Genomic DNA, 57,671 nt, shown 5'->3' with positions numbered 1-57,671 from the left:
ATGCGCCGCCTCGGTGACGGTGTCGACTGGTCGCGCGAGCGCTTCACCATGGACGAGGGCCTCTCCGAGGCCGTCCAGACCATCTTCAAGAAGCTCTACGACGACGAGCTCATCTACCGGGCCGAGCGCATCATCAACTGGTGCCCGCGCTGCCTCACCGCGATCTCCGACATCGAGGTCGAGTACCAGGACGACGAGGGCGAGCTCGTCTCCATCCGGTACGGGGACGGCGACGCCTCCATCATCGTGGCGACCACCCGCGCCGAGACGATGCTCGGCGACACCGCCGTCGCCGTCCACCCGGAGGACGAGCGCTACAAGCACCTGGTCGGCACCGAGATCGAGCTGCCGCTGACCGGCCGCCGCATCCCGGTCGTCGCGGACGAGCACGTCGACCCGGAGTTCGGCACCGGCGCCGTCAAGGTGACCCCGGCGCACGACCCGAACGACTTCGAGATCGGCCAGCGCCACGGCCTGCCGAACCTCGCCGTCATGGACGAGCACGCCATCATCACGGCCCACGGCCCCTTCCAGGGCCTGGACCGGCTGGAGGCCCGCTCCGCCATCGTCGCCGCGCTGCGCGCCGAGGGCCGGATCGTCGCCGAGAAGCGCCCGTACACCCACTCGGTCGGCCACTGCTCGCGCTGCAAGACCACCATCGAGCCGCGTCTGTCCATGCAGTGGTGGGTCAAGGTCGGCCCGCTCGCGAAGGCCGCCGGTGACGCGGTCCGCGACGGCCGGGTCAAGATCCACCCGCAGGAGATGGAGAAGCGCTACTTCGACTGGGTCGACAACCTCCACGACTGGTGCATCTCGCGCCAGCTGTGGTGGGGCCACCGCATCCCCGTCTGGTACGGCCCGAACGGCGAGGTCGTCTGCGTCGGACCGGACGAGCAGCCGCCCGCGGGCGAGGGCTGGACCCAGGACACCGACGTCCTCGACACGTGGTTCTCGTCGGGCCTGTGGCCCTTCTCCACCCTCGGCTGGCCGAACCGGACCGAGAGCCTGGCGAAGTTCTATCCGAACTCCGTCCTGGTCACCGGCTACGACATCCTCTTCTTCTGGGTCGCCCGGATGATGATGTTCGGCCTGTACGCGATGGACGGCACCCCGCCGTTCCACACCATCGCCCTGCACGGCATGGTCCGTGACGAGCGCGGCAAGAAGATGTCGAAGTCCTTCGGCAACGCGGTGAACCCGCTGGACTGGATGGACCGGTACGGCTCCGACGCCGTCCGCTTCACCCTGGCCCGCGGCGCCAACCCGGGCGTCGACGTCCCGATCGGCGAGGACTGGGTCCAGGCCTCCAGCAAGTTCGCCAACAAGATCTGGAACGCCACGCGCTTCGCGCTGATGAACGGCGCCACGATCGAGGGCGAGCTGCCGGCCGTCGAGGAGATGTCGGCGACCGACCGCTGGATCCTGTCGCGGCTCAACAAGACCGTGGCCGAGGTCGACGCGTTCTACGACGACTACCAGTTCTCGAAGCTGTCGGACTCCCTCTACCACTTCGCGTGGGACGAGGTCTTCGACTGGTACGTCGAGCTGTCGAAGACGACCTTCTTCGCGGGCGGCGAGCAGGCCAAGGCCTCCGCCCGGGTCCTCGGCGAGGTCCTCGACGTCATGCTGCGCCTGCTGCACCCGGTGGTCCCGTTCGTCACCGAGACCCTGTGGACCACGCTGACCGGTGGCGAGTCCCTCGTGATCGCCGACTGGCCGAAGGACAGCGGCTTCCGCGACGCGGCCGCCGAGGCCGAGATCGACGCCGTCCAGAGCCTGGTCCGCGAGGTCCGCCGGTTCCGCAGGGAGCAGAACCTCGACGACAAGCAGAAGGTCCCGGGCCGCCTGGACCTGTCGGGCACGACGCTGGGCCTGCACGAGGCCGCCATCCGCCAGCTGCTGCGCCTGCAGCCGGAGGGCGAGGGCTTCGAGGCCACCGCGAGCCTCCCGGTGGGCGGCGCCACCGTCGAGCTCGACCTGTCGGGCACGATCGACATCCCGGCGGAGCGCAAGCGGCTGAGCAAGGACCTGGCCGCCGCCGAGAAGGAGAAGCAGCAGGCCGAGGCGAAGCTGGGGAACGAGGCGTTCATCGCCAAGGCCCCCGACAACGTCGTGGACAAGATCAAGGGCCGGCTGGCCAAGGCCGAGGCGGACATCGCGCGGCTCCAGGCCCAGCTGGCCGCGCTGCCCGCCGCCTGACGGTCCGTAAGGACAGGGCGCAGGCACAGGCACAGGCACAGGCCAGGGCGAAGGCCCCCGCACCGTCGGTCGACGCGGGGGCCTTCGCCTCATGCGTTCCCCGTCCGGGGGACGGTCTCACAGGAGGCGGCTGACGAACTGCCCGAGGACCAGCGCGAGGACCAGCGTGGCCGCCGGGACCTCCGTCCTGTCCGAAGTGCCCTACATCACTGCGTTTTCGGCCTCTGTCGATCCGATCCGATCCGCTGACCACGGATGATGGAGGGCATGCGCGTCCAGCCCCTCGTCTCGGCGTACCACCGGTGGGTGGCCTCCGGCCGCCGGCTCACCGAGAGCTGGGCCGGTTCGCCGCGTGCGCTGGACGTGCTCACGGCCCTGAGCTGCCTCGGTCTGATGGCCCTCGACCTGCCCGGACTGGCCGCCGCCGACAACTCGCTGACCGGGCCCGCCGCCGCCGTCGTGCTCGCCGTGGGCTGCGCGAGCCTGCTGGTGCGCCGCCGGACGCCCTGGATCTCGTACGTGGCCGCGCTGCTGTTCATCGGATGGCTGCACGAGCTCACCCTGATCCAGTTCGCGCTGTACTCGGTGGGCCGCTACCGGGGCCGGCGGGCCGCCGTCCTGGCCACGATCGGGTACGTCGGCTTCGCGCTGCTCCTGTTCTCCTGCGTGCCGGGCTGGGCGGCGCACAAGGTGGAGACGCTCAGCGGCTTCCTCGGCCTGTTCGTGCCCATCGGGGTGCTGGCCGCGGCGGTGGGCATCGCCGCCTACCGGCACGACCTGGTGGGGGAGCTCACCGCCCGGCGGGCGGAGTCCGCCGTGCTCCAGGCCGTCCAGCAGGAACGCAGCTCGGTGGCCCGCGACGTCCACGACTTCGTCGGGCGGGAGCTGACCCTGCTGACGGTGCGCTCCGAGGTGCTGTCGGTGCGGGCGCGCGAGAGCAGCCACGCGAAGGACTTCGAGGAGCTGGCCGACACCGCGCGCCGCGCCCACCTGGTGCTCAACGAGATCATCGTGCAGCGCGGGGAGCGGGCCTCGACCCCGGGCGTCGGCGGGCTGCCCGCGCTGGCCGAGGAGAGCGGGCGGGCGGGCTCGCCCGTGCGGCTGGCCATGGACCCGGAGGTCCACGGGCTGTCGCCGCTGCGGCAGGCGGCGGTCTACCGGGTGGTGCAGGAGTGCCTGACCAACGCCGCCAAGCACGCGCACGGGGAGACCATCCACGTGTCGATCGCGGCCGACGGACCGCAGCTGCGGATCGCCGTGAGCAACGCGCTGGCGGCCCGCACCCCGGGCCGGGCGCCCGTCTCGGCGGGCTCCGGGACCGCGAGCATGTCCGAGCGCGTCCGGAGCCTGGGCGGGAGCCTGACGGCGCGCCGCACGCAGGACGCGTACGAGGTCGTGGCCACGCTGCCGCGCGGCTAGGTTCGAGACGGCCCGGCGCCTCAGGCCTTCGCGGGAACCAGCAGGCTGCCGAGGGTGTCCAGCTCCTCCACGCACCGGCCGGAGCCCAGCGCCACGCAGTCCAGCGGGTGGTCCGCCACGAAGACGGGGATGCCGGTCGCGGAGGCCATCCGCAGGTCCAGGCCGGGGAGCAGGGCGCCGCCTCCGGTCAAGGTGATGCCGTGCTCCAGCACGTCGCCGGACAGTTCGGGCGGGCACTCCTCCAGGGTGGTGCGCACGGCAGCGATGATCGCCTCGACCGGCTCGTCGAGGGCCGCCCGGACCTCCGCGGCGCCCAGCTCCAGCGTCTTGGGCATGCCGCCGACCTTCTCGCGGCCGCGCACGGTGAAGGTGCGCGTCTCCAGCTCCGGCCGGTCCGGCACCGGCCAGGCCGAGCCGACGGCGAGCTTGACGTCCTCGGCGGTGCGCTCCCCGATGAGCAGCGCGTGCCGCTTGCGCACGTGGTCGGTGATCGCCGCGTCCAGCCGGTCCCCGCCGACGCGCAGCGACCGGGAGGTGACGATGGCGCCCAGGGAGATGACGGCGACCTCGGAGGTGCCGCCGCCGATGTCCACGACCATGGAGCCGCGCGGTTCGGCCACGGGCAGCCCGGCGCCGATCGCCGCCGCCATCGGCTCCTCGATCAGGTGTACGGCTTTGGCGCCGGCCCGGGTGGCGGCGTGGACGAGGGCCCGCCGCTCGACGGGGGTGACCCCGGACGGTACGCAGATCACCATCCGGGTGCGGGGCCGGCGGCCGGGAACGGCCTTGCGCACGAAGTGCCGGATCAGCTCCTCGGCTGCCTCGTAGTCGCAGATCACGCCGCCCTTGAGGGGCCGGATCGCGGTGATGGAGCCGGGCGTGCGGCCGATGGTCTCCTTGGCCTCCGTCCCGACGGCCAGGGTGGTGGTGGTGCCGGCCCGGACGGCGACCACGGACGGCTCATCGAGGACGATCCCGTGGCCCCGCGCGTAGACGAGGGTGTTCGCGGTCCCCAGGTCCACCCCTATGTCGCGGCTGGAAGCCGTCTTTTTCGTACTGGCCTGCGGCATTTATTCCCCTCTCTGCTGTCCGCAAGGCTTGCATAACGATCCGGTCGCTCTTGCCGCCGAAGGTCCCCAACCGGCCGGGCCGAAAGTCCTCGGGGTCCCCGTCCGTAGACTGGCCCTGTGAGTGAGCAGCAGCCCGAGAGCCACGACCGCGACGACAACGACGACCTCGCCGGCACCTTCGACGAGTTCGACCAGATCGTGGCGGAAGAGTCCGACCGCGACCCCGACCTGGCGGTGATCGAGGCCGGCAGCCGTACCCTGCGCGCCCAGGCCGGACCGCCCCAGGGCGACCCGGTACCCGCCCCGCCCGTCGATCCGCAGGTCGCGAAGGCGCTGCTGGAGGTGGAACAGGAGCTTTCCACCCGCTGGGGCGAGACCAAGCTGGAACCGTCGGTGTCGCGGATCGCGGCGCTGATGGACGTGCTGGGCGAGCCGCAGCGGGCGTACCCCTCCATCCACGTCACCGGCACCAACGGCAAGACGAGCACGGCCCGCATGATCGAGAGCCTGCTGAACGCCTTCGAGCTGCGCACCGGGCGCTACACCAGCCCGCACGTGCAGTCGATCACCGAGCGGATCAGCCTCGACGGGGCGCCGATCGACGCCGAGCGGTTCGTCGAGACGTACCAGGACATCAAGCCGTACGTGGAGATGGTCGACGCCGCCGAGGAGTTCCGGCTGTCGTTCTTCGAGGTGCTCACCGGAATGGCCTACGCGGCCTTCGCGGACGCGCCCGTGGACGTGGCCGTGGTCGAGGTCGGCATGGGCGGCAGCTGGGACGCGACGAACGTCATCGACGCCTCGGTCGCGGTCATCACGCCGATCAGCCTGGACCACACCGACCGGCTCGGCTCCACGCCCGGCGAGATCGCCGTGGAGAAGGGCGGCGTCATCAAGCAGGACGCGACCGTGATCCTGGCGCAGCAGCCGGTGGACGCGGCGCAGGTGCTGCTGAAGAAGGCCGTGGAGGTCGACGCCACGGTGGCCCGCGAGGGCATGGAGTTCGGCGTCGTCTCGCGCGAGGTCGCCGTCGGCGGCCAGCAGCTGACGCTGCGCGGTGTGGGTGGGGAGTACGCCGGCATCTTCCTGCCGCTGTACGGCGCCCACATGGCGCACAACGCGGCGGTGGCGCTGGCGGCGGTCGAGGCCTTCTTCGGGATCGGCCAGGAGCACGCGCGGGTGCTGGACCTGGAGACCGTGCAGCGGGCCTTCGCCTCGGTGACCTCGCCGGGCCGCATGGAGGTCGTGCGGCGCAGCCCGACGGTGGTCCTGGACGCGGCGCACAACCCGGCGGGTGCCGCGGCCACGGCGGACGCGGTGACCGAGTCCTTCGGCTTCAGCCGGCTGATCGGGGTCGTGGCCGCGAGCGAGGACAAGGACGTCCGCGGGGTGCTGGAGGCCTTCGAGCCGATCTTCGCGGAGGTGGTGGTCACGGAGAACTCCAGCCACCGGTCGATGGGCGCCGACGAGCTGGCGGCCGTCGCGGTCGAGGTGTTCGGCGTGGACCGGGTGCAGGTGGAGCCGCGGCTGGACGACGCCCTGGAGGCGGCGATCACCCTGGCGGAGGAAGAGGCCGAGTACGGAGGGGCCGGGGTCCTGGTGACCGGTTCCGTGATCACGGTGGGCGAGGCCCGCCTGCTGCTGAAGAGGGGCTGAGGGATGCGCACGCTGTGTGCGAGCACGCTGATCGGCGAGTTCTTCGTGATCGGCTTCGCGGGGCTGGTGGCGATGAAGGACCCCGACCTGACCCAGGCCGCGGTCTGGACGGTCTGCGGGGTCGCGATGCTGCTGTCGGTGCTGCTGTGCGGGATGCTGTCGCGTCCCGGGGCGGTCCAGCTGGGCTGGGCGCTGCAGATCGGCCTGATCGTGAGCGGCTTCGTCGTCCCGACGATGTTCTTCCTCGGCGCGGTCTTCGCGGGCCTGTGGTGGTGCTCGGTGCACTACGGCCGGAAGATCGACGCGATCAAGGCGAGGTGGGCGGCGGCGCAGGAGGCGTCCGGGGCGTCCGCGGCGCCCGACACCGCGTGAGCGGTCACCTCCGGGTCCGGCCGGGCACCGGCCGGACCGCCCCCTGACGGCCCTGTAGATTCGTCCCACCGCACCCGTTTGCCGCAAGGAGCCGAAACATGACCCAGCGCACCCTCGTCCTGCTCAAGCCCGACGCCGTCCGTCGTGGTCTGGTCGGCGAGATCATCGGCCGCATCGAGCGGAAGGCCGGCTGGACGATTCCCGCACTGGAGCTGCGCACGCTGGACCAGGAGACCCTGGAGGCGCACTACGGGGAGCACAAGGGCAAGCCGTTCTACGAGCCCCTCATGGGCTTCATGGCGAGCGGTCCCGTCGTCGCCCTGGTCGTGGAAGGGGAACGCGTGATCGAGGGCGTCCGCCAGCTGGCCGGACCCACCGACCCGATCGCCGCGGCGCCCGGCTCCATCCGGGGTGACTTCGGCACCGTCACCCGGGAGAACCTGATCCACGCCTCGGACTCCGAGGAGTCCGCGGAGCGCGAGCTGAAGCTGTTCTTTCCCGCGCTCTGACTCTTCCGGAGCACTCTTTCCTGACGAGACATCAGCCAAATAGCGCTCACGACCTGGGGCGACCGAAGTAATTTCGGTCGCCCCTCGGTATTTCCGGCCGCGAGCGGGAACGCCTGGGCAGGACACGTCGTCACCACTAAGGGGGCGGGTATCCATTCCGGCGGGATTGCCGGAGTCCCGTCGCGCGGTGTCAGTACAACCGTGACTACGATGGGGCCTCCACCCACACACCCACCTCGCCGACCTGACAGCAGCCGCTATCAACTGGAAGGCCAGACGCTCCTCATGGGGAACAAGGGGAACAACATGTCGTTCATCGGCCGTGACATGGCGATCGACCTCGGGACCGCCAACACGCTGGTGTACGTGAGGGGCCGGGGGATCGTCCTGAACGAGCCGTCCGTGGTCGCCATCAACACGAACACCGGCGGCATTCTGGCGGTCGGCTCCGAGGCGAAGAAGATGATCGGGCGCACGCCCGGCAACATCGTCGCCGTAAGGCCCCTCAAGGACGGCGTCATCGCCGACTTCGAGATCACCGAGCGTATGCTCCGGTACTTCATCCTCAAGATCCACAAGCGCCGCTACCTGGCACGTCCGCGGGTCGTGGTCTGTGTCCCCTCCGGCATCACCGGGGTGGAGCGACGCGCCGTCATCGAGGCGTCCACGCAGGCCGGCGCCCGACAGGTGCACATCATCGAGGAGCCCATGGCCGCCGCCATCGGCTCGGGCCTGCCCGTCCACGAGGCCACCGGCAACATGGTCGTGGACATCGGCGGCGGCACCACCGAGGTCGCCGTCATCTCCCTCGGCGGAATCGTCACGGCGCAGTCCATCCGGGTGGCCGGCGACGAGCTCGACAACGCGATCATCCAGCACATCAAGAAGGAGTACTCGCTCCTCCTCGGTGAGCGGACGGCCGAGCAGATCAAGATCACCATCGGGTCGGCGTACGACCTCGACAAGGACGAGCACACCGAGATCCGAGGACGCGACCTGGTCTCCGGCCTGCCCAAGACGGTCGTCATCTCGGCCGCCGAGGTCCGCAAGGCCATCGAGGAGCCGGTCAACGCCATCGTCGACGCGGTCAAGACCACGCTCGACAAGTGCCCGCCGGAGCTCTCCGGCGACATCATGGACCGCGGCATCGTCCTGACCGGCGGCGGCGCCCTGCTGCGCGGCCTCGACGAGCGGCTGCGCCGGGAGACCGGCATGCCGATCCACATCGCCGAGGACCCGCTCGACTCCGTGGCGCTCGGCTCCGGCAAGTGCGTCGAGGAGTTCGAGGCGCTCCAGCAGGTCCTGGACGCCCAGCCCCGTCGCTGACAGACGCCCCTCCCCGGCGGAGGGGCCATGCGGAACACACAAGGATCCGCCGTACGGGTGCTACCGGGCCCGTGCGGCGGATCGTTGATATACAGGCAAAAGAGAATTCCGACGAGGAAGGCACGGCCGCCGCACGTGAGGGACACACGAGAAAGCCGGCTGCTCCTGGTGCTTCTGATCGCCATCGCGTTCGCGTTGATCACGGTGGACATCAGGGCAGGCGAGGAGTCGCCGGTCGACGGTGCCCGGCAGGCCGCGGCAGCGGTCTTCGGGCCGGTCGAGGAGGGTGTGGCGACCGCTGTCGATCCGGTCGCCAACGCCATAGGGGCGGTAAGGGACTCGGGCGAGCGGCACAACCGCATCGCCACGCTGGAGCGCGAGAACGCCGCCCTGAAGGCCAAGCTGGGCAGCGACGAGCAGACCCGCAGCCGCATCCACGAGCTCGACGAGATGCTCAAGCGGGCGGGCGCCGGACAGTACGGCATCAAGGGCGCCGAGGTCATCGCGATAGGAGCGGCCCAGGGCTTCTCCTGGACCGTCACCATCGACGCCGGCAGCAAGGACGGCATCGAACGCGACATGACCGTCCTCAACGGCGACGGCCTCGTCGGCCGGGTCAGCACCGTGGGCCCGGACACCGCGACCGTCGTCCTCGCCAACGACCCCGACTTCACCGTCGGCACCCGGCTGGAGAAGACCGGCGAACTCGGCTTCGCCACAGGGCAGGGCGACCGCCCGATGTCCGTGCAGATGCTCAACGGCAAGGCCAAGATCAACCCCGGGGACCGGCTCGTCACCTTCGGCTCGCGCGGCAACAAGCCGTTCGTGCCCGGCGTGCCGATCGGCGAGGTGGTCAAGGTCGACCCCTCGCGCGGAGACCTGACCCGCACCGTATGGGTCAACCCGGCCGTCGCGTTCTCGCGCCTCGACATCGTCGGCGTCGTCGTGATGCCGCCGCGCGAGGACCCGCGCGACGCCGTCCTGCCCCCCAAGCCCGAGGCCCCCAAGCCCACCCCGACGGTCACCGTCACGGTGACCCCGTCCGGGTCCGCCAGCGTGCCCGGCAAGCCGGCCGACGAGTAGGAGCAGACCGCCCATGCGCTTCAACAGGATCCTGCTCTCGGCCACGCTCGTCGTGGTCGCCCTCGTCATCCAGGTCACCGTCCTGGGCCGGCTCCAACTGCCCGGTGCCGTCCCCGACCTGCTGCTCCTCACCGTCGTCGCCCTCGCACTCGTGTACGGGCACGTCAGTGGAGCCCTGATCGGCTTCGCCGCCGGTCTCCTCGCCGACCTGGCCCCGCCCGCCGACCACGCCGCCGGCCGGTACGCGCTCGTGCTGTGCGTCATCGGCTACGCCTGCGGGCTGGTCCGGCCCGACGGTGGGCGGTTCCGCTCCGCCTGGGGCCCCATGCTCACCGTCGTCGCCGCCGCGATCGGCTCCACCCTCCTCTACGCCGGCGTCGGCGCCCTGGTCGGGGACACGGCCGCCCGCCACGTGGGCCTGGCCGGGCTGCTGTTCACGGCGACCCTCTACGACCTGCTGCTCGCGCCCTTCACGGTGCCGTTCATCATGGCCCTGGCCCGGCGCGCCGAGAACGACCCGATGGCCGTCGAGGCCGGCGGCGGCCCCACGAACAAGGCCGCCGACGTCTCCGCCGGCTGGCTGGCCGGCGGTACGGGCCTGCGCATCGGCAGCCAGCGCGGCGGCCTGCGACTGAAGACCGCGCGCTCCCGCGCCAACAGGGCCGTCCGCATAAAGGGCGTCAAGGCAGTCAAGGGTGTGAAGAGCGTCAAGAAGCTGTGAGGGAGGAGCAGGCGTGACGAACGTTCCGGAGACCGGCCGCACCTCCCGGGTGCAGATCAGGCTCGTCATCATGCAGGTGCTCATCCTCTCGATGCTGGTCACCCTCGGCGGCCGGCTCTGGTTCCTCCAGATCCGCAACGGCGCGGAGTACTACCACGAGGCCAAGAGCAACCACGTGCAGCGGGTGGTCCAGCCGGCCGTGCGCGGCTCGATCCTCGACGCCCGCGGGGTGCCCCTCGCCGACAACGAGACCCGGCTCGTCGTCTCCGCCAGCCGCACCGCGCTGATGAAGATGAAGGACCGGGGCAAGGGCGTCATGACCCGCCTCGCCGACGTGCTGGACATGACCCCCAAGGAGGTCATGGAGAAGGTCCGGCTCTGCGACTCCCAGACCCCCGCACCCTGCTGGAACGGTTCCCCCTACCAGCCGATCCCGGTCACCATGGAGGCCACCACGCAGCAGGCGCTCCAGCTGCGCGAGCGCCCCGAGGAGTTCCCCGGCATCACCGCCGAGCCCACCGCCGTCCGCCGCTACCCGGCCCCCGGCGGAGCCCGTACCGCGCAGGTGCTCGGCTACCTCTCGCCGGTCACCGACGACGAGATCCAGAAGGCCAAGGACACCGACTCCCCGCACCTGCGCTCCGACCAGGTCGGCCGCTCCGGCATCGAACGCACCTACGACCGGCAGCTGCGCGGCAAGGCGGAGGTCACCTCGTACGAGGTCGACAACCTCGGCCGGGTCATGGGCCAGACCAAGTCCGACCCGGGCGTGGCCGGGTCCACCCTCATCACCAGCATCGACGCCCGCGTCCAGGCCGTGGCCGAGTACGAGCTCCAGGCGGCCATGAAGGTCGTCCGCAACGAGACCGACAACATCACGGGCCGCAAGTACGAGGCCGACTCCGGCGCCGTCGTCGTCATGGAGGCCAAGACCGGCCGCGTCGTCGCGATGGCCTCCCAGCCCGACTACGACCCCAACGCCTGGGTCGGCGGCATCTCCGGCAAGGACTACGCCAGGCTCACCAGCAAGAACTCCAACTACCCGCTGCTCAACCGGGCCATCCAGGGCCAGGCCCCCGCGGGCTCCATCTTCAAGGTGGTCTCGGCGAGCGCGGCCGTCCGGGCCGGCTACGACTTCAACGACAAGTACAACTGCAGCGCCTCCTACAACATGGGCGGCCGGAGCTTCGCGAACTTCGAGTCCAAGGGGCACGGCCCCATCACCCTCGGCGACGCGCTCAAGTTCTCCTGCAACACCGTCTTCTACGCCCTCGGCCACAAGGAGTGGCAGCGCGACGGCGGCCTCAAGCCGAAGAAGAACGCCCACGACTGGTTCTACCGGACCGCCCGCGAGTTCGGCCTCGGTGCCGAGACCCACATCGACCTGCCGAACGAGGTCACCGGGCGCATCCCCGACCGCAAGTGGAAGCAGAGCTTCTGGGCGGCCAACAAGGACTCCTGGTGCAAGCAGGGCAAGCGGGGCGGCAGCTACGTCGAGCAGATCGCCTACGAGAGCTGCCTCGAGGGCAACCAGCTGAAGGCCTACGACAGCATCAACTTCGCCATCGGCCAGGGAGACGTCCTCGTCACCCCCATCCAGATGGCCACCGCGTACTCCGCCATCAGCAACGGCGGCACCCTCTACAACCCCACGGTCGGCAAGGCCCTGGTGAGCCCGGACGGCAAGCACGTCGAGATGATCAAGCCGCAGCCCCACGGCCGGCTGCCGATCGACGCCAAGACCATCGGCGACCTCGACAAGGGCCTGCGCTCGGTCGCCGAGCCCGGCGGCACCGCCGCCTGGCGGTTCATCGGCTGGCCGATGGACAAGATCCCCATGCACGCCAAGACCGGCACCGCCCAGGTGTACGGCAAGCAGACCACGTCCTGGCTGGCGACCTACACCAAGGACTTCACGATCGTCATGACGATCTCCCAGGGCGGCACCGGCTCCGGAGCCTCCGGCCCCGCCGTCCGCAACCTCTACAACGCCATCTACGGTCTCGACATGGACGGCAAGCTCGACCCGAAGAAGGCCCTGCTGCCGCAGCCCGAGGCGAACCTGCCCAAGATCCGCCCCGACGGTTCCATCGACTCCCCGGAGATCCGGCCGTACGTGCCGCCGTCCCCGGAGGAGCCCGAACCGCCCGCCCTCGCCGGGCCGCCCGCCCCGACTCCCGCACGGCACGACTGAGGACCGAAAGACATGCAGACCGCCAACAAGTTCTCCGTCTCCCGGTACGCGCCCGAGCGCGGGGCGATGGCCAGGCTCACCGCCCGCGACTCCGTGGTGCGCCGGCTTGACTGGCCGATACTCCTCGCCGCGCTCGCCCTGTCCTTCGTGGGCTCCCTGCTGGTGTGGTCGGCGACCCGCAACAGGACCCAGCTGAACCAGGGGGACCCGTACTACTTCCTGGCCCGGCACGCCCTGAACACCGGCATCGGCCTCGTCCTGATGATCGGCACCGTCTGGCTCGGCCACCGCACCCTGCGCGGTGCGGTGCCGGTCCTCTACGGGCTCTCACTGGTGCTCATCCTGGCCGTGCTCACCCCGCTGGGCGCCACCATCAACGGCGCCCACGCGTGGATCGTGATCGGCGGCGGATTCTCCCTCCAGCCCTCCGAGTTCGTGAAGATCACGATCATCCTGGTCATGGCGATGCTGCTGGCCACCCGGGTGGACGCGGGCGACCTCACCCACCCGGACCACCGCACGGTCGTCAAGGCGCTCTGCCTGGCCGCCGCGCCCATGGGCATCGTCATGCTGATGCCCGACCTCGGGTCCGTCATGGTCATGATCGTCATCGTGCTCGGCGTGCTGCTGGCCTCCGGCGCCTCCAACCGCTGGGTGCTCGGACTCCTCGGCACCGGCGCCGGCGGCGCCGTCCTGATCTGGCAGCTCGGCGTCCTCGACGAGTACCAGATCAACCGCTTCGCGGCCTTCGCCAACCCCGAACTCGACCCGGCGGGCGTCGGCTACAACACCAACCAGGCGCGCATCGCGATCGGCTCCGGCGGGCTCACCGGCTCCGGGCTGTTCAAGGGATCGCAGACCACCGGCCAGTTCGTGCCGGAGCAGCAGACCGACTTCGTCTTCACCGTGGCGGGGGAGGAGCTGGGCTTCCTCGGGGCCGGGCTGATCCTGTTCCTGCTGGCCGTCATCCTGTGGCGGGCCTGCATGATCGCCCGGGAGACCACCGAGCTGTACGGGACCATCGTGTGCGCCGGGATCATCGCCTGGTTCGCCTTCCAGTCCTTCGAGAACATCGGGATGACCCTCGGGATCATGCCGGTGGCCGGACTGCCACTGCCGTTCGTCTCGTACGGAGGCTCGTCGATGTTCGCGGTGTGGGTGGCGATCGGACTGCTGCAATCGATCAAGGTGCAGCGGCCATTGTCAGCCTGATCCCCTGTTCACCCTGCCGCCGTGATCCGTTCAGGACTAAGTTCGGTCTATGGCGGACACCAAGCGCGAAATCGAGCGCAAATTCGAGTTCTCCAAGGCCAAATCTGCCCGGCGCGGGGTGCCGGACCTGACGGGCACGGCCGCGATCGCGGCCGTCTCCGACCAGGGCACCATCGACCTCGACGCCGTCTACTACGACACCCCCGACCAACGCCTGGCCGCCGACGGCCTCACCCTGCGGCGCAGAACGGGCGGCGCGGACGCGGGCTGGCACCTCAAACTGCCCGTCTCCCCCGGAGTGCGGGACGAGGTCACGACCGCGCTCAGTGACGCCGTCCCGCCCTCCCTCGTCGCCCTCGTCCGCTCCCGGGTGCGCGACGCCGGACTCCAGCCGCAGGTCAGGCTGGTCTCCTCGCGCCGCGTCAGCCACCTGCTCGACGCGGAGGGGGCCCTGCTCGCCGAGCTGAGCACCGACGAGGTCCTCGCCGAGCGCGGCCAGGCCAGCGCCTCCTGGACCGAGGTGGAGGTGGAACTCGCCGACGGCGTGGACCCCGACCTGCTCGACGCCGTCGAGAAGACCTTCCGCAAGGCCGGGCTCCGGGTCTCCGACGCCTCCTCGAAACTCGCCAGGGCCCTCGCGGAGACCGACGCCGCGCCCCCCGCCCGGCCCGAGGCCGGCGGCCCCGAGGGCTCCGCCGGCGCGTACGTCCTCGCGTACCTGCGGGAACAGCGTGACGCCCTCGTCGCGCAGGACCCGGCCGTGCGGCGCAACCTCCCGGACTCCGTCCACCAGATGCGGGTCGCCTGCCGCCGGCTGCGCAGCGCCTTCAAGACGTACCGCAAGGTCCTGGACCGCGACGTCACCGACCCGATCGGGGAGGAACTGCGCTGGCTCGCCGCCGAACTCGGCGTCGACCGCGACCGGGAGGTCCTGCTGGAGCGGATCCAGGACCACCTCGGCGAGCTTCCGCGCGCCCTGCTGCTCGGACCGGTCCGGGCCCGGCTGAAGGTCTGGAACGCCGTCCGCCGCTCGGATGCGCGGCGCCGGACGCTCGGCGCGCTCGACAGCGCGCGCCACCTGGCCCTCCTGGACTCCCTCGACGCCCTGCTGGAGCGGCCGCCGCTGCTGAAGGCCGCGGACGGGCGGGCCGAACGCGTCCTGCCGAAGGCGGTGCTCCACGACTTCGACCGCCTCGCCCACCGCATCGACACCGCGCTCTCCCTCGACCCGGGCCACGAGCGCGACCTGGCCCTGCACGAGGCCCGGAAGGCGGCCAAGCGGTCCCGGTACGCGGCGGAGGCGGCCGTACCGGCCCTCGGCAAACCGGCGAAACGCCTGGCCAAGGCCGTGAAGAAGGTCCAATCCCTGCTCGGCGACCACCAGGACGGCGTCGTCGCCCGCGAGGCCCTGCGCGGTCTCGCCGTGCAGGCGGCCGCGGCGGGGGAGTCGGCCTTCACCTGGGGCGTGCTCTACGGCCGTGAGGAAGCCCTGGCCAAGCGGAGCGAAAGGGAGCTTCCGGATACGTGGGCGAAGGCCTCCGACCCGGCGGTGCGGTCCGGACTGGAATGATCATGTGGGTGGGGGCGGCCGAGCCTCGGGGTACGCTTGAGAGCTGCCCCCTGCCCGCTTCATGAAAGTCGCGTGATGACCGAGTCGGTCTTCCCTCAGCTTGAGGCCCTGCTTCCGCACGTGCAGAAGCCCATCCAGTACGTCGGCGGTGAACTCAACTCCACGGTCAAGGAGTGGGAGAGCTGCGACGTCCGGTGGGCGCTCATGTACCCGGACGCGTACGAAGTCGGGCTGCCCAACCAGGGCGTCATGATCCTGTACGAGGTGCTGAACGAGCGCGAGGGCGTCCTCGCCGAGCGCACCTACAGCGTGTGGCCCGACCTCGAAGAGCTGATGCGCGAGCACAAGGTGCCGCAGTTCACCGTGGACAGCCACCGCCCGGTCTCCGCCTTCGACGTGTTCGGCCTGTCCTTCTCCACGGAGCTGGGCTACACCAACATGCTCACGGCCCTGGACCTCGCGGGCATCCCGCTGGAGGCCCGCAACCGTACGGTCGACCACCCGATCGTCCTCGCGGGCGGCCACGCGGCCTTCAACCCCGAGCCGATCGCGGAGTTCATCGACTGCGCGGTCATCGGCGACGGCGAGCAGGCCGTCCTCGACATGACCGAGATCATCCGCACCTGGAAGGCCGAGGGACGGCCGGGCGGGCGCGAGGAGGTCCTGCTCCGCCTGGCGAAGACCGGGAACGTCTACGTGCCGGGCTTCTACGACGTGGAGTACCTGCTGGACGGCCGCATCGGCCGTGTCGTGCCCAACCGCTCCGGCGTGCCGTGGCGCGTGTCCAAGCACACGGTCATGGACCTCGACGAGTGGCCCTACCCCAAGCAGCCGCTGGTCCCGCTCGCCGAGACCGTCCACGAGCGGATGTCGGTGGAGATCTTCCGCGGCTGCACCCGCGGCTGCCGCTTCTGCCAGGCCGGCATGATCACGCGCCCCGTGCGGGAGCGAAGCATCACCGGCATCGGCGAGATGGTGGAGCGCGGCCTGAAGGCCACGGGCTTCGAGGAAGTGGGTCTCCTCTCCCTCTCCTCGGCGGACCACACGGAGATCGCCGACATCGCCAAGGGCCTCGCGGACCGCTACACGGACGACAAGGTGGGCCTGTCCCTGCCGTCGACCCGCGTCGACGCCTTCAACGTGGACCTGGCCAACGAGCTGACCCGCAACGGGCGCCGCTCCGGTCTGACCTTCGCCCCCGAAGGCGGCTCCGAGCGCATGCGCAAGGTCATCAACAAGATGGTCTCGGAAGAGGACCTGATCCGGACCGTGTCGACGGCGTACGGCAACGGCTGGCGCCAGGTGAAGCTGTACTTCATGTGCGGCCTGCCCACCGAGACCGACGAGGACGTCCTCCAGATCGGCGACATGGCGGTCAACGTCATCGCCAAGGGCCGCGAGGTCTCCGGTCAGAACGACATCCGCTGCACCGTGTCCATCGGCGGGTTCGTGCCGAAGCCGCACACCCCGTTCCAGTGGGCGCCGCAGCTGTCGGCCGAGGAGACGGACGCCCGCCTGGGCAAGCTCCGCGACAAGATCCGCGGCGACAAGAAGTACGGCCGTTCCATCGGCTTCCGCTACCACGACGGCAAGCCGGGCATCGTCGAGGGCCTCCTCTCCCGCGGCGACCGCCGCATCGGCGACGTCATCCGCGCGGTGTACGAGTCGGGCGGCCGCTTCGACGGCTGGCGCGAGCACTTCTCGTACGACCGCTGGATGGAGGCCGCGGAGAAGACGCTGCCGGCCTACGGCGTGGACGTGGCCTGGTACACGACGCGCGAGCGCACCTACGAGGAGGTCCTGCCCTGGGACCACCTGGACTCCGGTCTCGACAAGGACTGGCTCTGGGAGGACTGGCAGGACGCCCTCGACGAGACCGAGGTCGACGACTGCCGCTGGACCCCCTGCTTCGACTGCGGCGTGTGTCCGCAGATGCAGACCGAGATCCAGATCGGCCCGACGGGCAAGAAGCTCCTGCCGCTGACCGTCGTGAAGTAACCCTTGGGTCACGAGAGGCCCCCGCCCGCAACGGGTGGGGGCCTCTGCCGTGTCCTTGACTGCATGGAACTGGACGCACGGCCTCCGAGCGGCGGCGACGGATGCCTGGTGGGAGCCATCAGGATCCCCGTCAAGATCGTCGCCCTACTCGTCGTACTGCCCGTACGAGTGGTCTGGGAACTGCTCGTCGCCCTGGGCCGCGCCGCGCACCGGCACGTCCTCGGGCCGCTCCACGTCCACGTCGTCGAGCCGGCGCTGCGCATCCTCGGCCGGGTGCTGGCCACCCTGCTGCGGCTGGTCTTCGTCTGGCCGTGGGTCGGGCTGTGGCGGTACGTGCTGACCCCCGTGGGCCGGGGCCTCGCGTGGCTGGGCCGCGGCACGTACGCGCACCTGCTCGCACCCGTCGGGCGGATCCTGACCGGCTACCTGTTCCGACCCCTTTGGGCAGCGCTGACCTGGGCCGGCCGGGGCGGGCTGCGGTACCTGCTGGCCCCGCTCGGCAAGGCGGTGGCATGGGCCGTGTGGGCGCTGGCCATGACCCTGTTCGTGTGGCCCTGGGTCGGGCTGTGGCGGTACGCGCTCGCGCCCGTCGGCCGCGCCCTCGCCTGGCTGGCCGAGGCGGCCTACCGGTACGTCCTCACCCCGCTCGGACACGGCCTCGCCCGGCTGGCCGCCGCGCTGTACCGGTACCTGCTGCGACCCGTCGGGCTCGCCCTCGCGTGGCTGGCGGTCGGGCTGTACCGGTACGTGCTCACCCCGCTCGGGCAGGTCCTCCTGTGGGCCTGGCACGTGTCCGGGAGGATCGCCGCAGCCCTGTGGCGCGGGCTCAAGTGGATCGGCTGGATGCTGGTCGGCCGGCCCGCGTCCCTGGTCTACCGGCACGTGCTGACCCCCGCCGGACACGCCGTCCGCGAAGTCTGGCGCACCGGCCGCGCCGCGGTCCGCGAAGCGCGTGCCGCGGTGCGCACGGCACTGTTCGGTACTCCTCCCGTGGAACCGACGAGGTCACGGGCGCGTACTCTGGGTAGTACGACAGCCGCAGGCAACACGCCCGCTCCCGAGATCTCCCTCCACGAACGGCAGGGGTGAGCCGGGGGCAGGGCGGCGCCGGCCGGTCCCACAGACGCTCAGGGCGACGCGCGAGCCGCGGAGCCCCGCACAAGGAGAAGAACCACTGGGCAAGCGACAGCCCGAAGGCCCGCCTCCCGCACCGGTGGTGCAGCGCATCCGACTGCGCTACACCAAGCGCGGCCGCCTCCGGTTCACCAGCCACCGCGACTTCCAGCGCGCCTTCGAGCGGGCCCTGCGCCGCGCCGAGGTGCCGATGGCGTACTCGGCCGGCTTCACCCCCCACCCGCGCGTCTCGTACGCGAACGCCGCCCCCACCGGGACCGGCAGCGAGGCCGAATACCTGGAGATCGCCCTCGCCGAGCCCCGCGACCCCGAGAAGCTCCGCGAGCTGCTCGACGAGTCGATGCCGACCGGGCTCGACATCATCGACGCCGTCGAGGCCCGCACCTCGGGCCTCGCCGACCGGCTGACCGCCTCCGTGTGGGAGCTGCGCCTGGACGGCGTGGAACCCGCCGAGGCCGAGCGGGCCGTGACGGCCTTCCTCGCCGCCGAGACCGTGGAGGTGCAGCGCAAGACCAAGAACGGAATGCGGACCTTCGACACGCGCGGCGCCGTCGTCTCCCTCGAAGCCCTTCCTGCCCCGGCTGATAGGCCGCTGGACAATGCCTGTGCGATACTGCGGCTGGTTGTTCGGCATCTGACACCTGCCGTGCGACCCGACGACGTCCTGTCCGGTCTCCGAGCTGTGGCCGACCTGGCGCCGCCGGTCCCCTCAGCGGTGACCAGGCTGGCGCAGGGGCTCTTCGACGAGGAGTCCGGCACGGTGACCGACCCGCTCGCGCCCGACCGCGAGGCAGATACGGCCGCTCCACCCACGGCCGCCGTAGCCGCCGACGCGAAGGCGCCGGAAGGTCCCGCCGCGTAAGGATCGTCGTCGTCGCGCAGCCCTGGTACTCGGGAGCCACCTGGGTCGGGCCGCGCACTGACCTGAAGACTTCCGCCAGGCCGTACGGACAACACGTACGGAACCGGCGGCCATGGACTACAGCTCCCGTGTGGCGAACGCGCCCCGGAGGCCGGTTCCGCGCTCATTACGCGGAGCCGAGCCGGACCGGAAGTCAGCCGCGGCGCCCGGGAGCGTGACGGGAGAACCGCCCGCAATGCTCAACAACGAAAACGACACCACCGCAGGTAACGCCGACAGCGGCAGCCCCAGCGACAACCTGCCCCCGCGCAGGCGTCGCCGCGCCGCTTCCCGGCCCGCCGGCCCGCCCGGCGGGGCCACCGCAGAGGTGACCCCGGTGACGGAGGCCGCCCCGGCCGCCCCCGCCGAGGAGGCCGCTCCGGCCGCCGCCCCCGCACGTACCCGCCGCCGCGCGACCCGCGCCGTGGCCGCTCCCGAGACGCAGGCCGAGGCCGTCGTCGTCGAGGCCCCCGCCGCCGAGGAGCCCGCCGCTCCCGCCCCGCGTGCCCGCCGCCGCGCGACCCGCGCCGTGACCGCTCCCGAGGCTCCGGCCGCCGAAGCCCCCGTGGCCGAGGCCGCGCCGGCGGTCGAGGAGGAGGCCCCGGCCGCTCCGGCTCCGCGTGCCCGTCGTCGTGCGACCCGCGCCGTGACCGCTCCGGCCGCCGAGACGCCCGCCGCCGTGGAGGATCCCGTGGTCGAGGCCGCGCCGGTGGTCGAGGAGGAGGCTCCGGCCGCTCCCGCTCCGCGTGCCCGTCGTCGTGCGACGCGCGCCGTGACCGCTCCGGCCGCCGAGACCCCCGCCGCCGTGGAGGATCCCGTGGTCGAGGCCGCGCCGGTGGTCGAGGAGGAGGCTCCCGCCGCTCCCGCTCCGCGGGCCCGTCGTCGTGCGACCCGCGCCGTGACCGCCCCGGCCGCCGAGACCCCCGCCGCCGCCGAGACCCCGGCCGCCGAGGCCGAACCGGTCGCGGAGGAGGCCCCCAAGGCCACCACCCGCACCTTCACCGTGGCCGACGCCCTGGACTCCCCGAAGCGCGGCGGCCGCCGGCGCGCCACCCGCTCCACCACCGCGCCGGCCGCCCCCGCGCAGCCCGCCGCCGAGCCCGAGGCGCCCGCCGCCCCGGCCCGCGGCCGCCGCGCCGCGCGTCCCGCCGTGGCCGTCTTCCAGGCCCCGGTCTTCGCCGAGCCGATGTTCCAGACGCCCGAGACCGCCGCCATGGCCGCCGCGGCCGCCCGCGCCGCCGCCCCCGACGAGGTCGAGGAGGAGGAGACGGAGGTCGAGGCCGAGGTCGTCCAGACCCCCGCCCCGCAGCCCGCCGGCCGTCGCCGTCGCCGTGGGCGCGGCGCCGCCGAGTCCGCTCCGGCCGCCGAGTCCGCGCCGGTCTCCCTCCCCGAGGTGCTCGCCGAGGAGGAGCCCGAGGCCGAGCTCGAAGAGGAGTCCGCCGAGTTCGACGAGGGCGACGAGTCGGGCGAGCGCCCGTCGCGCCGCCGCCGTCGCGGTGGCCGTCGCCGCCGCCGCGGTGAGGCCGCCGACCTCGACGAGTCCGCCGAGGAGGAGACCGAGGCAGAGGCCGAGGCCACCGAGCAGGAGGCCGAGGACGAGGAAGACGACGAGGCCGAGGAGGCCCTCGGGTCCAGCTCCAGCCGCCGTCGCCGCCGTCGCCGTCGCCGCAGTGGCGACAGCGCCGCCGAGGCCGCCGAAGCGGGCGACGAGGACGGCGTGCGCACCGTCGTCAAGGTCCGCGAGCCGCGCCCGGCCCGCGAGAAGGCGGAGCCGTCCGACGAGGTCCAGTCCATCAAGGGCTCGACCCGCCTGGAGGCGAAGAAGCAGCGCCGCCGCGAGGGCCGTGAGCAGGGCCGCCGCCGCGTCCCGATCATCACGGAGGCCGAGTTCCTGGCCCGCCGCGAGGCCGTCGAGCGCGTGATGGTCGTCCGCCAGTCCGGCGAGCGCACCCAGATCGGCGTCCTCGAGGACAACGTGCTCGTCGAGCACTACGTCAACAAGGAAGAGGCCACCTCGTACGTCGGCAACGTCTACCTGGGCAAGGTCCAGAACGTGCTGCCGTCCATGGAGGCCGCCTTCATCGACATCGGCAAGGGCCGCAACGCGGTCCTGTACGCCGGTGAGGTCAACTTCGAGGCGCTCGGCATGGCCAACGGGCCGCGCCGCATCGAGTCGGCCCTCAAGTCCGGCCAGTCGGTCCTGGTGCAGGTCACCAAGGACCCGATCGGCCACAAGGGCGCCCGCCTGACCAGCCAGGTCTCGCTGCCCGGCCGCTACCTGGTCTACGTGCCCGAGGGCTCGATGACCGGCATCAGCCGCAAGCTGCCCGACACCGAGCGCGCGCGCCTGAAGACCATCCTCAAGAAGATCGTCCCCGAGGACGCGGGCGTCATCGTGCGCACCGCCGCCGAGGGCGCGAGCGAGGACGAGCTGCGCCGCGACGTCGAGCGCCTGCAGGCCCAGTGGGAGGACATCCAGAAGAAGGCGAAGCAGATCTCGACCTCTTCGCCGAGCCTCCTGTACGGCGAGCCGGACATGACCGTCCGCGTCGTGCGCGACATCTTCAACGAGGACTTCTCGAAGGTCATCGTCAGCGGTGACACCGCCTGGGAGACCATCCACGGCTACGTGAACCACGTGGCCCCGGACCTGGCCGACCGGCTGTCGCGCTGGACCTCCGAGGTCGACGTCTTCGCGACGTACCGGATCGACGAGCAGCTCGCCAAGGCGCTCGACCGCAAGGTGTGGCTGCCCTCGGGCGGCTCCCTCGTGATCGACAAGACCGAGGCGATGATCGTCATCGACGTCAACACCGGCAAGTTCACCGGTCAGGGCGGCAACCTCGAGGAGACGGTCACCAGGAACAACCTGGAGGCGGCCGAGGAGATCGTGCGCCAGCTGCGGCTGCGCGACCTGGGCGGCATCGTCGTCATCGACTTCATCGACATGGTCCTGGAGTCCAACCGCGACCTGGTCCTGCGCCGGATGCTGGAGTGCCTGGGCCGCGACCGTACGAAGCACCAGGTGGCCGAGGTCACCTCGCTGGGCCTGGTCCAGATGACCCGCAAGCGGGTGGGCCAGGGCCTGCTGGAGTCCTTCTCCGAGACCTGCGTCCACTGCAACGGCCGCGGTGTCATCGTCCACATGGAGACGCCGACCGCGATCGGCGGCGGTGGCAACGGCAAGCGCTCGAAGCGCCGCGGCGGCCGTGGCGAGTTCGACCAGCACGACCACGAGGTCGAGACCGTCGAGACGCTCGAGACGGTGGAGACGGACTTCGAGTCCGAGGCGGAGGTGGCTGCCGAGGCCGCCGCTCCGCGGGCGCTGCCCGAGCCGGAGTTCGTCGCGGACGAGGAGCTCTACAGCAGCCCGGCCGAGGCCGAGGCCGCCGCGGGCCTGAGCAGCCGTCGCAACCGGCGCCGCGCCACCCGCAAGGCGACCGCTCCGGCGGGCGCCCCGCGCGGTGCGGCCGCTGAGGCGCAGACCCCGGCCCCCGTGGCCGAGGTCGTCGCCCAGCCGGTGACCGAGCCGGCCGACACGGTCCTGGAGCCGGCCGCCGAGGTCGTCGCCGAAGCCGTGGAGGCCTCGGAGGTCGTCGCGGAGGTCGTCGCCGAAGCCGTGACCGAGGACGCCGCGCCCAAGGGCCGTACCCGTCGCCGCGCGACCCGTAAGGCCACCGCCCCGGCGGGTGCCCCGGCCCCCGCGGCCGAGGTGGCCCCGGAGCCGGAGCCGGTCGTCGTGCCGGAGCCCGAGCCGGTCGTCGAGCCCGAGCCCGTGGCCGTCGTCGAGGAGGCCCCCGTGGCGGAGGCCGCACCGGCCCGTCCGCGCCGGCGTGCCACCCGTAAGGCCACCGCACCCGCCGGGTCCCCCGCGGGCGCGGTGGAGGCCGCCGTGGTGGTCGTCGAGGCCCCGGTGACCGAGGCCCCGGCTCCCGCCGAGGAGGCCGCTGAGGCCGCCGAGGCCGAGGGGGCCGCGCCGGCGAAGAAGGCCGCCCGGAAGGCTCCGGCCAAGAAGGCGACCACGGCGAAGAAGGCCCCGGCCAAGAAGGCGGCGGCTGCCAAGAAGACCGTGGCCAAGAAGGCGGCCACGACCAAGAAGACCGCGGCGAAGCGGGCGACGAAGAAGACCGCGGCGGCGGAGCAGCAGACCGCTCCGTCCGTCTCGGCTCCGGCCGAAGCCTGATCCGCTCATGACCGTGGGCCCCGCCGAACGGCGGGGCCCACGGTCGTGCGGGGCCCGGTTTGACCCTCCGGAACCGGCCCCGTAACCTAGACCGTCGGCGTGTCTTGGACGAATCCGTCCAGTGTGCGTCGCGCTCCTGAGCACCTTCCTCCCGCTGTTCCGCGCGCAAGCGCGGTGCGAGAGAGGCCGCTCGTCCAATCCGGATCAGCGTGGGCCCCGGCCCGCCTGAGCGGCTGGCTTCAGGAGCATCCGTCCCGAGTGAGAGAGAGATCCGCGTGTACGCCATCGTGCGCAGCGGTGGTCGCCAGCACAAGGTTGCTGTCGGCGACATCGTTGAGGTTGACAAGATTTCCACTGCCAAGGTTGGCGACACGGTCGAGCTCTCGACCCTGCTCGTTGTCGACGGCGAAGCCGTGACCAGCGACCCGTGGGTGCTGGCCGGTATCAAGGTCACGGCCGAGGTCGTGGACCACCACAAGGGCGCCAAGATCGACATCCTGCGCTACAAGAACAAGACCGGCTACCGCCGTCGCCAGGGTCACCGCCAGCAGTACACGGCGATCAAGGTCACCGGTATCCCCGCGGCTGCGAAGTAAGAGGGACTGAGACATGGCACACAAGAAGGGCGCATCGTCCACCCGGAACGGGCGCGACTCCAATGCCCAGCGGCTCGGCGTGAAGCGCTTCGGCGGTCAGGTCGTCTCCGCCGGCGAGATCCTCGTCCGCCAGCGTGGCACCCACTTCCACCCCGGTTCGGGTGTCGGTCGTGGTGGCGACGACACGCTGTTCGCGCTGCAGGCGGGTGCCGTGCAGTTCGGCACGCACCGTGGCCGCAAGGTCGTCAACATCGTTCCGGCCGCCTGATCCAGCTTCGGCTGATCGAGCGTTCGTAACTTCCCGAGGGCGGATCTCAGCTCTTCCCGGCACTGGCCGGGAAGAGAGGTCCGCCCTCGGTGCGTTGGTAGGTACAGACGTTTTAATGGACAGCAAGGTCTGTCCGGGACATTCCCGTATGTAACTGGAGGAACAACCATGACCACCTTCGTGGACCGCGTCGAGCTGCACGTCGCCGCGGGTAACGGGGGCCACGGCTGCGCCTCCGTTCACCGGGAGAAGTTCAAGCCGCTCGGCGGCCCCGACGGCGGCAACGGCGGCCGTGGCGGCGACGTCATCCTCGTGGTGGAGCAGGCGATCACCACCCTGCTGGACTACCACCACAGCCCCCACCGCAAGGCCACCAACGGCAAGCCCGGCGAGGGCGGCAACCGCTCCGGCAAGGACGGCCAGGACCTGATCCTGCCCGTGCCGGACGGCACCGTCGTCCTCGACAAGGAGGGCAACGTCCTCGCCGACCTCGTCGGCCAGGGCACCACCTACGTGGCCGCGGAGGGCGGCCGCGGCGGTCTCGGCAACGCCGCGCTCTCCTCCGCCCGCCGCAAGGCGCCCGGCTTCGCGCTCCTCGGCGTCCCCGGCACCACCGGAGACATCGTCCTGGAGCTCAAGACCGTCGCCGACGTGGCGCTGGTCGGCTTCCCGAGCGCCGGCAAGTCCTCGCTGATCTCGGTGCTCTCCTCGGCCAAGCCGAAGATCGCGGACTACCCCTTCACCACCCTCGTCCCGAACCTGGGCGTCGTCACGGCCGGCTCGACGGTCTACACCATCGCCGACGTCCCGGGCCTGATCCCCGGCGCCAGCCAGGGCCGCGGCCTGGGCCTGGAGTTCCTGCGCCACGTCGAGCGCTGCTCGGTGCTCGTACACGTCCTGGACACCGCGACCCTGGAGTCCGACCGCGACCCGATCGCCGACCTCGACGTCATCGAGGAGGAGCTCAAGCTCTACGGCGGCGGCCTGGAGAAGCGCCCGCGCCTCGTCGTCCTCAACAAGGTCGACATCCCGGACGGCCAGGAGCTCGCCGACATGGTCCGCCCGGACCTCGAAGCGCGCGGCTACAAGGTGTTCGAGGTCTCCGCGGTCGCCCGTACGGGCCTGAAGGAGCTCTCCTTCTTCCTCGCCGAGGTCATCGCCAAGGCCCGCGCCCGCATGCCGAAGGAGGAGGCGACCCGCATCGTCATCCGCCCGAAGGCCGTGGACGACGCCGGCTTCACCGTCACCTACGACGAGGTCGAGGACGTCTACGTCGTGCGCGGCGAGAAGCCGGAGCGCTGGGTCCGCCAGACCGACTTCAACAACGACGAGGCCGTCGGGTACCTCGCCGACCGCCTCAACCGCCTCGGTGTCGAGGACGCGCTGAAGAAGGCCGGCGCCCGCGCCGGCGACGGTGTCGCGATCGGCTCCGACGACAACGCGGTCGTCTTCGACTGGGAGCCGACCGTGATGGCCGGCGCCGAGATGCTGGGCCGCCGCGGCGAGGACCACCGTCTGGACGCCCCGCGTCCGGCCACCACCCGCCGCAAGGACAAGGAAGCCCAGCGCGGGGACTCGGCGCAGAAGGAGTACGACGAATTCCGGCCGTTCTAGTCCCCTCCCGAGGGAATCTGCCCCGGAGGGTTTGAAGGCCTCTTTATGTGGGTCGCCTAGGATCCTTCGGGTGAACAGCAGCAACCTCCCCACGGTCTCCGTCGTGGTCATCGCGTACAACGACGCCGGGCTCGTGGGCGAGGCCGTCTCCTCGGCCCTCGCCCAGGGCCCGGTGGTCGCCGAGGTCATCGCGGTGAACGACGCCTCGTCCGACGGCACCGCGCGGGTGCTCGACGAGCTGGCGGCCGCGCACCCCCGCCTGAAGGTCGTGCACCGCACGGAGAACAGCGGGGGGTGCGGCACCCCGCGCAACGACGGGATCGCGGCCGCGTCCGGCCGGTACGTCCTCTTCCTCGACAGCGACGACGTCCTGCCGCCGGGTGCGGCCGACGCCCTGGTGCGCACCGCCGAACAGCACGGCGCCCCGGTCACCGTCGGCGCGGCGGTCCGGCGCGAGCTGCCCCAGCGCCACGACGTGCCCTGGATGCCCGGGCTGTACACGCCCGGCGACGTCATCGAGCGGCCGGCGGACCGGCCCGAGCTCGTCCGCGACACCCTCTGCGTCAACAAGCTCTACGACCGCGCCTTCCTGGAGGAGCACGGCCTGCGCTTCCCCGACGGCCGTTTCGTCTACGAGGACTTCGTCTTCACCTCGCGCGTGCTGGCCGCGGCCCCGCGCATCGCCGTCACCGGAGACCTCGTCTACGTCTGGCACGTGCGCCGCGGCGCCGCCCAGGTGTCCATCTCCCTGGACCGCAAGGACGTCGGCAACTGGCGCGCCCGCATCGAGGCCCACCGGACGGCCGCCCGGACCCTCGCCGCCGCCTCCCCGGTGCTGGGCAGCGCCTGCCAGGTGAAGTTCCTCGAGTACGACCTGCGCATGTACCTGCGCGAGCTCGGCAAGGACCCCGAGTACCAGGCCGCCTGGTGGACCCTCACCCGCGAGTACCTCGGCACCTTCACCGAGACCGACATCGCCTCGGCCGCCGCCCACGCCCGGTGGATCGTGGGGGTGCTGCGCGCCACCGAGACCCCGCCCGCCGACGTCGACCGGCTCACCCGGCTGGCGGCGGAACCGCCGCGGCTGCTGCCCCCGTACGCGGTCGGGCCCACCGGTGCCCCGGTGTGGAGCGAGGAGCTGCCGGTGGAGCTGGACGGCCTGGCCGGGCTGCCGGTCGCCGAACTGCCCGTCACCGTCGACGCCGAACCGGCCGGCCGCGGCGCCGTCCGGATCCGCCTGCACGACCTGTACGGGCGCCTCGCCGAGGCCGACCCCCGGACCGTGCAGCTGAGCTTCATCCCGCGTGCGGGAGCCGAGCCCGTCCTCGCCCAGCCGATCGAGCTGCGCCCCGACCGCAACGACGGCTGGATCGCCGTACTGCCCTTCCGGCTGGCCGACCTGGCCGTCACGGGCCGTCGCCAGGGGCTGCGCAGGATGCAGGCCTGGAACGTCGGGGTGCGCGTGGAGTGCGCCGACGGGAGCTCGGTGTTCACCTCGCTGCGCCCCGGTGGTCGTCTGCTCCGCCGTCGGGCCCTGCCCAGCAGCCGGTACGGTGTTCTGCTGGCGCAGCCCTACCGGACGGGTGCAGGCGCCCTCGCGCTGCGCCTCGCGCCCGGCGCCGAGGGAGCGCTGTACCTCGTGCGCAACCGCCTCCACCGGGCCCGGGCGGGCCGCGGGGCGGGCTGACGGCCCCTTCCACACCGCTGCGCTTTTCCCCACCGAAGTCGGACAGGACCAAGGAGATACACATGACGTTTCTGATCACCGGTGGCGCCGGTTACATCGGCGCGCACGTCGTCCGCGCGATGCTGCTCGCGGGGGAGCAGGTCGTCGTGCTCGACGACCTGTCCACGGGCAACGAGGACCGCGTCCCGGAGGGCGTCCCGCTGGTGGTCGGCTCCGTCCTGGACCGGCTGACCCTGGACAAGACCATCCGCGCGCACAAGATCACCGGCGTGGTGCACCTGGCGGGCAAGAAGCAGGTCGGCGAGTCCGTCGAGAAGCCGCTGTACTACTACCACGAGAACGTGCAGGGCCTCACGGTCCTGCTGCAGGCCGTGGCCGAGGCGGGCATCCGCAACTTCCTCTTCTCCTCCTCCGCCTCCGTCTACGGCATGCCCGACGTGGACCTGGTCACCGAGGACACCCCCTGCGCGCCGCTGAGCCCCTACGGCGAGACGAAGCTGGCCGGCGAGTGGCTGGTCCGTGCCGCGGGCAAGGCGCACGGCATCTCCACCGCCTGCCTGCGCTACTTCAACGTGGCCGGCGCGGCGACCCCCGAGCTCGCCGACACCGGCGTCTTCAACCTGGTCCCGATGGTCTTCGAGCGCTACGACGCCGGCCAGGGCGCCAAGATCTTCGGTGACGACTACCCGACCCCCGACGGCACCTGCATCCGCGACTACATCCACGTCGAGGACCTCGCGGAGGCCCACGTGGCGGCGGCCCGCAAGCTCGCCGAGTGGGGTGCGGCCGGCGAGTACAAGGACCTCACCGTCAACATCGGACGCGGCGAGGGCGTCTCGGTCGCCGAGATGGTGGCGCTCCTGAACAAGAACACCGGGCACGACTACGCGCCGGTGATCAGCCCGCGCCGCGCCGGCGACCCGGCGAAGGTCGTGGCCTCCGCCGACAAGATCACCAGCGAGCTGGGCTGGAAGGCCCGGCACGACGTCCGCGAGATGGTCACCTCCGCCTGGGCGGGCTGGGAGGCCAACAAGGCCGCCCGCACGGACCGCCACAAGGACGTCCACCAGGCCTGACCGGCCGGCGGACCCCGGATACGCGGCCGCCCGCCCCTGGTACGTCGGGGGCGGGCGGCCGCATGCATGCGTCGCGCGGTGTGCGCTCAGCGCTCCAGGAAGGAGAACAGCTCCTCCCACCGGTCGGTGATGTCGGCGCCGGAGTACCGCTTCACCGCGTGGAAGGCGTTGTCCCCGAGCCGGTCGCGCAGTTCGCGGTCGGACATCAGCGCGTTCAGGTGCCCGGCCAGCTCCATCGTGTTGCCCAGCCGGGCCAGCAGCCCGTCCTCGCCGTGCTCGACGATCTCCCGTACGCCCGGCGCGCAGTCGAAGGCGGCCACCGGAACGCCCGCCGCCATCGCCTCCAGCAGGGTGATCGGGAAGCCCTCGGCCCGCGAGGCCTGGGCGAAGACCGAGGCCCCGCGCAGGGCGCCCAGCACGTCACCGGTGCTGCCCATCCACTGCACGGAGTCGTCCAGCCCGAGCGAGGTGCAGTGCGCCCGCAGCGCCTCCTCCTCCGCGCCCGCCCCGTAGATCCGCAGGACCCAGTCGGGGTGGTGCGGCGCGGCGTCCGCCCACGCGTCGAGCAGCAGGTCGACGCCCTTCTCGAAAGCGAGGCGGCCCACGCACGCCACGACCTTCTCGGTGCGCGGGGCGGGGGAGTCGGGCATGAAGGGCAGCGGGTTCGGCATGCTGGCGACGTTCTCCATGCCCGCCCGGATCCACAGGTCCGCGTCCTCGGCGGTCAGCACCAGCAGCCGGTCCACCTCGGTGTAGTAGCGGCGGACCCGCTCACCGCGGGTGGACTTGTGGCTGGCCTCGAAGGACTCGTGGCTCATGCCGATGACGCTGAGCCCCTTGGTGTCGGCGAGCGCCACCCACTCCATCGCCCAGACCTGCGTGACGATGACCACGCCGCCCGGACGGGCCGTGCGCAGCAGCTCGCTCAGCTGCTCCGCCTTGGCCCGCATCTTCGCCCGCCGGGCCGCCTGGCGACGCCGCTCGGGGGCGTTCAGCCGGCCCTTGATGCCGCGCAGCCGGCGGGCCGACGGCGGGTGGGCGTCGTAGAGCGTGGTCATCGCGTACGGCAGGTCCGGCGGCAGCTGCTGCCGGATCTCCTCGGCGACCGGGGCGATGCCGACGATGTGCACGCGGTGGCCGCGGTCGGTGAACTGCCGGGCCATCTGGTGCGACCAGGTGGTCACGCCGCCGAGTTCGTCGACGTTGTTGGCGACGATGAAGATGTCACGGCCGCCCGGGGTGGTGGTCTCCTGGCTCACTTGCCGCTCCTGGTGAAGAACTTCTCGACGATCTGGCGGGCCGCGTCCCCGCGGTCGTACTCGCCGAACTCGGCGAGGAAGCGCTGGCGCGCCTGGGCGTACTTGACGTCCGCCTCCTCGAAGGCGGCGAGCGCCTGCAGGAGTTCGTCCGCGGTGGCCACCACCGGGCCGGGGGCCTTCTCCTTCAGGTCGAAGTACGTGCCGCGGATGTCGTTGGCGTACTTCTCGTAGTCGTACGCGAAGAACAGCATCGGCCGGTCCAGGACCGCGTAGTCGAACATCACCGACGAGTAGTCGGTGATCAGTCCGTCGGCGAGGGCCAGCAGCGGGGTGACGTCGTGGTGCCGGGACACGTCGATGACGCGGCCGGCGACCGACGGCGGCAGCGAGACGCTGTTGAGGTAGTGCGTGCGCACCAGCAGCGTGAAGCGGTCGCCGAGCCGGTCCGCGAACTCCTCCACGTCGAAGGGGAAGGTGAAGCCCTCCACCGCGCCGTCCGCGCCCGCCCGGAAGGTCGGCGCGTACAGCAGCACCTTCTTGTCCGGGTCGATGCCGAGCTCGGTCGCCAGGGGTCCGCGCACCCGCTCACCGCTGTCCGCCTCGGTCCGGTACGCCTCGACGAGGGCGTCGTTGCGCGGGTAGCCCGTGCGCAGCAGCACCTCGTCGCGCAGCCGGAAGCCCTTGGCGAGGGTGCGGGTGTCGTGCTCCGAGCGGATCAGGAAGTGGTCGAAGCGGTCGACGGCCGCCTGGAAGCGCTGCTGGCCGGCCCGGCCCTGCGCCTTGGTCCGGGGCTCGTGGAAGCCCATGCGCTTGAGCGCGGAGCCGTGCCAGGTCTGGATGTACGTGGTGCCCGGGCGCTTGGCCAGCGCCAGCGGGAAGCCCTGGTTGTCGACCCAGTACTCGGCCTGGGCGAGGGCCCGCAGGTAGGGCCAGCTCCAGCGCCGCACCAGGGTGGCCTCCTTGGGGAAGCCGGTGGGCTTGCCGCCCGCGTACGACCAGATCGCCTCGAACGGCACGCCCTGGCGCACCATCTCCTCGTAGATCGCCTTGGGGCTGTCGCTGTACTGCTTGCCCATGTGGCTCTCGAAGACGACCGTGCCCTTCTTGATCGGCAGCTTCGAGAAGACCTCGTGGTAGAGCTTCACCTTCTGCTCGCCGGAGCCCATGTTCCGGCGGGCCCGCAGTGCCTTGCGCAGGCCCCGCTTGACCACGCCGGCCGCCTTGCCCCGTATGGCGTTGTTGATCAGCGACTGGGTGCGCACGGCGGCGGCGCCCTCGGCGGTCAGGACGTAGCTGAGGTTGCCCTTCTTGGTCATCTCCGGCCCGAAGCGGTCGGAGACCAGCCGGGTCAGGCGCGGCCGCACGCGCAGCCGGGCCGCCGAGTCCAGGTCCACCCCGCCCACCGAGACGCGGGTCGTCAGCCGCTCCCGCCCGGCGGTCAGCTTGAGGCGGACGTCCCAGACGGCGTCGATGATGCCGAGGGGGCGGACCGTTGCGGCGACGTCGGCGGTGCCGGTCCACTCGATCGTGTCACCCGCGTGGCGCACGCTCGTGACGGGGAAGCCGAAGGAACGTACGCCGACCTGCCGGCGGGCCCGGAATTCGAGCGTGGCCTTCAGCTCCGCGTCGGCCGGGATCCGGCCCAGCGGGTTCACGACGGAGCCCGACATCGTGACGGTGCCGCGCCCGTCGTCCTCGTAGGAGGTGAGGCGGTTGCCGAGCGTCAGGGAGGTGAGCGGGGTGCTGTGGAAGCCCTGCTCGGTGACGTCCAGTATCCGGCGGGCCTCGGCGGCCTCGGCGGGGTCGGGGCTGTCGATGTGCCCCCCGCACCAGTAGACGCGGCCGTCGCGCTCGGCGAGGGGGGAGGTGAGCCGGCCCTTGTTGGTCATGGCGTCGGCGGCCGAAAGCAGGTTGTCCCAGTCCTCCTTACCGAGCAGGTAGGCGCAGATCGCCTGGAGGTGGGTGACGTTCTCGTACGCGGCCGGGTCGATGCCCGCGAGGTAGCCGTTGGCCAGCCGGGCGAACTCCTGGCGGTACTCGTCGCTCAGCAGGCGCAGGTCGCGCAGGTGCAGCACCAGGTCGTGCTTGACGAACTTGGCGTCCTTCGCGGACTTGATGTCCGCGTGGCCCTTCGCCGCCAGCAGGTCGTCGACGCGGCGGTGGATCTCCATCCGGTGGACGAAGTTCTCGATCTCGTGGCGCCGGTTGCTGATCGACAGGGCGGCGGCCTTCTCGACCACGTTCCAGAAGTAGACGTGGTTGGGGATCAGCGTGATGCGGCGGGCCGCGACGTAGGCCTGCGCGGAGAACAGCAGGTCCTCGTAGTGGATGCCGACCGGGAACTCCAGGCCCTGCTCCAGCAGGAACGCGCGCCGGTAGCACTTGTTCGTGGAGAGGGTGTCGTAGACCAGCAGGTCGGGGAACTCGGTGATCGACTCCAGGGTCCGGGTGCGCGAGTAGATCCAGGGGTACCACTCGGTGGTCTTGCCCCACCGGTTGTCGAGGTGCACGCGCACGCACATGCCCGAGACCAGATCGGAGCCGGTCCGCTCGGCGGCCTGCAGCATGTTCCGGCAGGCGTTGCGCTCCAGCACGTCGTCGCTGTCGAGGAACATCACGTACGTTCCGGTGGCCTGCAGGATGCCGTGGTTGCGCGGCGCGCCGCAGCCACCGCTGTTCTCCGGCAGCCGGAAAGCGCGCACTCTCCCCGGATGCGCGGCCTCCAGTTCCTGGGCGACCGTGTAGGAACGGTCCTTGCTGCAGTCGTCGACGATCACGACTTCGACCCCGTGCAGGGTCTGGTCCAGAACGGACTGGACTGCTGTCGACAGACGCTCTGCGTCGTTGTAGACGATGACGACCACGGAGACGTCGGGCACGTGCACCTCGATCCCTTCGTTTCGTTGCGTTTCGTTCAGCTCATTCCGCTTATCTCGTCAAAGCTACCGTGTACCGCTCTCGGCTCAGGCAGGCCGACCGACGCTCCACCCTCGCCGTGCATACTTCTAAGGAAGAGGTGAGAGGCGGGTCCGGTCGCCGACAATCACCCGTTCGGACCCAGCAGGAAGTGTTCATGACGAAGCTGTCCGTAGTTGTCCCTTGCTACAACGAAGAGGCCGTCATCGACAGCTTCGACGCGGAGGTCCGCAGGGTCCTGGACGCCCTCCCCGTCGAGTACGAGATCTGCTACGTCGACGACGGCAGTCGCGACGGCACCCTCGGGAAACTGCGCAAGATCGCCGCGGAACACGGCGAGCAGACCCGCTACGTCTCCTTCAGCCGCAACTTCGGCAAGGAGGCCGGCATGCTGGCCGGCCTGCGCGAGGCCACCGGCGACGCCGTCGTGATCATGGACGCCGACCTCCAGCACCCCCCGGAGCTCATCGAGCGCATGCTGGAGCACTACCGCGAGGGCCACGACCAGATCATCGCCCGCCGCACGCGCGAGGGTGACAAGAAGCTCCGCACCGCCCTCAGCCGGCTCTACTACCGGGGCGTCAACCGCTGGGTCGACGTCGAGCTCACCGACGGCGTCGGAGACTTCCGCATGCTGTCGCGCCCGGCCGTGGACGCCCTGCTGTCGCTGCCGGAGTACAACCGCTTCTCCAAGGGCCTCTTCTCCTGGATCGGCTTCGACACGGTCCACTTCGACTACCGCAACGCCCAGCGCGAGGCCGGCGAGACGAAGTGGAAGTTCGGCTCCCTGCTGAACTACGGCATGGACGGCCTGATCTCCTTCAACAACCGGCCGCTGCGCATCGGCATCTGGTTCGGCGTGTCGCTGGTCGCCCTGACCGGCCTGTACGCGCTCTGGATCACCGTCGTGGCCATCACCAACGGCGTCGAGTCCCCGGGCTACGTCACCCTCGTGGCCATCATCACGGGCCTGGGCGGCGTCCAGCTGATCATGCTCGGTCTCATCGGCGAGTACATCGGCCGCATCTACTACGAGACGAAGCGCCGGCCGCACTTCCTGGTGAAGGAGTCGCACGGCGCCCAGCAGTCCCCGCGCGACGGCCGGACCGGCCCGGCGGCGGAGCCCGCCGTCGTGGAGCGCAGCGCCCGATGAGCCGCAGGGACCAGCTCGGCCAGATCTTCCGCTTCGCCCTCGTCGGCGGCGTCAACACCGGCACCTTCTTCGGCATCTACCTCCTGCTGCACCCGTGGATGCCGTACTTCGCCGCCTACTCCCTCGCCTTCGTCCTGGCGATGGTCGGCTCGTTCTTCATGAACACCTACTTCACCTACCGGACCCGGCCGACCTGGAAGAAGTTCTTCCTCTTCCCGCTGACGAACGTGACCAACTACGTCATCCAGTCGGTCGGCCTCTACGCCCTGGTGACCTGGGCCGGGATGGACACCCGTATCGCCCCGCTCGTCGCGGCGATCGTGGCCATCCCCTTCACCTTCCTCCTCTCCCGCAAGATCCTCGTCCCGGGCGCGGCGCGGGCCCCCGAGCCGGAGCACGCGCACGACGGCCCGTCCAGGGTCTGAAACCCCCGAGCAGCCCTCCGCGCCCACCCCGTAGATTGAGGTGGCAGGCATTTCGGCAAGGGGCAAGGGGACAGACGTGTCAGCGGCTAGGCAAGGTGTCGTGGACGCCCGCAGGATCGTGGTCAAGGTCGGCTCCTCCTCCCTGACCACCGCGGCGGGCGGACTCGACGCCGACCGCGTGGACGCGCTCGTCGACGTCCTGGCCAAGGCCCGCAGCGGCGGCGAGAAGGAGATCGTCCTCGTCTCCAGCGGAGCCATCGCCGCCGGACTCTCCCCGCTCGGCCTGCGCCGGCGCCCCACGGACCTGGCCCGCCAGCAGGCCGCCGCCAGCGTCGGCCAGGGGCTGCTCGTCGCCCGCTACACCGCCTCCTTCGCCCGCTACGGGCTCCGCGTCGGCCAGGTGCTGCTCACCACCGACGACACCAGCCGCCGCGCGCACTACCGCAACGCGTACCGCACCCTCGACCAGCTCCTCGCCATGGGCGCCCTCCCGGTCGTCAACGAGAACGACACCGTCGCCACGGACGAGATCCGCTTCGGCGACAACGACCGGCTGGCCGCCCTCGTCGCCCACCTCGTCCGCGCCGACCTCCTCGTCCTCCTCTCCGACGTGGACGGCCTCTACGACGGCGACCCCTCCCAGCCCGGCACCACCCGCATCGACGAGGTCCGCGGCCCCGAGGACATCGCGCACGTCTCGATCGGCAGCGCCGGCAAGGCGGGCGTGGGCACCGGCGGCATGGTCACCAAGGTCGAGGCGGCCCGGATCGCGGCAGCCGCCGGGATCCCGGTCGTCCTCACCTCCGCCAGCCAGGCCGCCGACGCCCTCGCCGGGCGGGGGACCGGCACCTTCTTCCACGCCACCGGGCGCCGCTCCGCGGACCGGCTGCTGTGGCTCCAGCACGCGTCGACCCCGCAGGGCCACCTGGTCCTGGACGACGGCGCGGTCCGCGCCGTCACCGAACGCGGCAGCTCCCTCCTCCCGGCCGGCATCGCCGCGGTCGAGGGCGACTTCGTCGCCGGGGACCCCGTGGAACTGCGCGCCGCCGACGGCCGCGCCGTGGCCAGGGGCCTGGTCAACTTCGACGCCAAGGAGCTCCCGCAGCTCCTCGGCCGCTCCACTCGCGAGCTCGCACGGGAACTCGGACCCGCGTACGAGCGGGAGGTCGTCCACCGGGACGATCTGGTCCTGCTGCAGGGCTGAGGTTCGGTAAAAGCGCAGCGCGGAGAGCCGGGGACTGGTCAACTGTGAGGGGCGGGCGGACACACGCAGCGGAGACAGGAGGCGGCTGGTGAGACGAGCGCTGACCAGCGTCGGTCCGGGGGACGGTGACGGCGGCGGTGGCGGGGAGGAGCAGGACCACGCCTCGCGCCTGTGGCACGTGACCCTGAGCGTCTCCGGCAAGCCGGCCCCGCTGTCCGAGGTCCGGCGCGGACTGGAACAACTGGCACACGACCACCCCTTCCTGCTCACCAGCCGGTACGCCGACGACCACGCGGAGATCCGCTACTGGGAAGAGGCCCGCGACCTCCACGACGCGGCGGCCGTCGCCCTGCGCCTGTGGGGGGAACACCGCTCCTCGGCGCAGCTCCCGCCCTGGGAGATCGTCGGCCTGGAGGTCATCGACCGCGCCACCTACCACCAGCGCGTGGCCGAAGGCTACGGCCCACCCCCGGCCCACCCGGTAGGAGTCCACCCCTACTGAAGCGCCCCCCACCCGGCGCGTTCCCTGAGCCCGGGCCCCATTCCAGCCCCGCCGGCGTTCGCGGCGCGGGGTGGGAGGCGGAAGCCCCATTCCTGGACCTGTGCCCCATCCCAGCCCCCGGGCGTCCGCGGCGCGGGGTGCGGGGCGGAGCCCCGTTCCGGGACCCGGGCCCGATCCCGGCCTCGCCGGCGTTCGCGGCGCGGGGTGGGAGGCGGAAGCCCCATTCTTGGCCCTGGGCCCCATCCCAGCCCCCGGGCGTCCGCGGCGCGGGGTGCCGGGCGGAGCCTCATCCCTGGACCCGGGCCCCATTCCAGCCCCCGGGCGTCCGCGGCGCGGGGTGCCGGGCGGAGCCTCATCCCTGGACCCGGGCCCCATCCCAGCCCCCGGGCGTCCGCGGCGCGGGGTGCGGGGCGGAGCCCCGTTCGTGTGCCCGCACACGGCAACGGACCGGTACCGACCGACCGGGGCCCGGGGCGGAGCCCCGGCCCCACCCCGCCGACCCGGCCGGAGGCCGTCTCGCGGGGTGGAAACCCCACCTGCCCGGGCCCGGCCGGGGACTACCCTGGGCGGCATGACCTCGCTCGATGCCGCCACCGCCACCTCGCCCGTCATCGCCACCGCGCAAGCGGCCCGCACCGCCGCCGCCACCATCGCGCCACTCCCGCGGTCCGCCAAGGACACCGCCCTGCTCGCGATCGCGGACGCGCTGGAGGCCCGTACGGCCGAGATCATCACCGCCAACGCCGTGGACACGGACAAGGCCCGCGCCGCCGGCACCAGCGAGACCGTCATCGACCGCCTCACGCTGACCCCGGAGCGCGTCGCCGCCATCGCCTCCGACGTGCGCGACGTCGCCGCCCTCCCCGACCCCGTCGGTGAGGTCGTCCGCGGCGGCACCCTCCCCAACGGTATCGACCTCCGGCAGATCCGCGTCCCGCTCGGCGTCGTCGGGATCATCTACGAGGCCCGCCCCAACGTCACCGTCGACGCCGCCGCCCTCTGCCTCAAGTCCGGCAACGCGGTCCTGCTGCGCGGCAGCTCCTCCGCCTACGCCTCCAACACCGCGCTCGTCGCCATCCTGCGCGACGCCATCACGGGGGCCGGCCTGCCCGCCGACGCGATCCAGCTCGTCCCCGGCGAGTCCCGCGACTCCGTCCGCGAGCTGATGCGCGCCCGCGGCCTCGTCGACGTGCTCATCCCGCGCGGCGGCGCCTCCCTCATCAAGACCGTGGTCGAGGAGTCCACCGTGCCGGTCATCGAGACCGGTACCGGCAACTGCCACGTCTACGTCGACGCCCAGGCCGACCTGGACACGGCCGTGGACATCCTCGTCAACTCCAAGGCCAGCCGCCCCTCCGTCTGCAACTCCGCCGAGACCCTCCTCGTCCACCGCGACATCGCCGACGCCTTCCTGCCCCGCGCCCTCGACGCGCTCGCCGACGCCGGCGTCACCGTGCACGGCGACGCCCGGGTCCTGGCCGCGGCCGAGGGCGGCAAGGTCACCGCCCTGCCCGCCACCGACGAGGACTGGGCCGCCGAGTACCTCTCCTACGACATCGCCGCGGGCGTCGTGGACTCCCTCGACGACGCCGTCGCCCACATCCGGCGCTGGACCTCCGGCCACACCGAGGCGATCGTCACCACCTCCCAGGCCGCCGCCCGCCGCTTCACCCAGCTGGTCGACTCGACCACGGTCGCCGTGAATGCGTCCACCCGGTTCACGGACGGTGGCCAGTTCGGATTCGGTGCCGAGATCGGCATCTCCACCCAGAAGCTGCACGCCCGGGGCCCCATGGGCCTTCCCGAGCTCACCTCCACCAAGTACATCGTCACCGGCGACGGTCACGTTCGGTAGCCGCCGCCTGGACACGGTGTGGCCGGAATTCGGCTCACACCCTGCCCAAAGGCGCCCCCCAGGTCTAGGCTGGTCCCGTGCCGGACGACGTGGGGGGCAAGCCGTTCCCGGACGACGGGACCCCCGAAGACGATGCAGAGGACCGCGGAGGCGCGGATCAGGACTTCGCCTCCGTGGTGTTCGACGAGGCCTTCGTCCGGAACGCCGAGATCCATGAACCGAGTGCCGCCGAACGCCAGCGGGCGGCCGACCGGGCGCGCGCGGAGGCGGAAGCCGCCCGCGCCGTGGCCGGCGGCTGGACGGGCGACGACGACTACGACGGATACGGATACGGCCACCCCGACGGGTACGAGGTCGACGACCAGGGCTGGTACGACCGCGGCCGCGACCACCCCGACGGGCCGTACGGACCGTACGGGGCCTACGGCGGCAGCCTGCGCCCCTACCGTGGCCGCGCCCCCTGGCTGCGCCCCGTCGCCTGGGTCCTCGCCTTCGTGATGGGCCTCGGCATGGTCGCGCTCGCCTTCAGCGCCGTCTACCGCAGTGCCGCGGGCGAGGCGGACCCGGCCCCGGCCCCCGCCAGCACCCCCGGGCGCGAAGTCACCGGCGTCGGCGCGTTTACGTACCCCTCCGTCCGCCAACCCTGAAGGTACGACCCCACTCGCGTACGTCGGAGCTGGGGGCTTCTCTGAAGCGGGGACAGCGGGGAGAAGCGATGGCCGTTCCAGGAGACCCGCCCAACGGCACCCCCGAAGACATCGGCGGGGGCGACGACGAGTTCCGGTCGGACGAGTACCGATCGGTGGTGTTCGACGAGGACTTCGTGCGGGCCGCCCGGCTCCAGGAGTACTCGGCACAGGAACGCATGGGCGAGCACGCCCGGGCCGTGCGCAGCCGCTCCATCTGGTCGGGCGGCGGAGCCGGATCCCGGACGGGCACCCCCGGCCGCGGCGCCCGCCAGGGCATGCTGCTCGTGCTGCTCATCGCCACGGCCTTCGCCGCCGCCGTCTACATGGGGCTGCGCAACCCCTACGTCCCCCCGCCCGCGGGACACGCCCAGGCACTCAGCAGCACCGTGGTCCCGCTCGCGCCGACCACCGCCGTGCCCGGCGGGCGGCCCGCCGACCTGTACGCGAAGAGCCCCGCCGCCGACTACCGCGTCGGAGCGGCCGGGATCACCCTGCCCGCCGTGCGCCGCACGGACCACTTCACCGACGTCCAGATCCTCACCGCGCTGTCCATCGCCAAGGACTACCTGGTGAACTCCTCACTGGACCCCGACGTCCTGGCCGGAGCCGCGAACCGGCCGGTGCGCGTCCTGCTCGACCCCGACCAACTGGCGCAGTTCGACCACAGCACGACCTCGCCCGCCGGCGACGGCCGGCACGCCGTCACCGGCTGGCTGGTCCGCTTCGACCCGGCCGTCGCCGTCGTGGCCGACTCCCGGGTCCGGGTGAGCGGGAGCCTCGCCTACGCGGAGGTCGCCCCCGAGGTGCTGGAGGTGATGACCGACCACACCTTCGTGTACGCCGTGCGGCCGGCCACCGGCGTCCCGGCCGCCGCCGAGGGCGCCTCGCTCTTCACCGTCCGGCGGGAGCTGCGGCTGCGCTTCGACCGGGACGACCTGAACGCCCGGCGGCTGGAGCTGGCCGCGGCCTACGTGATGGGCGGGCCGCAGGACTGCTCCAGCGACCCGGCCGGGGGCTTCCGCCCGGTGCTGGCCGGAGCCGGCCCGACCACGGTGGGCCCGCCCGCGAGCGACCCGTACACCACCGGCCAGCCGCGGCGCACGGCCGGGCTGTGCGGCGTACTGGCGCCCTCCACGACCCCGGGGGAGAGCCAGGTCAGCCCTGCTCCGTAGCCCCGCCCTTGCCGGCCGGCCCGGTGCCGGGCGCCGATCCGCCGCCGGCGCCGGTGAACTTGTCGCGGAGCTTGCCGCCCATGTCGGCCGCGCCGCCCGCGATGTCGCCGACCAGCTTGAACAGCGGGTCCTTGCTGGTGCGCACCGAGTCGGCGTAGTGCGCGGCCGACTCCCGGAAGGAGTCGGCGACGGAGGCGTCCTTGTCCTCCTCGCGGCGCGGATAGTGGCCGTCCATGATCCGCTGGTAGTCCCGGCTCTCCGACCACTTCTTCAGCTCGGCCGCCCGGACCGTGGTGAAGGGGTGCGTGCGCGGCAGCATGTTGAGGATCTTCAGCACGGAATCGCGGAGGTCGCCGCCCTTCTCGTACTCGTCGGCCTGCTCCAGGAAGGCGTCCACGTTCATCTCGTGCAGGTGGTTGCCGCCCGCCAGCTTCATCAGCCCCCGCATCGAGGCCGTCACGTCCTGCCCCACCAGCAGGCCGGCACGGTCGGCCGAGAGCTCCGACTTGCGGAACCACTCGCGCAGCGCGGTCACGAGCGCCGTGATCGCCACATTGCCCAGCGGGATCCATGCGACCTTCAGCGCCAGGTTCGTCAGGAACAGCAGGATCGTGCGGTACACGGAGTGCCCCGACAGGGCGTGGCCCACCTCGTGGCCCACCACCGCCCGCATCTCCTCCTCGTCGAGCAGCTCGACGAGGCTCGTGGTCACCACGATGATCGGCTCGTCCAGACCGATGCACATGGCATTGGGCTTCGGGTCCTGCTGCACGTACATCTGCGGGACCCGCTCCAGGTCCAGGATGTAGCAGGCGTCGCGCAGCATCGCGTACAGGTGCGGGAACTGCGTCTCGCCCACCCGCACCGAGTCCGACAGGAACAGCAGCCGCAGGCTCCGCTCCGGGAGCAGCCCGCTCAAGGCCTTGAACACGGTGTCGAAGCCGGTCAGCTTGCGCAGCGCCACCAGCGCCGAGCGGTCCGCCGGGTGCTCGTACGCCCGCGAGGAGATACCGGGGAACCTCCTGCGGTCCCGCGCCGGTGCCTTCTCGAAACCCGTCTCCGTCATAGCGCCCTCCCCTGGATCGACCTGCCTGGCCGTGCGTCTATCCTCTCCAACGCCTGAGTCGGCGTGAGCGTGCCCCAGGCCCCCGCATACGATGTGAGCGAAGTCTCCGCCCGCTCCCCGACTCGATAGGTACCTGCCTGATGAGCCTCGCCTCCACCGCCCACAACCTGGTCGTCCTCGCCTCGGAGGGGGCCGAACAGCACGGCGGCAACCACGACAGCCTGAACCCGTACCTCACCGGCGGCGGTGCCTTCGTCGTCCTGCTGCTCATGCTCTGGGTCACCACGCGCCTGAACCGCGACCGCTAGACCGACCGGTCCGCCGGGCCAGTAGGCTCTGCGCTCATGGGAGAGCAGGAGATGCCTACCGGTCCGGTCAAGCGCCGGCTCGGCGTGATGGGCGGGACGTTCGACCCGATCCACCACGGACACCTGGTGGCCGCCAGCGAGGTGGCCGCCCTTTTCCACCTCGACGAGGTGATGTTCGTGCCGACCGGTGAGCCGTGGCAGAAGTCGCAGCGGGCCGTGTCGCCCGCCGAGGACCGCTACCTGATGACGGTCATCGCCACGGCGTCGAACCCCCAGTTCTCGGTGAGCCGCATCGACATCGACCGCGGCGGGCCGACGTACACGATCGACACCCTGCGGGACCTCAAGGCGCTGAACGACGACGCCGACCTGTTCTTCATCACGGGTGCCGACGCGCTCGCACAGATCCTGACCTGGCGCAACGCCGACGAGCTCTTCTCGCTCTCCCATTTCATCGGCGTCACCCGCCCGGGCCACGTGCTCACCGACGACGGGCTGCCCGAGGGCGGCGTCTCCCTCGTCGAGGTGCCCGCGCTGGCGATCTCCTCCACGGACTGCCGTGCGAGGGTGGCCCAGGGGGATCCCGTCTGGTATCTGGTGCCCGACGGCGTCGTGCGTTACATCGACAAGCGTGAGCTGTACCGGGGAGCCTGAGCTTCCGGAGAGAGGGGCCCCGCGGTGAACGACCGACAGGATCCGTACGACCCGTACGCCGCCCAGGAGCAGCAGCTCGTCGGCTACGACGCGTACGGACGGCCGGTGTACGGCCAGGTGCCCGCCCAGCCCGTCCAGCCCGCGCCGCAGCAGTACGAGCAGCAGCAGTACGGCTACGACTACCAGGACTACGGCCAACCGCAGCAGCAGTACTACGCGCAGCAGCCGGCCGCCCAGGAGTACGGGCAGCAGGAGTACGTGCAGGCGCCCGGCTACGGGTACGACACGCAGCAGACCCAGCAGTGGATCCCGCAGCAGGCGGCCCCGCAGGCCGCTCCGGAGCAGAGCGCCCCGCAGCCGGCCGCCCCCGAGACGCCGGCCCCGGCCGAGCGCCGGTCCGGCCAGGTCCCCGAGCCGCGCCGGCCCGACGGCGAGCCCGAGGCGGGCCGGGACTACCGCACCGAGATGTTCGCCTTCATCGACCAGCCGGACGAGGACTCCGAGGACGTCATCGACTGGCTCAAGTTCACCGAGAGCCGGACCGAGCGCCGCGAGGAGGCCCGCCGCCGCGGCCGCAACCGGGTGGTGGCGCTGATCGTCGTCCTCGCCGTGTTCGTCGTCGGCGGCCTCGGCTACCTCTGGTACGCGGGCAAGCTGCCCTTCCTCGACGGCCCCGGCCAGGACAAGACCGGGGCGACCGCCGCCGCGGCGCAGAAGCGCGACATGATCGTCGTCCACCTGCACAACACCAAGAAGGGCGGCACCTCCTCGGCGCTGCTCGTCGACAACGTCACCACCAAGCAGGGCGCCACCGTCCTGCTGCCCAACACCCTCGCCCTCACCGGCCAGGACGGATCCGCGACGGGCCTCGGCAAGGCCGTCGAGGAGGGCGGCATCGGCACCCGGGAAGCCCTCGACTCGGTGCTCGGCACCCACATCGGCGGCACCTGGCGGCTGGACACCCCCTTCCTGGAGAACCTGGTCGAGCTGGTCGGCGGCATCGAGGTCGACACCGACACCGCGGTCCCGGCCGACGACGCGGCCAAGACCCCGGCCGTGGCCCAGGGCCAGAAGCAGAGCCTGAGCGGCGCCATGGCCGTCGCCTACGCCACCCACCGCGGCCAGGGCGAACCGGAGGCCAAGCAGCTGGAGCGCGTGGGCAAGGTGCTCCAGGCGGTCCTGCGCAAGGTCCCGAGCGACCCGAAGGCGGCGGCCGTGACCGTCGAGAGCATCGGCCAGATCCTCGACCCGGCCCTGAACGCGCAGACGCTCGGCGCCCTGCTGGCCCGGCTCGGCGAGCACGCCAAGGTGGGCGCCTACCGCACCGACACCCTCGCCGTGAAGGCGGACGGCACGCTCACGGACGACGCCAACAAGAAGGTCGTCAAGGAGGTGCTCGGCGGATCCGCCGCCGAGGCGCAGCCCGGCGCCACCCCGCGCGTCGGCCTCAAGGACGCCAACGGCGACGAGAAGGCGCAGATCGCGGCGAAGGCGGCGCTGACCAACGGCGGCTACACCTTCGTGGACGGCGGCAAGGCCGACAAGACCGCGGCCGCCTCGCAGATCACGTACCAGGACGACGCGCAGCGCGACCGCGCGATCGAGGTCGCCAAGACGCTGGGGCTGCCCGAGACGGTCGTGAAGAAGGCCGAGAACGCCGTGAACGCGGAGGTCGTGGTGATCCTGGGCAAGGACTACAAGGCGTCCTGACCGGGCTCCGGCCCGGTCACCGGAGGTGCTTTCGCCCGCGCGGGCCGTTCCGCGCGGGCGGTGTCGGCGGTACATGAGACCCTTGTAAGGATCTGCCCGCCAACCCGAAAGCATGGCCAGTGACCGCCACGGACCGCTCCATCGAGCTCATCACCGCCGCCGCCCAGGCCGCGGCCGACCGGCTCGCGCACGACATCATCGCGTACGACGTCAGCGACGTGCTGTCGATCACCGACGCCTTCCTGCTCGCCTCGGCGCCCAACGACCGCCAGGTCAAGTCGATCGTCGACGAGATCGAGGAGCGCCTCCTCAAGGAGCTCGGCGCCAAGCCGGTGCGCCGCGAGGGCGACCGCGACGCCCGCTGGATCCTGCTCGACTACGTCGACATCGTCGTCCACGTCCAGCACAGCGAGGAGCGGGTCTTCTACGCGCTGGAGCGCCTGTGGAAGGACTGCCCCGAGATCGAGCTCCCCGAGGACGCCAAGCTCACCATCGGCAAGGCCGAGGAGCACGCCAAGCTGCGCGAGGCGGCGGGCGACGACGAACTGGACGGTGATCTGTTCTGAGCGCGAGCACCTCGGGCAAGTCCGGACGCAAGATCGTCCTCTGGCGGCACGGCCAGACCGCGTGGAACCTGGAGCGGCGCTTCCAGGGCTCCACGGACATCGAGCTGACCGAGGCGGGTGTGGCGCAGGCGCGCCGCTCCGCGCGGCTGCTCGCCTCGCTGAAGCCGGCTGCCATCGTGGCGTCCGACCTGCGGCGCGCCTCCGCCACGGCGGCCGAACTGGCCTCCGTCACGGGGCTGCCCGTGGCCCACGACGCGGCGCTGCGCGAGACGTACGCCGGCGAGTGGCAGGGCCTCACGCACGACGAGATCATCGACAAGTACGGCGAGCAGTACGCGGCGTGGAAGCGCGGCGAACCGGTCCGCCGCGGCGGCGGTGAGCTGGAGACCGAGGTCGCCGACCGCGCCGCCCCGGTGGTGCTGGCGCACGCCGACCGGCTGCCGCAGGGCGGCACCCTCGTCGTGGTCAGCCACGGCGGCACCATCCGTACGACGATCGGGCGCCTCCTGGGCCTGAACGCGTACGACTGGGAGGGCCTGGGCGGGCTCTCCAACTGCTGCTGGTCCGTCCTCGGTGAGGGCGCGCGCGGCTGGCGCCTGTTGGAGCACAACGCCGGCACCCTGCCGGAACCGGTGCTCGGCGACGACGACTGAGCTGCTCCCTGCCGCTCCTTGCCGCTCCCTGCCGGGGCCGCCGCCCGGATTTCACTTTCCGGCTGGTCACAGGCTAGAGTTCTTCTTGTTCGCAGCGCGGAACACCGGAGACGGGGGGAGCGCGGCGGAGAGCGGGGCTATAGCTCAGTTGGTAGAGCGCCTGCATGGCATGCAGGAGGTCAGGAGTTCAATTCTCCTTAGCTCCACAATCAGGATCCCGTCCCCAACAGGGGGCGGGATCCTTGTTTTTGTACCCTTTGCGTTTGCTGACCTGGCCCGCACCGGCATGGCAGAATCGGACCGCCGGAGGGGGAGACGACGGCCCGACGCGGGAGGGAGTCGCTGACGGATGGGTGCACACCGGCGCCGGTGCGACTGGTGCAACAACGGCACGCCGATCGTGCGGGACATGGACCCGGTCAACCCCGACTACCAGTACTGGTGCGAGGAATGCGCGCGGGCGCTGATCATAAAAGGCGACCCGATCGAGACGTACCGTGAGCTGGAAGGGGAGCCGATCTACGGCCGGCTGCTCGACGAGCACTGCACGCTCAAGCGCTTCTATCAGTTCGCGAGAGCGTGACAAGTTGGTTCAAATCGGACATGGCCCGTAGTCGGTGGAAACCGATTTTTGGACCAGGGCCATGACCGTGTAATGTTTGGGACGTCGCCAAGGGGAACCGGCAAGGGAAACCGAAGCGGCAAGCAGACAAGGGGCTATAGCTCAGTTGGTAGAGCGCCTGCATGGCATGCAGGAGGTCAGGAGTTCAATTCTCCTTAGCTCCACAGTGAAGAAGCGGGCCACCCGGATCGGGTGGCCCGCTTCTCGTTGTGCGGTCGTCCGAGCGGGCGCCACGGGTGCTGCGGTACCCTGACGCCATGCGTGCCGTACGCCTTCTGCTTACCGAGCCGCGCTGATCAGCGCCGACCCACGAGAGGTCGGCATCGGCGCGGCGTCCCCTCCTGTGCGAGGGGTTTTTTCGTTTGGGCAGGCAGACACGGCGAAGACGATCGATGGAGCTTCAGAAATCATGAGCGAGACGAACACCCCGGCCCCCGAGGCGGCCGAGGCGCACCGCTACACGGCTGCCATGGCCGCCGACATCGAGGCACGCTGGCAGGACGTATGGGACGCGCAGGGCACCTACGAGGCCCCGAACCCGACCGGTGACCTGGCCGGCGACCCCGCAGTGGTCGCGCGGCCCAAGAAGTTCATCATGGACATGTTCCCGTACCCGTCCGGCGCGGGGCTGCACGTCGGCCACCCGCTCGGCTACATCGCCACCGACGTCTTCGCCCGCCACCAGCGGATGACGGGCCACAACGTCCTGCACACCCTGGGCTTCGACGCCTTCGGCCTGCCGGCCGAGCAGTACGCCGTGCAGACCGGCACGCACCCGCGGGTCTCCACCGAGGCGAACATCGAGAACATGAAGGTCCAGCTGCGCCGGCTGGGCCTGGGCCACGACAAGCGCCGGTCCTTCGCGACGATCGACCCGGACTACTACAAGTGGACGCAGTGGATCTTCCTGCAGATCTACAACTCCTGGTACGACGCCGACGCGGGCCAGGCCCGGCCGATCACCGAGCTGGTCACCGCCTTCGAGGACGGCTCCCGCGAGGTCCCCGGCGGCCGTGCCTGGGCCGAGCTGACCGCCGGCGAGCGGGCCGACGTACTGAACGGGTACCGGCTGGCGTACTCCTCGGACGCGCCGGTGAACTGGTGCCCCGGGCTGGGCACCGTACTGGCCAACGAGGAGGTCACCGCGGACGGCCGGTCCGAGCGCGGCAACTTCCCGGTCTTCAAGTCCCGGCTGAGCCAGTGGAACATGCGGATCACCGCGTACGCCGACCGGCTGCTGGACGACCTGGACGCGCTGGACTGGCCCGAGGCCATCAAGCTGCAGCAGCGCAACTGGATCGGCCGCAGCGAGGGCGCGCGCGTCGACTTCGCCCTGGGCGACGAGGCGATCACCGTCTTCACCACCCGTCCGGACACCCTGTTCGGCGCCACCTACATGGTGCTGGCGCCCGAGCACCCCCTGGTCGAGAGGTTCGTCCCGGCCGCCTGGCCCGAGGGCACGCACCAGGTGTGGACCGGCGGTCACGCCACCCCGGCAGAGGCCGTCGCCGCCTACCGCAAGCAGGCCGCGGCCAAGTCGGACGTCGAGCGGCAGGCCGAGGCCAAGGACAAGACCGGCGTCTTCACCGGCGAGTACGCGGTCAACCCGGTCAGCGGCCAGAAGGTCCCGGTCTTCATCGCCGACTACGTGCTGATGGGCTACGGCACCGGCGCGATCATGGCGGTCCCGGCCCACGACGCCCGCGACTTCGAGTTCGCGCGCGCCTTCGAGCTGCCCGTCCGCTGCGTGGTCGAGCCGACCGACGGCCGCGACATCGACCCGGCCGAGTGGGACGACGCCTTCGTCGCCCACGACGCGAAGCTGATCAACTCCAGCGGCGAGGGCATCTCGCTGGACGGCCTGGGCGTCGTCGAGGCCAAGGCCGCGATCACCGAGTGGCTGACCGAACGCGGCATCGGCGAGGGGACGGTCAACTTCCGCCTGCGCGACTGGCTGTTCAGCCGGCAGCGCTACTGGGGCGAGCCCTTCCCGATCGTCTACGACGAGGACGGCGTCGCGCACCCGCTGCCCGAGTCGATGCTGCCGCTGGAGCTGCCGGAGGTCGAGGACTACTCGCCGCGCACCTTCGAGCCGGACGACGCGACCTCGAAGCCGGAGACCCCGCTGTCGCGCAACGGCGAGTGGGTCAACGTCGAGCTGGACCTGGGCGACGGCCGCGGCCTGCGCTCCTTCCGCCGCGAGACCAACACCATGCCCAACTGGGCCGGTTCCTGCTGGTACGAGCTGCGCTACCTGGACCCGCACAACGCGTCGGCCCTGGTGGACCCGGAGATCGAGCAGTACTGGATGGGCCCGCGCGAGGGCGCGCCGCACGGCGGCGTCGACCTGTACGTCGGCGGCGCCGAGCACGCGGTGCTGCACCTGCTGTACGCGCGCTTCTGGTCGAAGGTGCTGTTCGACCTGGGTCACGTCTCCTCGGCGGAGCCGTTCCACAAGCTGTTCAACCAGGGCATGATCCAGGCGTACGCGTACACCGACGAGCGCGGCGTCTACGTCCCGGCGGCCGAGGTCGAGGAGCGCGACGGCGCGTACTTCTACGAGGGCAAGCCGGTCAAGCGCGAGCACGGCAAGATGGGCAAGTCCCTGAAGAACGCCGTCACGCCCGACGAGATCTGCGAGGAGTACGGCGCGGACACCCTGCGCCTGTACGAGATGGCGATGGGCCCGCTGGACGTCTCGCGTCCGTGGGACACCCGCGCCGTGGTCGGCCAGTACCGCCTGCTGCAGCGCCTGTGGCGCAACATCGTCGACGAGGAGACCGGCCGGGTCACCGTCGTCGACGGCGAGCCGGGCGAGGACACCCTGCGCGCCCTGCACAAGGCGATCGACGGGGCCGGCGCGGACATGGCGGGCCTGCGCTTCAACACCGCCATCGCGAAGATCACCGAGCTGAACAACGCCCTGACGAAGGCGGGCCGCCCGCTGGAGCGCTCGGTCGCCGAGCGGCTGGTGCTGCTGATCGCCCCGCTGGCCCCGCACATCGCCGAGGAGCTGTGGAGCCGCCTGGGCCACGCGGAATCGGTCGTCCACCAGGACTTCCCGGTCGCGGACCCGGCGTACGTCGTGGACGAGAGCGTGACGTGCGTGGTGCAGGTCAAGGGCAAGGTCAAGGCGCGGCTGGAGGTGCCGCCGACGATCTCGGAGGCGGACCTGGAGCAGCTGGCCGTGACCGATGAGGGCGTCGTGGCGGCGCTGGGCGGTGCGGAGATCCGCAAGGTGATCGTGCGCGCGCCGAAGCTGGTGAACATCGTCATCTGAGGGCGCCCCCGCATAGGGGTGATCCCGTACGGGCAGGTTGGGGGTTCGATTGGAACCCCTGGCCTGCCCGTGGCGTTTACCGTGGAGGGGAAGAGCGACGCTTGGGGAAAGGGGCCGTCATGGAGGTCGCGTTGATCATCTTCGCGCTGATGCTGCTGGCTTTCGTCGGCCTCGGCGCGTACCTCACGGTCAAGGCGGTGGGCGCGGCCAAGCGGGGCGTGGAGCGCACGGTCGTGCAGGCACGGCGCACGGTCGAGGACACCACGCTGCGGGCCAAGAGCTTCGGCCAGGTCGGAGTGGTGGGGGCGCTGGCACAGGTGCGGCTGGACCTGCGGACCTCGATGCGCGCCACCCAGCAGGCGCTGGCCGACGGGGTCCGCGTGGACGCCTCGCTGCGGGAGTCCCTCGGGCTGTTCGAGCAGCTGAGCGCGCACGGGCACGAGCTCGACGGTGAGCTGAAGCGGCTGGAGCAGGAGCCGGACCGGCGGCGCACCGCCGAGCTCCTCCCGGACCTGCGCGAGCGCGCGGCACAGATCACCAAGGCCGCGGACTCCCTGCGGTGGGCGGCCCGTGACCGGGCCCGGCGGTTCGCGGCGGACGACCTGTCCCTCTTGTCGGAGCAGATCGAGATGGAGTCGGGCGCGCTGCGCGACTGGTCCCGCGAACCGGCGGACGACCTGGCGGCCGCGGCCGCCGAGTGGGACGCCGCCCAGTCCGCCCAGGCTGCGCCGGCTGCGAAGCCGAAGCCGACCCCCGCGGCGCCGCCCGCCGCATTGAACCCGCCGACCCCGACCGTGCAGTACCCGTGGCAGAAGGCGCCGCGCCCGGAGAGCGCCGGCTGACACCTCCTCCGCAGCCATGACCCGCCGGGGCCCGGGCCTTCCGGGATCCGGGGCCCGGGCTTTCCGGGACTCGGGACCCGGGCTTTCCGGGACTCGGCCGCCGCGCGCACCGTAGGCTCGGCCACCACCGCGGCAGAGCCCGCCGAACCGCACCCGCCCGGACCGCGCCCGCCCGGGTCCGGGGGCCCAGGCTGCCGTCGAGGCCCCACTGGCGGTAACCTCCGCCTCATGTCCCGCCTTGTCGCCATCGTCACCGATTCCACGGCCTACCTGCCCCAACCGGCCATGGCGCGGCACGGAATCACCTCCGTCCCGCTGACCGTGGTGCTCGGCGGCGAAGCGCTGGAGGAAGGCACCGAGATCTCGGCGCGCAGCCTGGCCGTGGCCCTCCAGAAGCGCCGGTCGGTGACCACCTCGCGCCCCAGCCCGGAGGAGTTCGTCCGGGCTTACAAGGCAGCCGCGGACGCCGGGGCTACCGGCATCGTCAGCCTGCACCTGTCCGCCGAGCTCTCCGGCACCTACGACGCCGCCGTGCTCGCCGCGAAGACCGCGCCCGTGCCGGTGCGCGTCGTGGACACCGGCATGATCGCGATGGCGCTGGGCTTCTGCGCGCTGGCCGCCGCCGAGGTGGCCGAGGGCGGCGGTTCCGTGGACGAGGCCGTGGCGGCAGCCGAGAAGCGGGCGGCGGAGATGGCCGCGTACTTCTACGTCGACACCCTGGACTACCTGCGCCGCGGCGGCCGGATCGGGGCCGCGCAAGCCCTCTTCGGCTCGGCCCTGGCGGTGAAGCCCCTGCTGACGCTGGAGGGCGGGCGGATCGAGCCGCTGGAGAAGGTGCGTACGGCCTCCAAGGCCATCGCCCGCCTGGAGGAGCTGGCCGTCGAGCGCGCCGGGTCCGCGGCCGTCGACGTGGCGGTGCACCACCTGGCGGCTCCGGAGCGGGCCGAGAAGCTCGCCCAGCGGCTGCGCGAGCGGATCCCCGGACTGGTCGAGATGCACGTCAGCGAGGTCGGCGCGGTGATCGGCGCGCACACCGGGCCGGGGCTGCTGGCGGCGGTCGTCTCCCCTCGCTGATCACCGGAACGAGTGGCCCGGTTATCCACAACGGGCTTGTCGTCCACCGGAATTGAAGGCTCCGAACGGGGGGCGGGGCGGGCCCCTACCGTCGTGGCATGACTCTTCGCACGCGTACTTCGCATCCGTCGGGCGGCGCCACCACCGGTCCGGGCCGCCCCCGTCCCTCCGACAGCCGTTTCTCAGACGGCCGGTCTTCCGACGGTCGTCTCTCCGACGGCCGTTCAGCGGGCAGCCGGCTTCGCCACCGTCCCGGCCGCCGCGGGCGCCCGGTGCACCGGGTTCCCCCTCCGGAGCCGGGCGCGGTGCGCCGGCGGGCCGAGGCCCTGCTCGGCGGCAGCGGTCCGCCGCAGGCGTCGCCGCCGGCCGGAGCGGATCCCGGTACCGGGACCCGGCCCGAGGAGACGGTCAGGCTCGGGGAGGCGGTCCGGCTCGGGGAGGCGGGGCTGTCGCCCGGGGCTGCGCGGAGGCTGGCCGTGCGGGAGCGGCTGCCGCTGTGGCTACAGGCCCGGTGCGCGGTGGAGCCGCGCACGGTGGCCGCCGTCACGGTGGTGCTGGTCGCCGCCGTCGGCTTCGCCGGGCAGCAGTACTGGTCGGCCCGGCCGCGGGCGGTGACCGTCCCGGCGCTGGTCGCCCCGGCGGCGGCGGCCCCGGCGGGCACGGGGCCGGCTGCCGCGCCGGCCGGGGGCAGTGGTGCCGGCGGCGCCGCGCGGATCGTCGTGGACGTCAGCGGCAAAGTCAGGGACCCCGGGGTGCGCCGGCTGCCCGCCGGTTCCCGGGTGGAGGACGCGCTGGCCGCCGCCGGGGGAGTGCGTCCGGGCACCGACACCACCGGGCTGAACCGGGCCCGGGTGCTCGTGGACGGCGAGCAGGTCCTGGTGGGCGCCCCGGCGCCGCCGTCGCCCGGCGGGGCCGGTCCGGGAGGGGGCTTGGGACCTGGCCCTGGTCCGGGTTCGGGTCCGCTCAGTCTGGGGTCGGCCACGGTCGCGCAGCTGGACGGTCTGCCGGGGGTCGGGCCGGTGCTGGCCCAGCACATCGTCGACTTCCGTACCGCACGCGGCGGCTTCCGGTCCGTGGAGGAGCTCCGCCAGGTCGACGGCATCGGCGAGCGGCGCTTCGCCGACCTGCGTACGCGGGTGCGGCCGTGAACCGCCCCGAGGGGCCGGGGCCGGTGGATCTGCGTCTCGCGGTGCCGGCCGTGGCCGCCTGGGCGGCCGCCGCCCTCGCGTTGGACGCGCCCGCGGGCCGGACCGCCCTCGGGGTGGGGCTGGGGGTGGCCGGAGCGGGCCTGCTGGTCCTGGCCGGGTACCTGCGCCCGGGCTGCCTGTGGAGGGTCGCCCCGGCCCTGGCCGCGACCCTGCTCTGCGCGGCAGCCGGGGCCGGGGTGGCGGGGCTCCAGCGGGCCGAGGCACGGGCCGGACCGGTCGCCGGGCTCGCGCGGGAGCATGCACGCGTCCTTGCCGAGCTCACCGTCGGGTCCGACCCGCGGGCCGCCCGCGGCGGGAGCGGGCCGCCGGTGGTGGTGCTGGACGCGGTGGTGACCCGGGTGACCGGGCCCGACGGGACGGCCACCCGGGTCGAGACCCCGGTGCGGGTGCTGGCCGGGCATGCGGGATGGGCCCGGCTGCAGCCGTCCACCCGGGTGGCGGTGGTCGCCCGGCTGGCTCCGGCGGGGGGCGGGGAGCGGGCCGTGGCGCTGCTCCGTCCCGCCGCCGACACCCCGCCCCGGGTGACCGGCGGCCCGGACACCGCGCAGCGGATCGCCGGGCGGCTGCGGGCCGGGCTGCGCGAGGCCACCGAGGGGCTCGCGCCGGACGCCGGGGCCCTGCTGCCGGGGCTCGTCGTCGGGGACACGTCCAGGGTGCCGCCCGACCTGTACGAGGCCTTCCGGGCCACCGACCTGCTGCACCTGCTGGCCGTCTCCGGGGCCAACCTGACCGTGGTGCTGTTCCTGCTCATCGGGCCCCCGGCTCGCGCCCAGCGGGCCGAGCGGCGCGGGCTGGCACCCCGGCTCGGGCTCTCGCTGCGGGTGACCGCCCTGTGCGGGGCGGCCCTGACGCTGGCGTTCGTGGTGGTGTGCCGGCCGGAGCCCAGCGTGCTGCGGGCCGCCGCCTGCGGGGCGGTCACCCTGTTGGCCATCGCCACCGGGCGGCGCAGGTCCCTGATCCCGGCCCTGGGCGCGGCCGTGCTGCTGCTCGTGCTCTACGACCCGTGGCTGGCCCGCAGTTACGGCTTCCTGCTCTCCGTGCTGGCCACCGGGGCGCTGCTCACCCTCGCTCCCCGGTGGAGCGAAGCCCTGCGGCGGCGCGGGACGGGCCCGCGGCTCGCCGATGCGCTCGGGGCCGCCGCGGCCGCCCAGGCGGTGTGCGCGCCGGTGGTGGCGGTGCTGGCGGCCCGGGTCAGCCTGGTGGCGGTGCCGTGCAACCTGCTGGCCGAGCTCGCGGCGGGTCCGGCGACGGTCCTCGGCTTCGCCTCGCTCGCCGCCGCCCCGCTGTGGATGCCCGCCGCGCGGGTGCTCGCCTGGTGCGCGGGGGTGCCGGCCGGGTGGATCGCGGCGGTGGCCCGGACCGGGGCGGGGGTGCCGGGGGCGGAGCTGCCCTGGCCGGGCGGGCTCACCGGCGGCCTGCTGCTGGCCGGGGCTGTGGTGGCCACCGTCGCCGTCGTGACCGTGGCAGGAAGGATCGGGCGACGGTGGCGGTGGCGGTGGATCTGCTCCGCGCTGGCGGTGCTGCTGCTCCTCGCCGTGCTGCGGCCGCCGCAGCTCACCCGTACGCTCACCGGCTGGCCGCCGCCCGACTGGAGCTACGTCCAGTGCGCCGTGGGGCAGGGGGACGCCGCCGTCCTCGCGGTCGGCCCGGGCGAGGCCCTGGTCGTGGACGCCGGACCGGAGCCCGGCCCGGTGGACCGCTGCCTGCGCGCGCTGGGCGTGCACCGGGTGCCGATGCTGCTGCTGACGCACTTTCACGCCGACCACGTCGGAGGACTGTCCGGGGTGCTGAAGGGCCGGTCCGTGGGGGTGATCGAGGCCACCACGCTGGAAGAGCCGGCGGCGCAGGCCGCGTTCGTCCGCCGGACCGCGGCGGCCGCCGGTGTGCCCGTCGTACGGGCGGCCCAGGGGGAGCGGCGCCGGGCCGGCCCGCTGGAATGGCAGGTGCTCTGGCCGCCCGCGGCCGGACCGCCGCCCGACGGGCCCAACGATGCCAGCGTCGCCCTGCTGGTGCGGGGCGCGGGCCTGACCCTGCTCCTGCTCGGAGATCTCGAACCACCCGCACAGCAGGCACTCCTGAGGGAGCATCCGCACCTTGGGCCGGTGGACGTCCTCAAAGTGGCCCACCACGGCTCCGCGCACCAGGACCCCGAGCTGACCGCCCGGGTCCGGCCGAGGCTCGCGATTGTTCCCGTCGGCACAAAAAACCGCTACGGGCATCCCGCGCCGGGTACGCTCGCACGCCTGCGGGCGGTGGGGTCGACGGTGCTGCGCACCGACACCGACGGCTCGATCGCCGTCAGCGGAACCGGCGTTCGGATGCGTGCGTTTCCGGCCAACCGGCGCCGGTCCCGGCGCGGTCATACCGGGCGCGACCGCTCTGTTTGCCCACAACCCGACAGCATGATCGAATGCGTCTTCGCCAGAACGGTCCAAGTCCACACAGCACGGGGGTGCATCAGCCATGTTCAGTCGCAGACGGGGGATGGAGTCGGCCGGAACGTCCAGCCCGCAGCCATCCGCGACGCTGACGCTGCCGCCGACGGCGCGCCTGCTCAGCTGCCGGGTTCTCGACACGGTCCACCAGCCGGTCAGGCAGGCCACGTTCGAGGTGACCGACCCGATCGGGCGCCGCATCGTCAGCGGGGAGACCGACCCGTTCGGCGGCTTCACGGCGGCCGTGCCGGAGGGGGAGTACCGGCTGTCCGTCACCGCCGAGGGGTACGCGCCGTTCCACGGCGCGACGCTCGTGGGGGACCCGGCGCAGCCGGGCACCGGGGAGATCATCCTCGACGCGGTGGAGCCGCCGCTGCTGCCGCAGCCCGGTCACTGGGAGCTCGACCCGACGCACTCGTCCATCGCCTTCACCGCCCGGCACATCGGGATGGCCCGGATCCGCGGCCGGTTCAACACGTTCGCCGGGGCGGTGCGGATCGCCGAGCGCATGGAGGACTCGTCCATGCACGTGATCATCGATGCGGCGAGCATCGACACCGGGTTGCGGCTACGGGACGACCACCTGCGGTCGGCGGACTTCCTGGACGCCGTCCGGCATCCCACGGTGGAGTTCTACAGCGAACGGTTCATCCACCGCAGCGGCAGCCGCTGGACCGTGGCCGGCGCCCTGACCCTGCACGGGGTCAGCCGGTCCGTGACCCTGGACACCCGGTACCTGGGTCTCGGCACGGGCCTGGAGGGCGAGCCGAGGGCCGCCTGCCGGGCCACCACCGAACTGCACCGCGAGGACTTCGCCCTGAACTGGCAGTCGGTGCTGGCGCAGGGGATCGCGGCGATCGGTCCGAGCGTGGACGTGACGCTGGACGTCCAGATCGTGCACAAGGCCTGATCCCGGACGCTCCCCTACGGGGCTTCCAGCCAGCCTTCGTACTCGGCGGCGAGATCGTCCAGCGTGGTGGCGTCGAGCCGTTCCTGCGGATCCTCGACGACGACCAGCCACTGGGCGTCCTCGGCGTCGTCTTCGCCGGCCAGCGCGTCGCGGAACAGCTGCGGTTCCTCCGGGAGTCCGAAGCGGTCGACGGCCTCCTGCGCCACCTCCTCGGCGGCGTCGCGGTCGGGCAGGACGAGTACATGTCGCACGTTCACGCGACCATTCTCAGGGATCCGGCGCGAGGGGCCGCGGGGCGGGGGACTGTCAGTGCGGCATGGGATGCTGGAGCCGATGGCCACCAGGAAGAACCCCACCGACGATCCGCTTGCCCCGCTCACCCTCGCGGTGGGGCAGGAGGAGCTGCTGCTCGACCGTGCCGTACGGGAGGTGGTGGCGGCCGCCCGCGCCGCCGACGCCGACACGGACGTCCGCGACCTCTCCTCCGAGCAGCTCCAGCCCGGCACGCTGGCCGAGCTGACGAGCCCCTCGCTCTTCTCCGAGCGCAAGGTGCTGGTCGTACGCAATGCGCAGGACCTGTCCGCGGACTCGGTCAAGGACGTCAAGGCCTACCTCGACGCGCCCTACGAGGAGATCATCCTCGTCCTCCTCCACGCGGGCGGGGCCAAGGGCAAGGCCCTGCTCGACGCGGCGCGGAAGGCCGGCGCGCGGGAGATCGCCTGCCCGAAGATGACGAAGGCCGCGGACCGGCTGTCGTTCGTGCGGGGCGAATTCCGCGCGCTGGGCCGGGCGGCGACCCCGGAGGCCTGCCAGAGCCTGGTCGACGCGATCGGCAGCGACCTGCGGGAGCTGGCGAGTGCGGCCGCGCAGCTGTGCGCGGACGTCGAGGGCACCATCGACGAGGCCGTGGTCGGCCGCTACTACACGGGGCGGGCCGAGGCCTCCAGCTTCACCGTCGCCGACAAGGCGGTCGAGGGACGTGCGGCCGAGGCCCTGGAGGCCCTGCGCTGGTCCCTGTCCACCGGGGTGGCGCCGGTCCTCATCACCAGCGCCCTGGCCCAGGCGGTACGCGCCATCGGCAAGCTGGCCTCCGCCCCGCGCGGGGCCCGCCCCGGCGACCTCGCCCGGGACCTGGGGATGCCGCCGTGGAAGATCGACCGCGTCCGCCAGCAGATGCGGGGCTGGTCGGCGGACGGCGTCGCGGATGCGCTGCGGGCGGTGGCCGCCGCCGACGCGGGGGTCAAGGGCGGCGGCGACGATCCCGAGTACGCCCTGGAGAAAGCGGTCGTGGCGGTGGCCCGCGCGGCCCGCCCGCAGCGCCGCTAGGTCGCCTCCGTCCCCGGACCGGGGCGGGCCCGGGGGCCCAGGAGGCGGGCTGCCGTTCGCCGACGCGTGGGGCCGCCGCGTCAGGGTTAGCCTGGACACGGGGAATCCGTCGGCCAGGCCGCCCTCACCACCGGACGGCAAGGGCGTCCGGGTGGGCGAGAGGGAGGTTCCGTGGCCGGCAGAGTGCGCGTGACGACGGTGGACGCCGGACCCTTCACCATGCCGATGAGCGGTCTCCTGTACGGGGCCTCCGGCACGATCACCGTGCCCTCGACCGTGGCCGTCATCGAGCACGCCACGCACGGGCTGATCCTCTTCGACACCGGGATCAACCACCGCGTGGCCGACCCCGAGGCCGCCGAGGCCCACTGGGGTCCGGGACGGCGGGCGGCGTACGGGGCCGAGGGGTTCACCCGGGCCCACGCCGTCGACGCGCAACTGGAGCGCCTCGGCTACCGGCTCGCCGAGGTGAGGTACGTCCTCTACTCCCACCTGCACCTCGACCACGCCGGGGGCATGACCTACTTCCCGCACGCCGTGCACGTGGCCCAGCACGAGGAGCTGCGCCACGCGTGGTGGCCGGACCGCTGGACCGCGCGGGGCTACGCCTTCAACGACTACGCGGGCAGCCGGGACTACGAGTTCCTGCAACTCCGGGGCGACACGGACCTGTTCCATGACGGCACGCTCAAACTCCTGCACACCGCCGGCCACACGCCCGGCCATCAGGGCGTCGTCCTGGACCTCGCCCACCACGGACGGATCGGCCTCATGGGCGACGCCGCGCACCTGCAACAGGGACTGGACCGCGACGCGCCCATGCCCAGCGACTGGAACATCGAGGAGAAGCTGCTCACCTACGGGCGCCTGCGCGCGCTGTCCCGCGCCGGCATCCCCGTGTTCCTCTCCCACGACCCCGACCACTTCGCCGAACTGCCGCACGACGGCGAGTTCTGGGACTAGTGACCTGAGTCAGAGATTCGGTGGCAGTAGGCGGCGACTCTGTCGAGGATCTCGTCGGCTGTCTTTGTCCAGACGAAGGGCCTGGGTTGGT

The 57,671-nt window shown here is 72.1% G+C and carries 45 protein-coding genes, 2 tRNA genes and 1 pseudogene (1 of these 48 running past the window's edge); 43 read left to right on the top strand and 5 right to left on the bottom strand.

What is annotated here, in order from left to right; translation table 11 throughout:
- Together ACFYP3_RS17455 and ACFYP3_RS17450 are read left to right on the top strand one after the other, a co-directional pair.
- Window positions 1-2,199, top strand: the 3' portion of a protein-coding gene (locus ACFYP3_RS17455; RefSeq protein ID WP_388832772.1) for a valine--tRNA ligase. 423 nt of this gene lie to the left of the window's left edge; only the last 2,199 of its 2,622 coding nucleotides appear in the window; its start codon lies off the left edge, out of view; it ends in the stop codon at window positions 2,197-2,199.
- 267 nt (window positions 2,200-2,466) lie between these two features.
- On the top strand, window positions 2,467-3,618 hold the full coding sequence (locus tag ACFYP3_RS17450) for a sensor histidine kinase (RefSeq protein ID WP_388832769.1): 1,152 nt from the start codon (window positions 2,467-2,469) through the stop codon (window positions 3,616-3,618).
- A gap of 20 nt (window positions 3,619-3,638) precedes the next feature.
- Here ACFYP3_RS17450 and ACFYP3_RS17445 read toward each other — a convergent pair whose 3' ends face one another.
- Window positions 3,639-4,688, bottom strand: a complete 1,050-nt coding sequence (locus ACFYP3_RS17445) for a rod shape-determining protein (RefSeq protein ID WP_388832766.1) — start codon at window positions 4,686-4,688, stop codon at window positions 3,639-3,641.
- Between the two features lie 117 nt (window positions 4,689-4,805).
- On the opposite strand from ACFYP3_RS17445, the gene ACFYP3_RS17440 reads away from it, so the two are divergent.
- The 18 genes from ACFYP3_RS17440 (at window position 4,806) to galE (ending at window position 28,788) form a co-directional block, all read left to right on the top strand.
- A complete protein-coding gene (locus ACFYP3_RS17440; protein WP_388832763.1) occupies window positions 4,806-6,344 on the top strand; it encodes a bifunctional folylpolyglutamate synthase/dihydrofolate synthase in 1,539 nt (512 codons plus the stop codon).
- A 3-nt stretch (window positions 6,345-6,347) separates the two neighbouring features.
- Window positions 6,348-6,716: a DUF4233 domain-containing protein gene (locus ACFYP3_RS17435; protein ID WP_388832760.1), complete on the top strand. Its 369-nt coding sequence runs from the start codon at window positions 6,348-6,350 to the stop codon at window positions 6,714-6,716.
- Window positions 6,717-6,814: 98 nt separating this feature from the next.
- Window positions 6,815-7,225, top strand: coding sequence for a nucleoside-diphosphate kinase (ndk, locus tag ACFYP3_RS17430; protein ID WP_388832757.1), 411 nt, complete (start codon window positions 6,815-6,817; stop codon window positions 7,223-7,225).
- 306 nt (window positions 7,226-7,531) lie between these two features.
- The gene (locus tag ACFYP3_RS17425; protein WP_008738981.1) at window positions 7,532-8,551 is read left to right on the top strand and encodes a rod shape-determining protein; all 1,020 of its coding nucleotides are present in this window, start codon (window positions 7,532-7,534) and stop codon (window positions 8,549-8,551) included.
- A gap of 135 nt (window positions 8,552-8,686) precedes the next feature.
- Entirely contained in the window at window positions 8,687-9,634 is a 948-nt protein-coding gene (gene mreC / locus ACFYP3_RS17420; RefSeq protein ID WP_037805894.1) for a rod shape-determining protein MreC, read from the top strand.
- Between the two features lie 13 nt (window positions 9,635-9,647).
- Window positions 9,648-10,355 carry a rod shape-determining protein MreD gene (mreD, locus tag ACFYP3_RS17415; RefSeq protein WP_388832752.1) on the top strand — a complete coding sequence of 236 codons (708 nt, stop codon included), beginning with the start codon at window positions 9,648-9,650 and terminating at the stop codon, window positions 10,353-10,355.
- 13 nt (window positions 10,356-10,368) lie between these two features.
- Window positions 10,369-12,549, top strand: coding sequence for a penicillin-binding protein 2 (gene mrdA, locus ACFYP3_RS17410; RefSeq protein WP_388832749.1), 2,181 nt, complete (start codon window positions 10,369-10,371; stop codon window positions 12,547-12,549).
- A 12-nt stretch (window positions 12,550-12,561) separates the two neighbouring features.
- Window positions 12,562-13,761: a rod shape-determining protein RodA gene (gene rodA, locus ACFYP3_RS17405; protein WP_388832746.1), complete on the top strand. Its 1,200-nt coding sequence runs from the start codon at window positions 12,562-12,564 to the stop codon at window positions 13,759-13,761.
- A 49-nt stretch (window positions 13,762-13,810) separates the two neighbouring features.
- A complete protein-coding gene (locus tag ACFYP3_RS17400; protein ID WP_388832743.1) occupies window positions 13,811-15,331 on the top strand; it encodes a CHAD domain-containing protein in 1,521 nt (506 codons plus the stop codon).
- Between the two features lie 72 nt (window positions 15,332-15,403).
- Entirely contained in the window at window positions 15,404-17,329 is a 1,926-nt protein-coding gene (locus ACFYP3_RS17395) for a TIGR03960 family B12-binding radical SAM protein (protein WP_388832740.1), read from the top strand.
- 63 nt (window positions 17,330-17,392) lie between these two features.
- Window positions 17,393-18,418 carry a hypothetical protein gene (locus ACFYP3_RS17390; RefSeq protein WP_388832738.1) on the top strand — a complete coding sequence of 342 codons (1,026 nt, stop codon included), beginning with the start codon at window positions 17,393-17,395 and terminating at the stop codon, window positions 18,416-18,418.
- Between the two features lie 127 nt (window positions 18,419-18,545).
- A complete protein-coding gene (locus ACFYP3_RS17385; protein ID WP_365477090.1) occupies window positions 18,546-19,325 on the top strand; it encodes a TIGR03936 family radical SAM-associated protein in 780 nt (259 codons plus the stop codon).
- A 235-nt stretch (window positions 19,326-19,560) separates the two neighbouring features.
- Window positions 19,561-23,547 carry a ribonuclease E/G gene (locus ACFYP3_RS17380; RefSeq protein WP_388832735.1) on the top strand — a complete coding sequence of 1,329 codons (3,987 nt, stop codon included), beginning with the start codon at window positions 19,561-19,563 and terminating at the stop codon, window positions 23,545-23,547.
- Between the two features lie 275 nt (window positions 23,548-23,822).
- Window positions 23,823-24,143: a 50S ribosomal protein L21 gene (gene rplU, locus ACFYP3_RS17375; RefSeq protein ID WP_030013082.1), complete on the top strand. Its 321-nt coding sequence runs from the start codon at window positions 23,823-23,825 to the stop codon at window positions 24,141-24,143.
- Window positions 24,144-24,156: 13 nt separating this feature from the next.
- Window positions 24,157-24,411: a 50S ribosomal protein L27 gene (rpmA, locus tag ACFYP3_RS17370; RefSeq protein ID WP_030027134.1), complete on the top strand. Its 255-nt coding sequence runs from the start codon at window positions 24,157-24,159 to the stop codon at window positions 24,409-24,411.
- Between the two features lie 168 nt (window positions 24,412-24,579).
- Complete coding sequence (gene obgE, locus ACFYP3_RS17365; RefSeq protein ID WP_388832731.1) at window positions 24,580-26,025, top strand: GTPase ObgE; 1,446 nt, start codon at window positions 24,580-24,582, stop codon at window positions 26,023-26,025.
- Between the two features lie 70 nt (window positions 26,026-26,095).
- Entirely contained in the window at window positions 26,096-27,712 is a 1,617-nt protein-coding gene (locus ACFYP3_RS17360; RefSeq protein WP_388832728.1) for a glycosyltransferase family 2 protein, read from the top strand.
- 62 nt (window positions 27,713-27,774) lie between these two features.
- On the top strand, window positions 27,775-28,788 hold the full coding sequence (gene galE / locus ACFYP3_RS17355) for a UDP-glucose 4-epimerase GalE (protein WP_388832725.1): 1,014 nt from the start codon (window positions 27,775-27,777) through the stop codon (window positions 28,786-28,788).
- Between the two features lie 86 nt (window positions 28,789-28,874).
- On the opposite strand, the gene ACFYP3_RS17350 is transcribed toward galE, so the two are convergent.
- Window positions 28,875-30,047, bottom strand: a complete 1,173-nt coding sequence (locus ACFYP3_RS17350) for a glycosyltransferase (protein ID WP_388832722.1) — start codon at window positions 30,045-30,047, stop codon at window positions 28,875-28,877.
- Window positions 30,044-32,932: a CDP-glycerol glycerophosphotransferase family protein gene (locus tag ACFYP3_RS17345; protein ID WP_388832719.1), complete on the bottom strand. Its 2,889-nt coding sequence runs from the start codon at window positions 32,930-32,932 to the stop codon at window positions 30,044-30,046. Before ACFYP3_RS17345 ends, ACFYP3_RS17350 begins: the two co-directional genes overlap by 4 nt.
- Before the next feature lie 188 nt (window positions 32,933-33,120).
- On the opposite strand from ACFYP3_RS17345, the gene ACFYP3_RS17340 reads away from it, so the two are divergent.
- From ACFYP3_RS17340 to ACFYP3_RS17310, 7 genes are all read left to right on the top strand, one after another.
- Window positions 33,121-34,116: a glycosyltransferase family 2 protein gene (locus ACFYP3_RS17340; protein WP_388832716.1), complete on the top strand. Its 996-nt coding sequence runs from the start codon at window positions 33,121-33,123 to the stop codon at window positions 34,114-34,116.
- Window positions 34,113-34,541, top strand: a complete 429-nt coding sequence (locus ACFYP3_RS17335; RefSeq protein WP_388832713.1) for a GtrA family protein — start codon at window positions 34,113-34,115, stop codon at window positions 34,539-34,541. Before ACFYP3_RS17340 ends, ACFYP3_RS17335 begins: the two co-directional genes overlap by 4 nt.
- Window positions 34,542-34,617: 76 nt before the next feature.
- Window positions 34,618-35,745 carry a glutamate 5-kinase gene (gene proB / locus ACFYP3_RS17330; protein WP_388832710.1) on the top strand — a complete coding sequence of 376 codons (1,128 nt, stop codon included), beginning with the start codon at window positions 34,618-34,620 and terminating at the stop codon, window positions 35,743-35,745.
- Between the two features lie 34 nt (window positions 35,746-35,779).
- Window positions 35,780-36,247: a hypothetical protein gene (locus tag ACFYP3_RS17325; RefSeq protein WP_376617768.1), complete on the top strand. Its 468-nt coding sequence runs from the start codon at window positions 35,780-35,782 to the stop codon at window positions 36,245-36,247.
- A 571-nt stretch (window positions 36,248-36,818) separates the two neighbouring features.
- Window positions 36,819-38,102, top strand: coding sequence for a glutamate-5-semialdehyde dehydrogenase (locus ACFYP3_RS17320; RefSeq protein ID WP_388832707.1), 1,284 nt, complete (start codon window positions 36,819-36,821; stop codon window positions 38,100-38,102).
- 77 nt (window positions 38,103-38,179) lie between these two features.
- Window positions 38,180-38,749, top strand: coding sequence for a hypothetical protein (locus ACFYP3_RS17315; protein WP_388832705.1), 570 nt, complete (start codon window positions 38,180-38,182; stop codon window positions 38,747-38,749).
- Between the two features lie 68 nt (window positions 38,750-38,817).
- On the top strand, window positions 38,818-39,963 hold the full coding sequence (locus tag ACFYP3_RS17310) for a hypothetical protein (protein ID WP_388832702.1): 1,146 nt from the start codon (window positions 38,818-38,820) through the stop codon (window positions 39,961-39,963).
- Here ACFYP3_RS17310 and ACFYP3_RS17305 read toward each other — a convergent pair.
- Complete coding sequence (locus ACFYP3_RS17305) at window positions 39,947-41,029, bottom strand: M48 family metallopeptidase (RefSeq protein WP_388832699.1); 1,083 nt, start codon at window positions 41,027-41,029, stop codon at window positions 39,947-39,949. The two genes, ACFYP3_RS17310 and ACFYP3_RS17305, sit on opposite strands and share 17 nt — an antisense overlap.
- A 140-nt stretch (window positions 41,030-41,169) precedes the next feature.
- Between ACFYP3_RS17305 and ACFYP3_RS17300 the strand changes: the two genes are divergently transcribed.
- From ACFYP3_RS17300 to ACFYP3_RS17235, 14 genes and pseudogenes are all read left to right on the top strand, one after another.
- Window positions 41,170-41,337: a hypothetical protein gene (locus ACFYP3_RS17300; RefSeq protein ID WP_351302428.1), complete on the top strand. Its 168-nt coding sequence runs from the start codon at window positions 41,170-41,172 to the stop codon at window positions 41,335-41,337.
- Between the two features lie 36 nt (window positions 41,338-41,373).
- Window positions 41,374-41,991, top strand: a complete 618-nt coding sequence (gene nadD, locus ACFYP3_RS17295; protein ID WP_362808343.1) for a nicotinate-nucleotide adenylyltransferase — start codon at window positions 41,374-41,376, stop codon at window positions 41,989-41,991.
- Between the two features lie 24 nt (window positions 41,992-42,015).
- Window positions 42,016-43,701, top strand: a complete 1,686-nt coding sequence (locus tag ACFYP3_RS17290; RefSeq protein ID WP_388832695.1) for an LCP family protein — start codon at window positions 42,016-42,018, stop codon at window positions 43,699-43,701.
- A 119-nt stretch (window positions 43,702-43,820) separates the two neighbouring features.
- Window positions 43,821-44,267 carry a ribosome silencing factor gene (gene rsfS, locus ACFYP3_RS17285; RefSeq protein ID WP_030008628.1) on the top strand — a complete coding sequence of 149 codons (447 nt, stop codon included), beginning with the start codon at window positions 43,821-43,823 and terminating at the stop codon, window positions 44,265-44,267.
- Window positions 44,264-44,920: a histidine phosphatase family protein gene (locus tag ACFYP3_RS17280; RefSeq protein WP_388833029.1), complete on the top strand. Its 657-nt coding sequence runs from the start codon at window positions 44,264-44,266 to the stop codon at window positions 44,918-44,920. Before rsfS ends, ACFYP3_RS17280 begins: the two co-directional genes overlap by 4 nt.
- A 133-nt stretch (window positions 44,921-45,053) precedes the next feature.
- Window positions 45,054-45,126: transfer RNA gene (locus ACFYP3_RS17275), tRNA-Ala, on the top strand.
- Window positions 45,127-45,269: 143 nt separating this feature from the next.
- Window positions 45,270-45,503 carry a hypothetical protein gene (locus ACFYP3_RS17270; protein ID WP_008738908.1) on the top strand — a complete coding sequence of 78 codons (234 nt, stop codon included), beginning with the start codon at window positions 45,270-45,272 and terminating at the stop codon, window positions 45,501-45,503.
- 130 nt (window positions 45,504-45,633) lie between these two features.
- A tRNA-Ala gene (locus ACFYP3_RS17265) sits at window positions 45,634-45,706 on the top strand.
- Between the two features lie 245 nt (window positions 45,707-45,951).
- On the top strand, window positions 45,952-48,822 hold the full coding sequence (gene leuS / locus ACFYP3_RS17260) for a leucine--tRNA ligase (protein ID WP_388832690.1): 2,871 nt from the start codon (window positions 45,952-45,954) through the stop codon (window positions 48,820-48,822).
- A gap of 119 nt (window positions 48,823-48,941) precedes the next feature.
- Entirely contained in the window at window positions 48,942-49,664 is a 723-nt protein-coding gene (locus ACFYP3_RS17255; protein WP_388832687.1) for a hypothetical protein, read from the top strand.
- Between the two features lie 228 nt (window positions 49,665-49,892).
- The gene (locus ACFYP3_RS17250; RefSeq protein WP_388832684.1) at window positions 49,893-50,738 is read left to right on the top strand and encodes a DegV family protein; all 846 of its coding nucleotides are present in this window, start codon (window positions 49,893-49,895) and stop codon (window positions 50,736-50,738) included.
- 305 nt (window positions 50,739-51,043) lie between these two features.
- On the top strand, window positions 51,044-51,886 hold the full coding sequence (locus ACFYP3_RS17245) for a helix-hairpin-helix domain-containing protein (protein ID WP_388832682.1): 843 nt from the start codon (window positions 51,044-51,046) through the stop codon (window positions 51,884-51,886).
- Window positions 51,883-54,273, top strand: a pseudogene (locus tag ACFYP3_RS17240) (ComEC/Rec2 family competence protein); the annotation flags it as partial. The gene ACFYP3_RS17245 and the pseudogene ACFYP3_RS17240, both read left to right, overlap by 4 nt.
- A gap of 136 nt (window positions 54,274-54,409) precedes the next feature.
- The gene (locus ACFYP3_RS17235) at window positions 54,410-55,291 is read left to right on the top strand and encodes a YceI family protein (RefSeq protein WP_388832679.1); all 882 of its coding nucleotides are present in this window, start codon (window positions 54,410-54,412) and stop codon (window positions 55,289-55,291) included.
- Between the two features lie 14 nt (window positions 55,292-55,305).
- Here the strand turns inward: ACFYP3_RS17235 and ACFYP3_RS17230 are convergent, their stop codons facing one another.
- Window positions 55,306-55,548, bottom strand: coding sequence for a hypothetical protein (locus ACFYP3_RS17230; protein WP_388832676.1), 243 nt, complete (start codon window positions 55,546-55,548; stop codon window positions 55,306-55,308).
- 76 nt (window positions 55,549-55,624) lie between these two features.
- On the opposite strand from ACFYP3_RS17230, the gene holA reads away from it, so the two are divergent.
- Window positions 55,625-56,617 (top strand): DNA polymerase III subunit delta, encoded by a 993-nt coding sequence (gene holA, locus ACFYP3_RS17225; RefSeq protein ID WP_388832674.1) that lies wholly within the window; start codon window positions 55,625-55,627, stop codon window positions 56,615-56,617.
- Between the two features lie 171 nt (window positions 56,618-56,788).
- Window positions 56,789-57,580 carry an N-acyl homoserine lactonase family protein gene (locus tag ACFYP3_RS17220; protein ID WP_388832670.1) on the top strand — a complete coding sequence of 264 codons (792 nt, stop codon included), beginning with the start codon at window positions 56,789-56,791 and terminating at the stop codon, window positions 57,578-57,580.
- The last annotated feature ends 91 nt before the right edge of the window (window positions 57,581-57,671 follow it).

This window comes from Streptomyces sp. NPDC005533, assembly GCF_042871845.1.
Lineage (GTDB): Bacteria > Actinomycetota > Actinomycetes > Streptomycetales > Streptomycetaceae > Streptomyces.
Note: the sequence above shows the minus strand (reverse complement) of the source record. Positions and strands in the feature narration are given on the sequence as shown.

Excerpts from the sequence above, each read along its gene's own strand:
- ACFYP3_RS17450 (WP_388832769.1), top strand. The coding sequence starts at position 2,467 with ATGCGCGTCCAGCCCCTCGTCTCGGCGTACCACCGGTGGGTGGCCTCC.
- ACFYP3_RS17445 (WP_388832766.1), bottom strand. The coding sequence starts at position 4,688 with ATGCCGCAGGCCAGTACGAAAAAGACGGCTTCCAGCCGCGACATAGGG.
- ACFYP3_RS17435 (WP_388832760.1), top strand. The coding sequence starts at position 6,348 with ATGCGCACGCTGTGTGCGAGCACGCTGATCGGCGAGTTCTTCGTGATC.
- ndk (WP_388832757.1), top strand. The coding sequence starts at position 6,815 with ATGACCCAGCGCACCCTCGTCCTGCTCAAGCCCGACGCCGTCCGTCGT.
- ACFYP3_RS17425 (WP_008738981.1), top strand. The coding sequence starts at position 7,532 with ATGTCGTTCATCGGCCGTGACATGGCGATCGACCTCGGGACCGCCAAC.
- mreD (WP_388832752.1), top strand. The coding sequence starts at position 9,648 with ATGCGCTTCAACAGGATCCTGCTCTCGGCCACGCTCGTCGTGGTCGCC.
- rodA (WP_388832746.1), top strand. The coding sequence starts at position 12,562 with ATGCAGACCGCCAACAAGTTCTCCGTCTCCCGGTACGCGCCCGAGCGC.
- ACFYP3_RS17400 (WP_388832743.1), top strand. The coding sequence starts at position 13,811 with ATGGCGGACACCAAGCGCGAAATCGAGCGCAAATTCGAGTTCTCCAAG.
- ACFYP3_RS17390 (WP_388832738.1), top strand. The coding sequence starts at position 17,393 with ATGGAACTGGACGCACGGCCTCCGAGCGGCGGCGACGGATGCCTGGTG.
- ACFYP3_RS17380 (WP_388832735.1), top strand. The coding sequence starts at position 19,561 with ATGCTCAACAACGAAAACGACACCACCGCAGGTAACGCCGACAGCGGC.
- rpmA (WP_030027134.1), top strand. The coding sequence starts at position 24,157 with ATGGCACACAAGAAGGGCGCATCGTCCACCCGGAACGGGCGCGACTCC.
- obgE (WP_388832731.1), top strand. The coding sequence starts at position 24,580 with ATGACCACCTTCGTGGACCGCGTCGAGCTGCACGTCGCCGCGGGTAAC.
- galE (WP_388832725.1), top strand. The coding sequence starts at position 27,775 with ATGACGTTTCTGATCACCGGTGGCGCCGGTTACATCGGCGCGCACGTC.
- ACFYP3_RS17340 (WP_388832716.1), top strand. The coding sequence starts at position 33,121 with ATGACGAAGCTGTCCGTAGTTGTCCCTTGCTACAACGAAGAGGCCGTC.
- ACFYP3_RS17335 (WP_388832713.1), top strand. The coding sequence starts at position 34,113 with ATGAGCCGCAGGGACCAGCTCGGCCAGATCTTCCGCTTCGCCCTCGTC.
- ACFYP3_RS17320 (WP_388832707.1), top strand. The coding sequence starts at position 36,819 with ATGACCTCGCTCGATGCCGCCACCGCCACCTCGCCCGTCATCGCCACC.
- ACFYP3_RS17310 (WP_388832702.1), top strand. The coding sequence starts at position 38,818 with ATGGCCGTTCCAGGAGACCCGCCCAACGGCACCCCCGAAGACATCGGC.
- ACFYP3_RS17305 (WP_388832699.1), bottom strand. The coding sequence starts at position 41,029 with ATGACGGAGACGGGTTTCGAGAAGGCACCGGCGCGGGACCGCAGGAGG.
- ACFYP3_RS17300 (WP_351302428.1), top strand. The coding sequence starts at position 41,170 with ATGAGCCTCGCCTCCACCGCCCACAACCTGGTCGTCCTCGCCTCGGAG.
- nadD (WP_362808343.1), top strand. The coding sequence starts at position 41,374 with ATGGGAGAGCAGGAGATGCCTACCGGTCCGGTCAAGCGCCGGCTCGGC.
- ACFYP3_RS17270 (WP_008738908.1), top strand. The coding sequence starts at position 45,270 with ATGGGTGCACACCGGCGCCGGTGCGACTGGTGCAACAACGGCACGCCG.
- leuS (WP_388832690.1), top strand. The coding sequence starts at position 45,952 with ATGAGCGAGACGAACACCCCGGCCCCCGAGGCGGCCGAGGCGCACCGC.
- ACFYP3_RS17255 (WP_388832687.1), top strand. The coding sequence starts at position 48,942 with ATGGAGGTCGCGTTGATCATCTTCGCGCTGATGCTGCTGGCTTTCGTC.
- ACFYP3_RS17250 (WP_388832684.1), top strand. The coding sequence starts at position 49,893 with ATGTCCCGCCTTGTCGCCATCGTCACCGATTCCACGGCCTACCTGCCC.
- ACFYP3_RS17235 (WP_388832679.1), top strand. The coding sequence starts at position 54,410 with ATGTTCAGTCGCAGACGGGGGATGGAGTCGGCCGGAACGTCCAGCCCG.
- holA (WP_388832674.1), top strand. The coding sequence starts at position 55,625 with ATGGCCACCAGGAAGAACCCCACCGACGATCCGCTTGCCCCGCTCACC.